Below are 57,671 nucleotides of genomic sequence, written 5' to 3'. Positions count from 1 at the left end.
GAGGTGTCCATACGGCGGCAAGATACCCTCTTCCACCGAGACCGATGAATGAGGTTCCTACAAATAGTTTGCTATTGGGAAAAGGGTTTTTACCTGCGCTCCGCCGCCAGAACTATGGAATGGGGGAGGCGCCTCGTTGGAGAAGCCCGACGGGGAATGGCAGATGAAAGGACGCCAGGGTTAAGGATCGATGAAGGAGCCAGGCGGCGCACGGGGGATGGCTTGACCCGTGGTAGCATACGCGAGCGACGTCGGTGGCACGGTACTCCGAGAGGGAGAAAATTGGCGAAATTTCGCTACTTTGCCCGAATGAATCGCCAGCAACTTCTCGATAGCCTACACCTGGATATCCCGGTGGTGGTGTCTCCCATGTTCATCGTGTCCCAGCAGCAACTGGTATTGGAATGCTGTAAGAACGGCGTCCTGGGCACCTTTCCCGCGCTCAATAACCGGACCACGGAGGGCTTCGAGGACTGGGTAAAGGAGATCAAGGCCGAATTGGCCGCCGAGTCGGATCGCAGAGGCAAGCCGCTGCCCCCCTTCGGTGTCAATCTGATCGTCCACAAGACCAACCCGCGGGTGCAGGCCGATCTGGAAGTGATCGTCCGCCAGGAGGTGCCGCTGGTCATCACCAGCCTGGGGGCGGTGAAGGAGGTGGTGGATGCCGTACACGGTTATGGGGGGCTCGTCTTCCACGACGTCACCAATACGTACCACGCCCAGAAGGCGATCGATGCCGGGGTGGACGGGCTGATCCTCGTATGCGCCGGCGCGGGCGGGCACGCGGGCTCACTTAATCCCATTCCCTTCGTGGCCGAGATCCGGGAGATGTTCGACGGCATCGTACTGGTGGCCGGGGCACTGAGCACGGGGCGCGACGTCGCCACGGCCATGCAGATGGGCGCGGATCTGGCCTACATGGGTACCCGCTTCATCAATACGAAAGAAGCGGTCGCCGACGAAGCCTATAAGGACATGATCATCCAGTCCGGCACCCGCGACATCGTCTACACCGCTTCCGTGTCCGGCATCCCGGCCAACTGGATGGTGGCGAGCCTCGAGGCGGCCGGCATCACCAAGGAGATGTGGGATCAGAAAGCCAAGGCCGACTTCGATGCCGAGCACGAGGCCAAAGCCTGGAAGAATCTCTGGAGCGCGGGGCACGGCGTTGCCAGCATCAAGGACAACATCCCCGCCGCCGAACTCATCGACCGGCTGAAGCGGGAGATGAGAGAGGCCATCGCCGAGCAGGCCACGCTGCTGAATAAGTTTCCCCGCGCAGCCCTCAACAAGTAAGCAGGTATGTACGCAGATAACCTATTCAAGGATAAGGTCGCCCTCGTCACCGGCGGCCGCTCCGGGATCGGATACGGCATAGCCGAGGCGCTCTTGAAACTGGGCGCTAAAGTGGCCATTTGCTCCCGCAAGGAAGAACCCCTGGCGAAGGCTGCCGAACGGCTCCGTGCCCTTGGCCCCTGCCTGTACGAGGCGTGCGATATTCGCGACGGAGCGCAGGTAGAAAGCCTTGCCGAGCGGATCAAAGCTGAATACGGCACCCTCGATCTTTTAGTCAACAACGCGGGCGGCCAGTTCCCGAGTCTCGCCAGCGCCATCACCGATAAGGGTTGGAACGCCGTCATCAACACCAACCTGAACGGCACCTTCTACGTGAGCCGGATCATGGCGGAGCACTTCTTCATTCCGCAGCAGTCGGGCAACATCGTCAACATCATCGTCAACATGGCGCGCGGCTTTCCGGGCATGGCGCACACCGGCGCCGCCCGCGCCGGGGTAGAGAACCTCACGAAGAGCCTGGCCCAGGAGTGGGCGACGTACAACGTACGCGTCAACTGCGTGGCCCCCGGCACCATCATCAGCTCGGGCCTGGATACTTACGCCGAACCGGTAAAGGCCTTGCTCGACGAGATGAAGGACGATAACCTGATGGGCCGCCACGGTACGGTGGAAGAAGTCGCTAATGCCGTGCTGTTTCTGGCCAGTCCGCTCTCCAGCTACACCAGCGGGACCACGCTCTACGTCGATGGCATGGATCACCTGCACTCCGACCGGATGCGGCTCGTCAAAGGCGTGCGCTCATGAAGTACGTCGTCACCGCCCGCATCGCCCGCATCTCCTTCGATCGCCCCGAACGCGCCAACGCCCTCGACCTGGCTGGCTGGCACGGACTGCGCGACGCCTTTCAGCGGGCCGACGCCGAAGAGGAGGTACGTGCCGTCATTCTCGCCGGGGAGGGCAAACACTTCTGCGCCGGCATCGACCTGAGCGTACTGAAGGACATGCAGGCCCGCTTCCGGGGAGAGCGGGAAGCCATTCAGCAACAGGTCCACGATTTCATCACCGACCTCCAGGACTGCATCAACGCCATCGAACGCTGTCGCAAGCCCGTAATCGCCGCCATCCACGGCAGCTGCATCGGCGGCGGAGTGGACATCGCCGTAGCCTGTGATATTCGCTACTGCACCAAAAGCACCACCTTCAGCGTCAAGGAGGTGGACCTCGGTATCGTAGCGGACCTCGGTACCCTCCAGCGCCTGCCCCGCATCATTAATGCCGGTACCGCCGCCGAGCTGGCCTTCACCGCTCGCAACTTCGACGGCAAGGAGGCTCACCGCACCGGACTGGTCAGCGACGTGGTGAGTAACACCGCCCAACTGGAGTACCGCGCCACCCAAGTCGCCGAGGCTATCACCCGGAAGCCGCCCACCTTTATTGCCGGTATTAAACGGACGTTGCTGCACCAGCGAGAACACTCCGTGGCCGAGGGACTACGCTTCGTCGCGGATCTCAGCAGCCGCCTGATGGCCGGTTTAGCATAGCCCGCGTAGCAGGTGGACGACTGCCACGGGGCAATTCCTGATGAACCGACCTAGACATCAGGTGTCTCCCGCAGCGAAAGCGGAGGGATCATCCGATGAAAGGCCGCACCCAGCAACCAGCAACCAGTACCCAGCACCCAGTACCCAGTACCCAGCACCCAGCACCCAGCACCCAAAAAAACAACCAACAAATCCACCCAACCCCCTTCCGTTTCCCACAATTCTTCAAATAAACTTGTTGAAAACTTGCGAATGTGTTTGAAAATGTTTTAATTTGTCCTTAAATAAACTGATACACAAATATGATTACCGAAGACCGCCGCGAGTTGAACGACCGGTTCCGCGAAGTTTTCCAGATTTTGGAGGATCGCGGAGAGATCATCAAAAACGACCGCAACGGCCGCGGACTGGGTGATTTCGCCAAGCGGATCCTGAATAACCGCTCCTATGGCCACATCATCCGGGCCTACCTCAACCCCGACGACAAGCGCTGCATCAACTACGAACAGGCGCGGCGGGTGTGCACCGAGTACGGTGTGAATACCGATTACCTGCTGGAAGGTTCCGGTACGCCCTTCGGCATGGACCTCCCCAAGGTCACCGAAGTCGATGGCGGCGAAACCAAACAAAACATTCTCTACACTTCCGTAGAGGCCTTCGCCGGCGCCAGTGTCGACGGCGACAGCTTCCTTCGTGAGGAGGCTTCCTTCTTCTCCCTGCCCGATCTCTTCGGGGATGGCTACGTTGCCTTCCCGATCAACGGCAACTCCATGGAGCCCGTCATCAACGACGGTGACGTGGTGATCTGCCGCCAGATCGCCGGTGTCCACGAGATCAAGGAAAATAAGATCTACGCCGTACGCTCGAAGGGAAGTCTCTGGGTGAAGTACGTACAGCCGATCAAGGACGGGAAGAGCCGCATTCATTCCCTCAAGCTCATTAGCGCCAACTACCTGGAGCACGACCCCTGGGTGGAGGACGTAGATAAGAATACCCGGCTCTACGAAGTACAAAAGCGCATCAGCGACCTGTAAACAGTCTACCGGTAAACTATCACACTTCTGAGCGGTGGTCCGGCCAGTCGGCGCCGGGCCACCGCTTTGCATTTACCCCCGATCTATCCTGCTGTTTTTGTTTGTACCGGTCCGGCAAATACGCCGGGCCGGTATTTACGCTTATGGACCGATGACCCGGTCCGTGGGTCGGTTTATCGAGCCTGGTCGACAGCGGTGAGGACAACGCGCTTCAAGTCCTCGTCGCGACTGCTACTCCCCACCATAATCTGGAAGGTCCCCGGTTCGACGCTGTATTTCATCTCGCCATCCAGGTAGTTGAGCTGGTCGAAACCCAGTTCGAAGGTGACGGTCTTCGTCTCCCCCGGAGCAAGGGATATCTTCTCAAAGCCGCGCAGCTCCTTCACCGGCCGGGTTACGGTGCTGAAGTCGTCGCGGACATATAGTTGAACCACCTCCTGTCCGGCTACATCGCCGGTATTGGTGACGTCCACGCTTACGGTGGTGTTGCCGTTGGTCATGATGTTTTCCTGACCCAGGCGTGGCTCCGAAATATCAAAAGTCGTATAGCTGAGCCCATAACCGAAAGGGTAGAGGGCACCCACGTCTTCCATCAGGTAACCCCGGCGGGCGGTCGGCTTGTAATTGTAGTAGGCCGGAATGTGGCCGGCCGAACGGGGGATACTGATCGGTAACTTTCCACTTGGCGTCACTTTGCCGTAGAGGACGTCGGTGACGCTGTGTCCCGTTTCCTGACCAAGGTAAAAACACTGAAAAACGGCGTCGGCTTTTTCGACGAGATTACGGATGTTGAGCGGGCGGCCACCAAAAACCAACCCGACCATCGGGATGTCCAGTTCCGCCAGCGCATCGATTAATTCGTTCTGCGTGCCCATCATCTCCAGGGAGGGCCGGTCGCCCATATGGCTTTCCGCCCAGGCCTCGCGGCTGGTAAGCTCGTTTCCGCCCACGGCCAGTACGATCACGTCCGCCGCGGCCACCTCCTTGACTGCTTTGGCGATCCGTTTTCGATCGTCGGCCTCGCTGACGGCAACCACCGTGTCTTTGTACCAGCTGCCCGGCTCGGTGAGGCGGGTGCCTTCGGAATAGATCACCGCACCGTCCGTGCCCGCCGCGTAATCTTCCAGCCCCTGTCGCAGGGTAACGAAGTGGGCAGGGTGGTCGCTGTACCCACCGAGCAGGACTCGATCGGCGTTTGGACCCACAACGGCAATGGTGAGTCCGTCGGCGAGCGGCAGGACGCCATCGTTCTTAAGCAGGATCATGCTTTCCGTGCCGGCCCGGCGCACCAGGGCGTCGTCTTCCGGCGTGTTTGACAGGGCCTTATCTGGATCGATATAGGGATTCTCGAAAAGCCCCCGGTCAAATTTTTGCTGCAGTATGCGGCCGACGGCGCGGTCCAGAATCGATTCATCCAGCTCCCCCGAGTTCACGGCTTCCACTAGGTAGGGAAAAGCTTCCCGGTCCGGCAACTCGATGTCGACCCCGCTGCTGATGGCGCGGATGGCCGCCTGCTTGAGATTTTTAGCGACGGCGTGACGCTTATTCAATTCCTCCACGCCAAAGTAATCGGATACCACGGCACCTTCGTACCCCCATTCACCACGAAGTACATCATTGAGCATCCAGGCATTGGCGTGACTCGGGATACCGTTGACTTCGTTGTAGCTGGCCATAATGTTGCGGACGTTCCCATTCTCGACGATGTGCCGGAAGGGGTAGAGGAAGACCTCGCGTAGGGTTCGTTCGCTGATATGGGCCGGTCCGGTGTTGGTGCCTCCCTCGGGCTCGCCGTGGCCGGCCAGGTGCTTTAAGGTGGCAAATACTTCCCCTTCGTCCCACTGATCGTCATCGCCCTGGAAGCCGAGCACCGCTTCTAATCCGATTTCGCCGGCCAGGTAGGGATCTTCTCCCAGGGTTTCCTCGACGCGCCCCCACCGAGGGTCACGGGCTACGTCCACTACCGGCGTGAGCACGACGTGGGCGCCCCGGCTAGCCGCCTGCCGACCCGCCGTAGCGTAGAGTTGGCGCGCGAGCTTCCGGTTAAAGGTAGCGGCGACCGAAATGGGTTGCCCCCAACTGGTCGCGTCCTGGGCGGCCAGGCCGTGCAGGCTTTCCTCGTGCATCAGTGCCGGTATACCCAGGCGGGTTTCCTCTACCAACCACTTTTGAATGGCATTCACGTACGCCACCTCTTCGGCAGCCGTTCGGCCCGGCTCGCCACTGGCGGTCAGTTCGCTGGGACGGGTGATGTGACCGATACCGTGAGGAATGACCTCCGCCGCCAGCGATGGATCGAAGTCACTATTCTCCGTTTCCATCTGGTGCTTGTCCTTCCAGATAGCCATCACCTGGGCTACCTTTTCTTCCGTCGTCATGCGGCCGACCAGGTCGGCGATGCGATCGCCTACTGGTTGACTGGCATCCTTATAAATAGCCAGTTCGGTATTGGATCGCGGAGTATTCGCATCGGCGGTCGTCGGTGCGGATGAGAGCGGCTGGACCTCGGACTCACAATTCGTGAACTGCAGCAACAGTATCAAGAGAACAAGGCGGTAAACGGGCATGCAGCGTGGTTTGAAGCAGGTTAAAATAAGGTATTTACCGTAGCCGCCAGAATGGATGGCCTACTTCAGTCCGTCCAGTAGCTGGAACAGGTCACCGTTATCGATCAGGGCACCCTCTTCCATGCGCAGGAAAATATCCTGGTCGCGGCCGATAGGTAGGTAAGCCCGTTCGGCGGAGTATAGTTTCGGCCGGGCACCATCGGCTTTCAGTCGATCGAAAATTTCCTGCGGGGGCAGTTCGGCATCGGTCAGGTCAACGGATGTTTCTCCACTCAGTAACAGGCCCCGCATCTCGATCTTGTCCGGCCCGGTACGGTAGGTACGCAGATCGTGGGGCTTGCGTTGGATGAGGTATTCCACCCGCTCAATCACGCCCGAAAAAACGATCTGGCTGAATTGTAAAATGAGGGCGTCGGCATGCTGGGGTTCGTCGACTTTAATGCGCACCCAGCTGTCGGCATCGATTCCGTTGACGCTGAGGAATTTGATGAATTGCGGAGTTACCTCCTCGAGTTCGTCCCGTCGCAGGCGGCGAAATTTGCTTTCCTTCATAGCAATGCACCAACAAATGCCGGGAGGCGTAGTTTGCCGGTTCGGGACAAATAGCCGAGTACAAAGCTAGTAGTTCTGTAATCAGAACACCCGACTTTGGAAGCGGTGCCGTCCGGCTGTCGCTGCTTACGCTCACCTTTTTCGCTATCGTGCTGGGGATCGACAACGTTACATTTCAATCGGTGGCTGGAATTCGAATGGGATTAGGCCGGTGGCGGCGTCAGCATGCTTCGCGAACCAGTGATTTTCCCCTCCCACATCGGCACGGTATTTAAGGGCTACCTCTTACTTCGCGATCGCGTCTCTCTGCTCGATAATTCGTCAACATGCGTATACGCCAGAGGGCTCCCAGAAAAACGTCAAACTTAACACCTACGCGCAGGAGGCGGCCGACGACCCCGGGTACGTACGCATGCAGTAAATGGGCCGGTAGCGGTTTTTTGCGGCGGGGCGCAGGTAAATTGCCGTCAACCGTTTGGCGTCAGCTTAGTTACCCTCCAAAACATTCCGATGGCTGACGACAACTACGAAGAAAAGTACACCAAGCCCGATCTGCGCCGCCAGATCAAGCAGGACCTGATGGAATCCGATAAGGGAGGCGAACCGGGCCAGTGGAGTGCCCGCAAAAGCCAGATGCTGGTGCAGGAGTACGAAAAGCAGGGTGGGGGCTACAAGGACGACGAAAAGGATGATGCCGCCAAAAGCCTTCAACAGTGGACGAAGAACGAATGGGAGACCAGCGACGGAGATGCCGCTGCCGATGGAGCGGAAGGCATGGCACGGTACCTACCCCATGATGCCTGGGCGCTGCTCACCGAAGCGGGGCGAAAGCAAGCCAATAAAACCAAGAAGAAAACGGACGACGACGGTGACCAATACGCCGATTGGCCCGATATCGTTCAACGTACGATGGCCGAGATTGGGGTTATCGACGGTGACGGACTGACGAAGGAGGAGCTGATGGACCGTGCGCAGGAACTCGACGTAGCAGGTCGCAGTTCGATGAATAAGGACGAGCTTAAAAAAGCCATCATCGATACCTACTCGGAAAAGAAAGACAATGATCTCTCTGGCAAAACCAAAGACGAGCTTTACGACATGGCGCAGGACCGCGATGTAGACGGCCGGAGCAATATGAATAAGGACGAACTGATCAAGGCATTAAAGGAGGACGGAAAATAGTATCCGCCCTCCTTCAAGCTGTTAATTAGGCCTTATCGTAGAAGGTGATCGCTTCACCACCCTTTCCGGCGCGACCGGTACGGCCTACGCGGTGGATATAGGTGTCGTAGTCCGTGGGAGCTTCGAAGTTGATCACGTGGGTGATGTCGTCGATGTCCAGGCCACGGGCGGCTACGTCCGTAGCGCACAACGCCTTGATCTTGCCGGCCTTAAATGCATTCAGTGCTTTCTGGCGGTAATTCTGGCTTTTGTTGCCGTGGATCTCGTCGGCGGATATACCGGCCTGGTTCAGTTTCTTGGTTACCTTCTTGACGCGGTGCTTGGTTTCCGCGAAAACCAGGACGCGCTTCATTTCCGGTTCCTTGAGCAGCTCAATCAGTTCGTCGAACTTGTTGTCGGGCTCGACGTAGCGGACGCTCTGGTTGATGTGCTCGGCCGAAGCCTCGCCGCTACTCACCTTCACGGTCACGTAGTCTTTCAGAAAGTGATCGATCAGTTTCTGCTGCGACTTGTCCAGGGTAGCGGAGAATAACATGGTCTGATCGCGCTCGCCGATTTTGTCGGTCAGGTACATCACGTCCTTCTGGAAGCCCATATCGAGCATCCGGTCGAACTCGTCAAGTACCAGTACGGAAGCTTCCTGGAGGTCGATCTTGCCCTGCTGATACAGGTCTTTCAGACGTCCGGGAGTGGCAACGACCAGGTGGTAGCTGCGCTTCTTCAGGTTGACGATGTCGGTATTGATGTTCCGGCCGCCGATGAGGGTAATGGCATTGTACTTCATCCCGAGCGTGAGGGCACGGAACTCTTCCTCGATCTGCAGCGCCAGTTCGCGGGTGGGAGCCAGCACCAAAGTCTGGAAGGGCTCTTCCGCTACGATCAGGGCATCGATCAGGGGGATGAGAAAAGCTCCCGTTTTACCGGTACCGGTGGTAGCAATGCCCATGACGTCTTTCAGGGCGGCTACGTGTTCGAATGACTTTTCCTGGATCTCGGTGGGGTACACCCAGCCCGCAGCTTTGATGGCGCTCTTCAGTTTCGGGTGAAGCGGCCACTCGGCGTATTTCTTCTCGGCGTGGTATTCGACGGTCTTCAGCGGAACACCCTCGTGGACCATCATATCGGCCGGAAGGGGAATGTAATTGTGATTGGAGCGGCCTCCGGAACTTCCCCGGCGGTTACCACCGGAGTTTTTGCGCTGCGGGCGATTGGAGGAACTACGCTTATTACGGCCTTTAGCCGGGCGATTGGGACGTTTGCTGTCCATAGATAGATAGATGTTGATGGGTGGCCCGACTGTCGGGCACCTTGTCATCGGGCAATTACCGGATGACTGGTTGAGATGCTTCGCTCCGAAATGATAAGCCGGTTGGTGTACAAGCGGCGGACGAGGCGTGGATCGGACAAAGCGAAGAGGTCCCAGCTCGCGGCGCAAAGGTACGCATAAATTTATTAAGCCTCATTTTTTACTTCATATAGGCTACCTCGGTAGAGAACGATCTATCCGAACCTCCCGTAAATTCCGATCGTGCCGGGAGAATCGGACGCTGCCGTCAATCAAAATCGCCGTTCGTGCGTTTACCAAGTCCACACGGGCCCTAAAACTTGGTTGACCCTACAATTTATTTAAATTGGGAAGTGACTTCGGCCTGTCTAGGGCGGGCCTCATCCCTTCGACTTGTCAGGGCTCCGATATCCGTTTTGCGGATGGAGGACAAGGGGATTACCGAACCAGGCCAGCTATCCCAACCATGTTCTTAGCAGGAGTCAAACCACCTGGGGGCACGTGTGGAATTAAAAAACGCCCGATCGAGCAGCTGCTCGACCGGGCGTATTCTTTTGGCGGAAGGGTAGAAGAGACTTATTCCTCTTCGGTCAACCGACCTCCGTGTAGCTTGCCCTGAAGTTCTTCCAGTTCTCCCCATTGCTGATTGGCGGCGAGGCGCGCCTGCTGTGGCCAGGTGGAAGGATCGTGGGAACCATAATTGCCTCCGGCGTCCGCTAGTTGCTCCTTCAGGAAGTCAACGTCAGCATCCGCCAGTCCTTCCCAGCTCTTGATGCCGGCGGCGCTGAGGATACCAGCGATGCCGGGTCCGATGCCTTCGATAACGGTTAGGTCGTTGATTTTGTACTTCTTGCCACTGGGCAGAACTACTTCTTCGGGGCGATCGCTACCGGTTACCTCGGCGGTGTTCAGCGCGTCACCCTGATCCGCATTGGCGGCGGCGAGTTCGGCTTCGTCCGTGATACCGGGAGCTACCGAGGGCATCTCGGGCGCATCGTCCATGTGGACGGGGTCGGTATTCGCTTCGACGGAAGCACGCGATTGGGCGGGCTGGCCGGCGTTGGACGGAGCGGCCTTTGTGCCGTTACCGTTGGACGAGTTCGAAGCAGCGGAGCTACCGTTTCCGTTCCCGTTGCCATTCGAGCTGCTTCCCTCGGTGGGGTCGATGCTGACGAACATACGGTTCAGACGGCTCTTGTTGAAAGAGACGGTGCCGTCCACTTTGGCGTGGATGGTGAAGTCCTTACCCATGTAAACGTTGTCGCCGGGGTGGTACTTGGTACCGCGCTGACGAATGATGATGTTACCGGCTTTGGCCGACTGACCGCCGAAGAGCTTCACGCCCAGGCGTTTTGATTTACTGTCGCGGCCGTTATCGGTACTACCTACACCTTTTTTGTGTGCCATGGTATATTAAGTTTTGGCTCCCCGAGGGGAAATTAGGAATGGGGCCGTGACTAGCCCGCGATGGAGTCGATTTTGAGCTTGGTGAATTGCTGACGGTGACCCTTCTTCAAGCGGTAGCCCTTGCGGCGCTTCTTCTTGAATACGATCACTTTGTCGCCCTTGACGAGCGGATCAACAACGGTGGCCCCGATAGAGGCGCCACTGAGCATCGGCGTGCCCACGGTTACGTCATCGCCGTTGGCGAGGAGGTGAACCGCGTCGAAGCTAACGGAATCGCCAGCTTTGGCTTCTAGCCGGTGGACGAAGATCTCCTGACCTTCCTCAACTTTGAATTGCTGACCGGCTATGGTTACGATTGCAAACATCGGTATGGATGTTGGTGATAAAAATTGATTTCGGGGCGCAAAGGTAAGGAAAAGGTTTAGGATATACTAGTCCCTACTCAAACTTCATTCCTGCAGTCCCCTGGCGAATCCGTCGTACGCCGGCTTTTTGCGCAACTGCTCGTCGTAGAGCGTCGGCCAGTCTTTCAAATTAAAGAAGCCGTTGATCCAGGTGTCGCGATCAGTGAAGCTCCAGAAGGTGATGCCGTAGCGCTGGGCCGGCGGAACGTTCTCCCGGTACAATTCCGCCAGCCGCTCATATTTTTCGGCCTGCGCTTCCAGTAATTCCGGTGTGATCTCGTCTACGATCTGTTCGCCTCCACCCTGGGTGTCGTCGTGCCGGTTGAAAATTATATCGACTTCGGAGAGGTGGATCAATAAACCCGTTTCAGCGGCCTGGGCTAATGACCGGCCGATCAGTTCTTCATCGGTGTCCATCCGGATGTGCATTTGAAAACCAATGCCGTCGATCGGAACGCCATCCGCCTGCATTTCCCGGACGAGGTGGAGCAGACCGTTTAGTTTGGCGGTGTCGCGCTCGGTATTGAAGTCATTGATGAACAGCTTGGCTTCCGGATCTGCGCGGCGGGCGGCGCGGAAGGCCATGGGTATATAGTCCTTGCCTATCTTCTCCAACCAGGGCGTTTCCCGCAACTCGCCCCCCCGCGTAGCCATCGCCTCGTTCACTACATCCCAGCCATCTACCCGGCCGCGGTAGCGGGTCACTACGGTATCGATGTAGGATTGAATGAATTCTTCGGCTCCCTGAGGTTCCAGATCTTCCAGGTGCTGGGGGAATCCATAGTGCCAGATCAGCGTGTGTCCGAACACCCGCTTACCATGTTTCTCCGCAAAGTCCACAAAGGCATCCGGAAGCGTAAAGTCCAGCGCTCCGGGACCACGGGCGATGGAATACATTTTCATGTCATTCGTGGCGGTGAGGCTGTTAAACTCCTCATTGACAATCGCCAATAAAGCGGTATCGTCACGGACGCGCCCCTCGTTGATCGCCCCCCCGATGGGAAAATTGGCCAAGTCGGCAAGTCCTAGAGATAGGTTGTCCGTTCGGTCGTTTCCCTCAGGTAGGGAAGGGGCGCAACCAAGGACAAGTAGGGATACGGTCAGATAAGCGAGGAAATCTTGCATGCCACAAGGTAATCCGACCCGGTCGAATCGGCACAGCCGTACTTGCGCTCGGAACATGCTGCATTCGGTCTGTTGTCATTTACGTCGGTCGATAATCAGCGGGGAACGGTCGAACGGGCTTGTCCGTGCGCCTCCGTCGGTCGATCTTGGTGGCCTGACCATTTATACTATAATATGCTAGATGACATCTTGGAAGGAGCCCGCAAGGCGATGAGCGGACTCGCAAGTACGGTAGGGGAGGGCACCCGCGAAAAGACCAGTAAACTGATCGAGGATTGGCTCGAAATTTTTCCCATTCTCGAAGGCTACGGCTTGAAGATCACCAGTTTCTCCATGACGCTGGCCATCAATCCATCCCTGAACGTAGAACTCGTAGGTGCTCATTCCAACTGGACCGAAGAAGCCATTCGTCAACGGATGAAAAACCATAAGGGAGAAACGGCCCTACTTACCGTCTTCACCGCAATACGTACGGCTTATAGACTACAGCGTCAAACAAAAGCCGAGCTGCAGGACCCACTCATCCTAAAGGTCATCGTCCGGCTCACCCCGGAAGTCCGTGTCGTGCTGGGGCAACCGGTACTCGAGGATTAGCGCGCTAATGTCCCGGTAAAGATTTTGGTAGGTTTCCCGATCAATCAGCTCCAGGTGACGGTCCATGGTGGCATAATCCCCACGGGCCGCGGCACCGGTCTGCCGGTCGGCGGGTCGGCTACCATCCTGGCGCCCGGCGGTGTTACGGATGATGGGAAGCAGCAAGTCGAAAGGAACGTCGCAGCTGGCACACAGTTGGAAGGCAACCTCGTAAAGCGCCGTGACGAAGTTGTTGGAAAAGACAGCGGCGAGATGCAGTTGCGCCCGCTGCCGGTCGTTTAACCAGGTCACTGTCTGACTTAGGTCCCCGGCTATTTCGGTCAGTCGTCGTCTCGCCAGCTGGGTATCGGCCTGTAACACCAGCGGCAGATCGTTCCAGTCGGCAACGATTTCACCTTTGCGCAGCGACCGAATCGGCCACAGAACACCCCGGTGCCTGAACTGCGCATCGATGCGGTCAAGCGGAGTAGCTCCGCTCGTGTGAATTACAGGTAAGTCCGCCGGGAGTACCGCGGCGAGCTGTTGACTTACCGCCCTTATAGCTTCATCGGGTACCGCTAGAAATAGCGCATCCCAGTTTTGGGTAGCTACAGCCTCAAGCGGCAAGAGGTCGACGGGCCAGGATTCTACCGGCTGCTGCTCGCGGTAAATGACGACGGCCTGGCGACCAAGTACGCCGGCCAGGTGCCAGGCCAGATTTCCACTTCCGATGATGGCGTACTTCACCGCTTTAATTTAGCGCCGGGTCAATTGAGCTTTCGCAGGAAAAGTTCCAGCTGCCGTGCGTCCTTCAGACCGGGCTCACTTTCGAAGCGGCTATTGATATCCACGCCCCGTAGTTGGGGATGATTCAGTTGATTGAGTGCCTCCGTGTCCCCAGGGCCGATCCCGCCGCTCAATAGAAAGGGTACCGGGCCGGTATACTCGCCCAGCTTTTCCCAATTCCATTTCCTTCCCGTTCCACCGGGTTGCGCCTGACCGCCCGTATCGAAAACGAATAAGCCACAGCTGCCGACGTAGGGATTGGTTCGATTGAAATCAAAATCAGGTGTAATGGAAAAGGCCTTGGCGATACCGGGCTTGCGCAAGGTGTTTACGCTCCAGAGCAATTTTAACTCGCGGCAGTAGCCGGGGCTTTCGTCACCGTGCAGTTGTACCCAGTCCAGCTGGTAGTCGTAAACGGTATTAAGGATGTAATCAACCTCCGCATTGACAAATACGCCCACCAGTTCCTGCTCGCGCAATTTGTCCTCGTTATCGCGGATCCACTCGCCGAGGGCAGGCTGACCGGCAAAGCGAGGGGAATCGGGGTGAAAAATGAGCCCTAAGTAGTTTGGATGAAGGGCACTGACTTCCTCAATATTCTCGGGATTTCGCAGACCACAGACTTTTACCTTCATGCGATGGCATCCTTATAGATTTCCTCGATCTCGTGGGCCTTTTTGATAAAGGCTGCAAGACTTTCTCCCGGATCCGACTGCCGCATGAAGTGGGTACCTACCAGGAAGCCACGGTATTTGGCCTTGCGAAGTTTGATGATGGATTGCGGGTCGTCGATTCCACTCTCGCTGATGCGCAGCATGCCCGGGGGCAGCATCTCCGCCAATTGCAGGCTACGGGAGATGTCGACGGAAAAATCCCCCAGGTTCCGGTTGTTGACGCCAATGATGTCGACACTGGGGCTGATCTTGGCGACTTCCTCTTCGTCGTGTACTTCGCAGATTACCTGCAGCCCCAATTCGTTGGCCTCTTCCGCCAACTCGTCAATCTGGACCGGATTCAGGACACTCGCGATCAACAGTACCGCATCCGCCCCCATGGCGCGTGTTTCGTGCAGTTGGTAGGAATCGATAATGAAGTCCTTGCGGAGTACCGGCACGTTCACTACGGCCCGCAGTTTGTCGATGTCGTCCGGTTGCGCGCCGAAAAATTGCGTGTCGGTCAGGCAGGAGATAGCAGCCGCTCCGGCCTGGACGTAGGCACGACCGATTGTCGCTGCATCCGCCGCCAGATTGATGTCGTTCTGGCTGGGAGACTTGCGCTTGAATTCCGCGATGATGCCGAAGTCCGGGCTGTTTTCGAGTGCGCGACAGAAGTCGTGCCGCTTGCCATGGTAGCGGGCGCTGTCCTTCAGGGCCGACACGGGCACTTTTTCCCGTCTCCGTTCGACTTCCAGTTTTTTGTACTCAATAATTCGGTCCAGTATGTTGGCCATGTGTAAGTGCTTGTTCCTTCACAAGATAAGGCGTCACCCCGGCTATGGGTTGGCTCTACCCCAATAGTTTGCGCAGGACATTCAGCGCCTTTCCACTCCGGACGCTTTCGCGGGCCTCCGCAACGCAGTCGGGTAGCGCCCGATCGGGGTGGATGACATGGATGGCGAGACCGGCATTGGCACACACCACGTCCTCCTGAGCGTCGGTGGCCTTGCCTTCAAGCACGTTGAGAAAAATGCCCTTTCCCTCCTCGGGCGTTTCGCCACCGTAGAGCGATTGCGGGGACAGATGGGTCAGGCCAAAGTCTTCCGGGTAGAGAATAGCTTGCATCCTGCGGCCCCTCGCACTTACCCCATCCGTGAGGCTGACTTCATCGTAGCCATCCATGGCGTGTACGATCAGGTATTCCCGCTCTTCCATCTGCAGGATATAATCGTAGATGCGGCTGACCTCCCGGTCGTAAGTTCCAAATAATTGATACTTCGGCCGGGCCGGGTTAATAAGCGGACCGAGCAAGTTGAAGAAGGTCCGCACCCGTAGCGCCTTGCGTACCGGTACCACATTCTTCATGGCGGGGTGGAACAGGGGAGCATGTAAAAAGCAGATCCCCGCCCGGTCGAGATCTCCGAGAAGCTTATCGCGTTCGTTACTAAAGGAATAGCCCAATGCTTGGAGTACATCGCTACTGCCCACATTGCTGCTGACGCCGTAGCTCCCGTGTTTGGTCACCGGGTATCCCGCACCGGCGACAACCACGCACGACAGGGTGCTGATGTTGAAGGTATTCTTACCGTCGCCACCCGTTCCCACGATATCAATCGTTTCCCGGCCGTCAAGGGAAAAGGGGACCGCCAGTTCGAGCATCGCATCCCGAAAACCCTGAATCTCCGAAAGGTGGGGCGGGCGCATATTGATGGCGGACACCACGGCGGCGATCTCCGGTTCGGCGGCCTCGCCGTTGGCGATACGCTTCAGCGTAAGGTAAGCGGTCTGGCGATCGAGGGGTTTTCTTCCGTACAGTTGGGTGAGTAAATTCTTCATACTAGAAGCGGAAACCGATACTGGTTTGGATTACGCGGTTGTAATCCTTGTCGTCGGTATTGTATTCTCTTTCGGATACTCCCTCCGTCCGGGTCAGGCGCAGGTCGTTTTCTCCCCGGGTGGCATCGGTCAGGCCATATTGGTACCGCAGTCCGAGGTAGAGACCATTGTTTAAAAACACGGACGCACCACCGATCAGGCCGAAGTCGAGGCGGCGGTAGAGCGGCCGGTTATCGTCACTGTTATAGTAGGCGTCGATCACGCCGGGATATCCCTGCCGGTCTTCGTTAGGTTCGACGATGGCATCAAATCCGGTGACGTCGCTGAAGTAGTTATAATCGTAATTGAAAGAAACGTCCGCGATACTGCGGCCATCGGGCAACACGACGTTGGTATAGGATGCTGAGCCGGAGGCTCGGCTGTTGACGAGGAAGCCGGCACTTACGCCTCCTTCCAATTCGACCGGCCCCAGACGGTAATAGGCTACTACCGGTATGTCGATGTAGCTGTTGAGGACGTCGCGCTCACTATCCAGGTCGCCGAAAACCCGCAGGCCTTCCACGTCGGTGCCGTCGTTGTAGAGATAAAAGGAAGAAGGCCCTTCGTACCGGACCTCACCCCCCTTCTGGCTGTACATTAGGTCAGCCTTCACGCCTACCAGGTCCGTGAATGCTAGGGCAAAGGTGGCACCAACGTGAAATCCGGTGGTCCGCTTGAACTCTTCCAAAGTCATATCCCCATCCATCTCCTGATCCGCATCAAAAGAGATGAAGTTCAGGCCGGCGCGAAAACCACCGCTGAAGGTTTGGGCACGCAGGCTCAGCAAGGGCACGGACAGCAAGAAAATAAAGAGGATACGTAGCGGGTACATAGCTAATATTTGGCTGCAAAGATGGTATAAAATTTGGTGGGCAGCAGGTGCCCGCCCCGGAAAGGACAGTCACTGTTAAAGAAAAGTTGGTCGTTATCCGACATGGAATTTGTTAATTTTGTTGTCGGGGCAATGGACCTGTATTACCTTTGGCGCAAACGTGTAATTAAGGGGGCACCTTAATCAAGTCGGTCGTGAAAATTATTGACGCACGCTAGCTGCGTCAAGCCTTTGTACAGTAATCAACTAAATAGAACCAAATGCAGAGATTTTTAATCATGCTCGCATTGGTGATCGGTACAGTTGGGTTCGTAACGGCCCAGCAATCGATTACCGGTACGATCACCGACGATGGCGGTGAGCCACTCATTGGCGCGTCCATCCTAGTCGCCGGAACGACTACCGGCACCGTCACAGATTTCGACGGAGCCTTCAGCCTCAACGTTCCGGAAGGAGCCGAGGAATTGATCGTCAGCTACACCGGTTTCGCCACCCAAACCGTACCGCTGACCACGGACGATAACTACGATATCGTCTTGGCAGAAGGCGTGCAGCTGAATGACGTCGTCGTAACGGCCCTCGGTATTTCGCGCGAGGAAAAGTCGCTGGGCTACGCCGTATCCCAGATTGACGGCGCGGAACTGAACCAGGCCCAGGAAACCAACCTGGTCAGCTCGCTCAGCGGACGACTTCCCGGTGCTCAGATCAATAATAACAACTCCGGACTTGGCGGTTCGTCCAGTATCATCCTGCGGGGCGCTACCTCGCTCTATGGAACCAACCAGCCGCTCTTCGTGGTTGACGGAACGCCGATCGATAACAGTTCCTTCGGCGGTGGCAACGCAGCCGAAGCACGCGGTGGACAGGACTTCGGTAACATGGCTCAGGATATCAACCCTAACGACATTGCCTCGGTCTCGGTACTGAAGGGCGGAGCGGCAGCGGCACTCTATGGTTCGCGGGCCTCTAACGGTGTGATTCTGATCACGACCAAGAGCGGCCGTGGCCGTAAGGGACTGGGCGTTACCATCAGCAGTGGCGTACAATTCTCGCGGGTGGCCCTACTTCCTGACTACCAGAATCAATACGGGGGGGGCACGAGCCTCGAGTTTGATGAATTTGAGTGGGATCCAGCGATCCACCCGGCTGACTGGGAGCAATTCAATGGACAATACATTCCCGAATACGGTTACGACGGAAGCTGGGGACCCGAACTTGACGGTACCCCGGTTCGCCACTGGGACAGTTGGTACCCCGGTGAATCCTTCGGTGAACTTCGCCCCTGGTCGCCTAGCCCCGACAACGTCCGAGATTTTTACGAAACTGGCGTTCAGTACAACAACAACGTCTCAATTGCGGGTGGCAACGAATCGGGTAACTTCCGCATCTCCTACACCAACAACAGCAACAACGGCGTGTACCCCGGTTCATCCCTGAATCGTAATACGGTAAACGTAAGCGCCAGCCAGGAGCTGGGCAGCAAACTTACCGCCTCCATTAATGCCAACTACGTCAACACCGCCGGCGAAGGTCGCCCCGGCATCGGTTACGGCATCGGTAGCACGGTCAACGTACAGACCAGCTTCAACGAATGGTTCCAGCGACAGCTGGACATGGACCGGCTGAAGGACTATCAGCAGGCCGACGGTTCCCCGCGTACGTGGAACATCATTTCGCCCACCAATCTACAGGCGAATTACTGGGAAAGCCCCTACTGGGTAATCAACAAGAACCTAAATAGCGATGACCGCGACCGCGTCTTCGGTAACGTAGGCCTGAAGTACGATATCCTGCCTGGCCTTTCCCTTTCCGGTTTTGCCCGTACGGACTACTACACCTTCCGAACCAGCCAGCGCGTCGCTTCGGGTACCCGCACGGCCTTTGATTATTACGACGAAAGCTCGATTACGACCCGCGAGAACAACTTTGAAGCCCTGTTGGATTACTCCAAGACCTTCGGAGAATTCAGCATTGACGGTCAGGCGGGGGCCAACCTGCGTCAGGAGCGCTACGACCGCACCGCCGGAAGTACCCTCAACGGACTGACCGTTCCCGATCTGTATACGCTATCCGCTTCCGTCGACCGGCCTACCATCAACAACTACCGTTCGCAGAAGGAGGTACAATCGGTATACGGCCGCCTCGGATTTGGCTGGCGCTCCATGGTGTACTTAGATGTGACCGCCCGGAACGACTGGTCGTCGGCCCTGGAAGACGGCAACAACAGCTATTTCTATCCATCGGTTTCGGGTAGCTTCGTCTTCAGCGAGCTCATCCCGAACAGTAACATTATCAGCTTCGGTAAAATCCGTGGCGGCATAGCGACGGTTGGTAATGATACGGGACCGTACCGGACGCGCAATACGCTCAATAGCGTCGGACCCTTTGGTCCCTATCCTGGATTCTCTATCCCGACTACCCTGAACAACGCCGATCTGGTATCGGAAAGCATTACCACATGGGAAACGGGTTTGGAAATGCGGTTCTTTAACGACCGTGCCGGATTCGACCTGACCTACTACGACATTCAGTCCGAAGATCTGATCCTTCCGGTTGGGGTTAGCTCCACCTCCGGATTCAGTTCCGCCTACGTGAACGCCGGATTATTGACCAACAAGGGGGTTGAATTGCGCCTGTACGGTACGCCCATTCAGACCGAGAACTTCAGCTGGGACATTGGCTTCAACTTCGCCCGCAACCGCAACGAAGTGGTCGAGCTATACGAGGATCTTGAGCAACTGACGCTGGGCAGCACCTGGGGCGTGAGCTTCCTCGCCCAGCGCGGAGAAGCTTACGGTCAGCTGAACGGTTACGGCTACACCCGTGATGATGACGGAAACGTTGTCGTGGACGAGAAGGGTATCCCGCTGAAGACGCCGAACCAGAACTTCGGCAGTGCCTACCCGGATTTCACCGGTGGCGTTTCGAATACGTTCAACATCTACGGATTTAACGTGTCGACCCTCGTTGACTTCCGCAGCGGCGGTAGCATCTTCTCGGTAACTAATCAGTTTGGCAACTACTCCGGCATGTTCGAAAATACAGTCGGAACTAACGCCAAAGGCAACTCCATTCGGGAGTTGGCCGTCAACGGAGGTGGAATTCTGGTGGAAGGAGTGACCGCTAGCGGTAGCCCCAACACCACTTACGTGGATACGAAGACCTACTACGAAGCCACCTACGACCTTAGCGAGCAGTACATCTACGACGCCAGCTTCGTAAAGCTCCGGGAGATCAGCATCGGTCGCCCCCTGCCTATGAGTTGGTTCGAGAACAACTTCGTTCGCAGCGCGACAATCAGCCTTACCGGTCGTAACCTGGCTATCCTGCACAAGAACGCACCCAATATCGATCCCGATGCCGCGCTTTCGAACGGCAACGTACAGGGTATTGAGAACGGGCAGAACCCCTCCGTCCGTAGCTTCGGCGTCAACCTGAACGTAACCTTCTAGTTGGCACGCCAAATTCCCCAATCACCACAAATTAAATTATCATGATACGCATTATTATTGCGGTATGCATAGGTCTCGGGCTGGCGTCCTGTACGGAGGATTTCCAAGAGATCAATACCAACCCGAACGACCCCTTGGAAGTACCTACTTCCTATCTTCTCTCCGAGTCCCAACGGCAATTGGTCAACCAACTTCTGGGCCAGAGTGCGCTCGGGGAGATCGGTCAACATTACGCGCAGTACCTGTCGCAAAACCAGTACACCAGCGTTACGCGTTACGCCACGGCCAACACCTCTTTCTACGGACTCTACCGGAGCGGACTGCAGGATCTGCAGTACGTGATCGACCAGAATACGAACGAGGAGACCCGTGACGCCGTAACGCCTTCCGGTCCCAACGCCAACCAGATCGCCGTTGCAACCATCATGCAGCAGTGGGCCTACCTTAACATCACCGATATCTGGGGTGACGCACCCTACAGCGAAGCGCTGCAGGGGCTCGACAACCTGACCCCTGTATACGACGAGCAGGAGTTTATCTACCGTACCGCCGTGCAGACGCTGCAGGACGCCGGTGACATGATCGTCGAAGGTGGCGTGGAAGGAGACCTGATTTACGACGGTGACATGGAAATGTGGTATAAGTTCGCCAACAGCCTGATCCTGCGGGCCGGGCTGCGCGTCTCGAACGTGGCTCCGGACCTGGGCGAGCAGTGGACCGAACTAGCGCTCAGCCGCGGGGTACTGGAGTCCAACGCCGATAACGCGAAGTTGCAGTACGACGGCAGCGGCGGACTGGCCAACAACCCCTGGTACATCAACGCGCAGAACCGGACCGACTACGTAGTTAGCAAACCCCTGATCGATTACCTGCAGGAAGTAAACGATCCCCGCCTGATGGTCTACGCCGACCCGACCGAAAACAGCGCTGAAACCGCTGATCCGGTTTACGTGGGCAAGCCCTACGGTGTGACAGAAGCGGTCGCCGCAGAAACGGCCACGGCCGACATCTCCTTCCCCGGATCTACCTACTTTTTTGCTATCGACGCTCCGCTCGTCATGCTGACCTACAGCGAAGTGCTGTTTAACCAGGCCGAAGCCGCCGCCCGCGGGTGGATCGAAGGCGACGCCGAGGAACTGTACGATGCGGCCGTCACCGCCAGCATGAACCAGTACGGCATCACCGACGACGAGGTCATCGCAGATTACCTCGGCCAGGAAGACGTTGCTTACGACAGCGACAGCTATCTGCAGTCCATCGGCCAGCAGAAATGGCTGGCCCTTTACTGGCAAGGCATCGAAGGCTGGAGCGAGTACCGTCGCCTCGGTTACCCCGACCTGGCCCCCGCTCCGGCGGCATTGAATCCCGGCGGACAGATCCCCCGGCGTCGTGCGTACACCACGGATGAGTTCGCCCTCAACCAGGAGAATTACAATGACGCAGTTGACCGCCAATTCGGTGGTACGGATGGCCTGGATGGCCGCGTCTGGTGGGACGTGGACTAGCAACTGCTAATTCCGCTAATGGGAGGGAGGCCGGACATTCGTCGGGCCTCCCTTTTTTGTGTTCAGCCGGGAACGGTGGACCGTTCAACCCAAAATGCCCCTAGGCGTTAATTACCAAAAGATCGCCATGAGCCAAGCCACCGCCACCAAGCGCCCCGTCCTCCTGTATACCGAGCAAACCCCCAACCCCGAAACCCTGAAGTTCGTAACCAACCGGATGCTGTATAACGGTACCGCCGAGTTTCGCGAGGAGGAGTTCGCCCGGGAGTGGTCGCCACTGGCCGCCGAGTTGTATGACTTTCCCTACGTCAAAAAAGTGTACATCGCCAATAATTACGTGACGATCACTAAGGAATTCAACTACAGCTGGGACGACATCATGCTGAAGCTGAAGGAATACGTCAAGGCTTACCTCGAGGAGAATAAGCCCATCATCAAAGACGGCTTTGCCGAGGAGGTGGCCCGGATCGAGGAAGAGCGCGGCGTTAGCTACGAATACACCGAAGATGAAGCGGAAACCGTGTCGCAGATCAAGGAGCTCATCGATACCTACGTCAAGCCGGCCGTAGAAATGGACGGCGGAAATATCGAGTTCAAGAAATACGAGAACGGCGTCGTGACCGTCATTATGCAGGGTGCCTGCTCCGGCTGCCCCAGCTCCACCGTCACACTCAAGTCGGGCATCGAGCAGATGCTCAAGCGGATGATGCCCCAAGTGAAGGAGGTGGTCCAGGAAATGGGCTAGGGGTAGGACAAAGTCTAATGGAAGAAGTACGAAGTACAAAGGTGTGCAGCCCGCCGGTAACGTGATCCACGGACCGGCGGGCTCCCTTTTTTAAGCGGGCCGGACCGGCCGGATTATGCAAGTGAGCGATTTAGATTTTGACCGGAAGTACCTGTGGCACCCGTATACCAGTCTGCGCGACCCGTTGCCGGTCTATCCCGTAGCATCGGCCAACGGTTGTAGGTTGCGCCTGGAGGATGGACGAGAGCTGGTCGACGGTATGTCCAGCTGGTGGTGCGCCATTCACGGCTACAACGTGCCTGAGCTTAACGATGCTATCCACGAACAGGCCCGCAAAATGAGTCACGTTATGTTCGGGGGAATCACCCACGAACCGGCGATCGAACTAGGGAAGCGGCTGGTGAAGATCCTCCCGAAGGGCCTGGATCGTATTTTCCTGGCCGACAGCGGTTCCGTCAGCGTAGAGGTAGCCATGAAGATGGCCGTCCAGTACCAGCACGCTATGGGCTTTCCGGAGCGGCAGAAATTTCTGACGCTGCGGGGGGGCTACCACGGCGATACGACGGCGCCCATGTCTGTCTGCGATCCGGTAACCGGAATGCACCAAGTATTCCAGGGCTTTTTGCCGGAGCACGCTTTTTTCCGTCGCCCCCCGGGAGGATACGCTACGCCGGCCGATCCGACCTACGAGGCGGAATTGGCGGACTTCTTCGAACAGTATGCCTGCCAATCCGCCGCCTTCATCGTCGAGCCAGTGGTGCAGGGAGCGGGGGGCATGCACTTCTATAACCCTGCTTACCTCCGGGTATTCCGCAGGCTTTGTGACCGCCATGGCCTCCTGCTCATCTTCGATGAGATCGCCACCGGCTTCGGCCGGACGGGCGAATTGTTTGTGGGCGGCGGGGGCGCAGGTAAAAACCTATCCAGTAAACAGGAAGCTAACCCCATACCCGATATCATGACCATCGGCAAAGCCCTGACCGGTGGCTATATGACACTGGCCGCGACCGTGTGTACGCACCAGGTGGCCGATACCATCGGCCGCGGAGAGGCGGGGGTGATGATGCACGGGCCTACCTTCATGGGGAATCCGCTTGCCTGCGCGGTGGCCTGCGCGAGTATCGACCTGCTGTTGGCAAGTCCGTGGGTGGGACGGGTAGAATCCATCCGTTCGCGATTAGCTGCTTACCTGCGCCCCGCCGCCCAAAGTACTCGGGTGAAAGCGGTCCGCGTATTGGGTGCGATCGGGGTGGTGGAGATGCACGAGCCGGTGGACGTAGCCGCTGCCCAGGCCTGCTTCGTGGAAGCCGGTGCCTGGATCCGCCCCTTCGGCAAACTGATCTACCTGATGCCGCCCTACACCATTACCGAAGACGACTTAGAACTGCTTTGCCGCGCGGTCGTTAAATATGTCTAATTTCGCCCCGCAAACCGATATCGCCCATGGCCACCGTAAAATTTACTTTCGAGGATAAACGCATCTCCCCCAAGACCGTGGAGAACGTAGAAACCGATATGAGCATCCTGGAGGTAACCGAGGAGAACGACATTCACCTCAACCACAACTGTGGGGAGGTGTGTGCGTGCTCCACCTGCCACGTGTACGTCCTGAAGGGGGAAGATTCCCTGGAGGAGATCAGCGATAAGGAGGAGGATTTTATCGACCGGGCCATCAATCCACGCATCGAAAGTCGGCTGGGTTGTCAGGCGGTCATTCTGGACGAGGACGCCGTGATCGAGGTCGAAATACCCGATCAGCGCAAGATCATCGGCCACGAACATTGAGATGTACGATTTACGATTTTTGATTTACGATGTACGATTTATTAGGATCGATATCGTAGCTACCAATCGTAAATCGTACCTCGTAAATCGTATATCATTATGAGTTTTAAAGATTTCGACGATTTCCCCTTCGGCTGGGCCGACCACGAGGATATTGCCATTGCCCTCTACGACCGCTTCGGGGATGACTTCGGGCAGGACAAAATTTACCGTATCCGCTTCACCGATCTGCTCGAGTGGATCCTCGAAATACCCCAGTTCACCGGCAGCCGGGAAGGCTCGACGGAAGAGCACCTGGAGCAGATTCAGGCTAAGTGGGTTTATGAGTGGCGGGAGAATCAGTAGGGGGGGGTAGAGGCTCGCTTTGCTCGTGGTAGATGGTCGCTTTGCTCGCGGTAGACGGTCGCTGCGCTTTCTGGTAGAGACTCGCTTTGCTCGTGGTAGATGGTCGCTGCGCTCCTTGGTAGAGGCTCGCTGCGCTCGCGGTAGACGGTCGCTGCGCTCCCTGGTAGAGACTCACTGCGCTCGTGGTAGACGCTCGCTGCACTCGCTGTTGCGTTTATTTGGGGAGGAAAAAATACAGTGCTGTAGTCTTTTAGTGACTCCAATTGTCGAGCTAGCATTGTGACACCAGAACCCAGAACCCAGAACCCAGAAACCAGAAACCAGAAACCAGAAACCAGAAACCAATTGAACGAACTAGAGCGCTTCCAAGACATCACCACCTTCATCTTTGACGTGGATGGGGTGCTGACGAATTCGCAATTGCTCGTGATGGAGGATGGGAGCTTGCTACGGCAGATGAACGTGCGGGACGGGTATGCGATCAAGCGGGCGCTGGAGCAGGATTATAAGGTATGTGTGATAACGGGGGGAAAGAGCGAGGGCGTGGTCGCGCGACTGCAGGGATTGGGGATCGTTGATATCTACTACGGGGTGCAGGATAAGGTGGAGGTGTACCGGGATTTTATGGACTTATACGAGTTAGATGACGCGAACGTGCTCTATATGGGGGACGACGTGCCGGATTATGAGGTGATGCGGCTGGTGGGCTTTCCGGCTTGTCCGCAGGATGCGTGTCCGGAGATTCTGTCGATTGCGAAGTACGTGAGCCACCGGGGCGGGGGAGCGGGTGCCGTGCGGGACGTGATCGAACGAACCCTGCGTCTGCACGGGAAATGGATCGTTGAAGCGGACGAGGAAGAGGTGCCGAGTAGCGATTTTTAGCAGTCCTTGTCCCGGGAGACCGAATGGGCGGGTTAGCCAGCGAGTTTGATTGGCAGGTGGCAGGGTAGATGGTTGCCGATGGGCTCCGTGACCAACAATTTGTTGCTTATCTTGGCGGCCCGCTCAAAACCATCCGTATGTCCGATCCACAGACTTCCAGCTATCTCGATACCCTGAACGATGTGCAGCGGCAGGCGGTGACGACGATTGACGGCCCCGTTTTGGTGGTGGCTGGCCCCGGTTCGGGTAAAACGCGGGTGCTGACTTACCGGATCGCGTACATCATCGAGCAGGGAACCGCCCCCTGGGAAATTCTCGCCCTCACCTTCACCAATAAGGCGGCGCGGGAAATGAAGGAACGGATCGAGACCGTGGTCGGAAAGCGCGCCAGCTACATTTGGGCCGGTACGTTTCACAGCCTGTTTGCCCGGATCCTGCGGGTGGAGGCGCAGCATATTGGCTACCCGAGCAACTTCACTATCTACGACACGGATGATACGAAGAGCCTGATCGGGTCCATCATCCGGGAGATGCACCTCGACAAACAGGTCTACCAGGCGAATGCTATCAAGAACCGTATCAGTTCGGCCAAGAGTAGCCTGATCACGCCCAAGCTGTACGAGAAGAACGAAGAGCTGCTTGCCCAGGATAAGATGGCCAACATGCCCCTGGTGTACAAGATATACGCCGCCTACGTAGCCCGCTGTAAGCAGGCCGGTGCCATGGACTTTGATGATCTGCTCTTTCGCCTCTACGAGCTGCTGCAGAATCACCCGGAGGTGGTACAGAAGTACCGCGAAAAATTCAAGTACGTTCTGGTCGACGAGTTTCAGGATACGAATACCCTCCAGTATGCCATCATCAAGCGGCTGGTGCAGTACCCCCAGAGCCCGCGGAACATCTGCGTAGTGGGTGACGACGCGCAATCCATCTATGCCTTCCGGGGGGCAACGATCCAGAACATCCTGGACTACGAAGCCGACTTCGGGCAGCACAACATCCGGGTGTTCAAGCTGGAGCAGAATTATCGGTCTACCGAAAACATCGTGAACACGGCCAACGCCGTCATCAGCTACAACAAGCGACAGATCCAGAAGAAGATCTGGAGCGACAAAGGGATCGGTGACAAGATCCGAGTTATCAAAGCCGTGGACGACAACGAGGAGGGCCGTCGTGTGGCGGATACCATCCTGGAACAAAAGAATCGCTATCACCTACAGAATAGCGATATCGCCATCCTATACCGGACGAATTCCCAGTCGCGGATCTTCGAGGAATACCTACGGCGGTTCAATATCATGTACCGTGTGTACGGGGGACTGAGTTTCTACCAGCGCAAAGAGGTAAAGGACCTGATCGCCTATCTGCGCATGGTGGTCAACCCCAATGATGAGGAGGCCTTCCGTCGCTCGATCAACCACCCGAAGCGGGGGATCGGCGGAACGAGTGTCTCCAAGATTACCGATCTCGCCCGGCAACAGAACATCACGCTATTCGAAGCGCTGAAGCACGTAGCCTTGCCGAAGCGGACCCGCCACGCCGCCGATGGCTACATCCACATCATCGAGCAGGCGCAGGCCAAGGCCGATACCGCCAACGCTTACGAACTCGCCGATGCCATCGCGAAGGGCTCGGGCCTGACGGACATGCTCCGGAACGACAAATCCATCGAGGGGATGGGCCGGTTGGAAAACCACGAAGCTTTGCTGGATGGTATCAAGTCATTCGTAGAGGAGGATACCCTGATCGATACCGATACCTTACCGGATAAGTCATTGGCGACCTACCTGCAGAATATCGCGCTGCTCACGGACTTCGATAGTAACGAGGAAAACCAGAATGGGGACGTCGTTACCTTGATGTCGGTCCACGCGGCAAAGGGACTGGAGTACAAATCGATCTTTGTCGTAGGCTTGGAGGAAAAGCTTTTCCCCAGCTGGATGAGTATGGACAGCATGGAAGGGCTGGACGAGGAGCGGCGGCTGTTCTACGTAGCCATCACGCGTGCCGAGCTATATCTGACCCTGAGCTACGCGAACACCCGCTACCGCTACGGTAAGATGGTCATGAATGAGCCGAGCCGCTTCCTTGCGGAGGTGCCCGCCGACGCCGTGGAAAATACGTCCACCAATCGCCGCAGTGCGGACCATGAATACGATGAGGTATCCCGGCAGCGGGAACACCGGGCCCGGGTGACGGGTATCGCGCCGCGTACACGTAGGGGTACGGCTCGCTTTGCCAGTCCAAAGGTCGACCCCGCTACTTTTCAGCCCAGTCCGGCCGAAGACGTCGAGGCAGGACGGACGGTCCTTCACCTTAAATTCGGTGAAGGGAAGGTTATCAATATCGACGGGGGGCAAGACAACCGGATAGCCACCATTCACTTCAGCGAACTACCGCAGCCGGAGAAGCGGATCATGCTCAAATTTGCGAAGCTGCAGGTGCTCGACTAAATCGAGCCACCTGGCCTATTGCATATTCGTCAGATTCCAGATGTAGACCGACAGGAAGGTGATGACCGCCAGGGCCAATCCACCAATGAAGGTGTTATAGCTGATGGTGAGCAGCAGATACTTACGGTGCAATACCTGACCGAGGTCGTAAAGATCCCGTGCCAGATCGTCGTAGAGGCTGTCCTGATTCATCTTCATCTCGGAGAGATACTTGATGAAATCCGATTTCTCGATCTTGAGAAAGTTACCGAAGTAGAGTAAGCTGGCTTCCTTGCTTTCCAGTAGGCTGGTTTTTTTGATGCGGTATTCCGTCACCTTGGGACGGGCAGAGAAGACCGCGAAAACCACCGCCGTCAGGGAGCTCATCAGCAAGATGATAATGGGCGCCAGAAATTCGGGACTGGTAAAGAATAGGTCCTCGAAAAAGCTGAGACCGGCACCGGAAACCGCGATGAGGATGGACAGAATGATCGTGTTGATCGAGATCATCATGTTAGCCTTATCATCGGCGATGCGACTCAGGTTAATATGGTTACGGAAGGCCGTCCGGTACATGGTGTCGATGCCCCGCCCGAAATTTTTACCGGTCTTAGCTTTGACCTCCTTTTGCTGGATCTTGTAGTTGCTGCTTTGTTGTTTGGCAACGTTCTTGCGGCGACGCTTGTCGAACTCCTGCTTGCCGGCGTCGGTGAGGTAATCGAAATTGAGCAGGAAAGCCTGCATGTCGTTACCGAACACGACCGGATCCCCTTCCTTGCCGTCTATCGCCTCCCGTTCCAGCTGTAAAAGGTCGGAGCGGCGGTCGTATCGCTTTCTACCGAGCCAGTTCCAGACGGCGTCGTGCAGCAATCGTACGTTTTGCTCGCTATCGTTATCGGCTTCCGGTACGGCGATGATCCACTGCTCGGCGCCGTTCAGCTCAAGACCTTCCTCACGGGAGAACTTACGGAGCTCCTCAGCCGACCGCTCGGTGAAATTCTCCGGGCCATCGATATAGCCGACCGGATAGAAAAGGCCGGCGATCTGTAGCAGGAGTTTGGTATGGTCGTCGACCTTGGCAATGGTTGCCAACAACTCGGCCTTGTCCGCTATCTCCTGCGAGTAAGCGAAGTTATGGAAGAGGTACATAGGGTCCAGGTGGTGGTTGAACAGCTGGCGCACGTACTCCGCCGCCCGGTCCAGAACGGTTTCTTTTTTCGGGCCCTTCGGCTTTTCCTCCACTGCGGCTTTTTCCTCTTTACTCATTGGTATCCGACTGCTTCATTCTAGTAAGTGTGGCAATAATGCCATTGCCCGCGCTGCTTTCTTCACTGCTAATGTATAAGTCTCCCGCGGGCGAGAAGGTAAGTCCTTCCGGCTGCCTGAAGGTGCCGGTTTCGAGCAATTCGACGTGTTTGATCTCGCTGTCCCGGTCGATAACTACCAGGACGTTCCCGACGGACGATAGCACGAAGATGTCCTGGGTAATAGGGTCTACGGCCACGCCGCTCGGTCTGAAAACGTATTCCCGGTTACCTCCGTATACGATCTGTCCGATTTCCAATTCGTCTACGTAATAGGATGGTTGGTCCAGCATATCCATGGTCTGGAGATCGAAGGAGTAAATACCTCGACGGGTGGTGTTGTCGTCCGCCGGATTAAGCTGCTGTTCCTTTGGAGCGATGAGCAGGGTATTGCTGAGCGAATCAAAGCAGATCCCCTCCGTATCGTTGCGGTAGCTGAACCGCGTTTCGATTTTCTGGGAAACTGCCTCCGTGATATCCTCGCTATATGGGAAATAATGTAGGTCCCCGTCCGCTTCCAGCACGTATATGACATCACCCACCCGGGCAACGCCTTCATAGTCCAGATCCTGACCGTACGCTATAGTTTGGATCGTCTCACCGGTAGCTGCATTCACCAGAAATAGGATGCCTTCCTCGTCCTGGATGGCAAATATCTCATCGGGTTTATAGCCCATGGACATGCCGCTGATTTCATCCAATTTGTGATCGAGGCGGGATACCACGTCCAGGCGATCAAAATTGAACGGAAAGAAGTAGTCGTCGTCAACCGTAAAGCTTTCCGTTTCCGGCCGTTGGCTGACGGTAAAGGCGACATACGCCCCCCCTATAGCCAGTACGACGACCAAGATAATGACGCTGATGAGGTTGGGTCTTTCCCAGATTCCGTTCATGTACGTGTTTCGTTTAGAAAGGGAAGCCCGCCGCAAAGTTCAAACGGCCCCGTTCCTCATCCATAAAGTACGTCAGACTCAGGATAGTTGCTCCCAGCGGAGCCACCCACACGCCACCACCGTAGCCAAAGTGCCACGTGCCGCTATCTTCCCCGTTGAGCCAGACACGGCCGTGATCCAGACCGAGAATGAAGCCGCCGATCGTGGGCACTTCACCCTTGCCAAATCCAAAGCCCATAAAACGAAGGTCAATGTTCTGGTACACCATTTTATGTCCCAGGTAACGATCCACGCGCGCGGCGCGGAAATTAGCTCGCCCACCCATGGAGGCCAACTGAAAGAACTCCGGATCGCCACCGTTGTATTCTGCCCCGAAGCGCGTAGCAAAATTGATTGCCTTGGTGATCATGCGGTAGAAGCTCAAGTTGCCGCCCACCTTCGTGGTTTGCCGATCGGTATTGTCCAGATTGACACTATGGCGCGCGTACACATCGTAGACCAGCCCGTTCTGCGCCATTAAGGGAATCGCCAAGTTGTTGGAGCTTAGCGAAGCGGAAATGCCCGCAAAGGGCTGCGGATCGAATAAGCGATCCCCGGCTTCGGTCTGAGCCAGTTCATTGATTAGCGCGTAATCGGGGGCATCATCCAGGTGATATTGGTGGTAGAACGGACCGACGGTGAAATTCAACCGGTTGCGGGTACCTCGCCAGCGAATAAGCGGATTGACGAAGATTTCCTGCCGGCGTGCCCTATTATATTCGAGTACCTGATCCTCGTCAATCCCGTATTCATCGAGGTTGTCGTCGTCGGGTTGTCCGGGACCATCGTTGCCTAAACCGAAGTAGTTCGCTACGTATCCGGGGCTAAAGTAGTGGGCATCGATCAGGAGGTCCGAACGCCGGGTGAAAAAGTCGTTGAATTCTCCGGTGTAGGTAGTCTTCCAGAACTCGTTCGTACTGTAGCTGGCCATGAGGTTATGGCGTTGGGAGTACGGATCGGGTTTCCAGCCCATGATCGTTCGGGTTATCCCGGCGCCGATGAAAAATCCATCATCTACGTTGAATCCGATGCTGGGGGCCGGAATCGTGTAGTCAGGGTAGTATTCCTCGAAATCGTAGGTGTTGTATTCCGGAAACTTATTGCTGCGGCGGTCCTTCAGGCGGGCCGTGTTGCCGGAGAGTTCCATGCCCTCCTTTTCGTCGTACACTCTCGCGTTGAGCCGGCCCTCCGCGGTTACTTCGTCACCGTCGGTACCCCCGATGATCCGGATGTCGATGTCGCTGTCAGGGCCGCGAAGAACGAACTTGTCGTCACCGTCCAGGCCGTAAAGCTGTACGCTTTTGGTTTCACCGGGGTAGAATACCCGGCTGTAAAAAAGCTCATCGGCCTCTCCGTCGCTATCCGCATCGAAAACCTGGACGCTGAGATTACCGTCCTCAAGTCCTTCCAGGAGAAAGTAATCATCCTGATCGGTACCCAGTACATTGACACGCTCGGCCAGCACCTCGTAGTATGCTTCGGCGAATTCATCCAGCTGCGTCAGCCGCGATTTGAGTTTATCGTCAATGTGCTCGACGTCTAAACTGTAGGGCAAAACTTCGGGGGGCATGCGCTGGAGAGCGGCATCGATATCGGCGTCGGTTATGGTGGACTGAATGAACTTCGCCTCCGCCAACATTTCCTCCCGGGTTACTTGATTGAGGAACACCCGATCGTTCCACTTGCCGTTGAGTGCACGCCATTTTGCGTGATCCAGATCACCGGTGAACGGGCGCAGTTTACGCGCTTCCGGAACGAAGATGCGGGCTACCGCCAGCAGGTTACCGTCGAAGTCACTGAAAACCTGGTCGCGGTCGCGTCCTACGGGCACGAAGCGCGTCCGCCCATCTTCGTCTTCGAAAGTGGCCCAGCGCCACTGGTCGCGGTGACGGTCCCAGTCGCCGATGAAGAAATCGAAGAGGCGGGCCCGGGCGAAATTATTCTGGTCGGCGTAGTTCTTCCAGTCTTCCCAAAGCGCTTCCCGGGTACTGCTGTTGCTTTCGATTCGTTTGCTGCCTCCGAAGAAATCGGTGCCGCTCCAGTCCTCGTCAGGGCGTTGCTCCAGCCAGTACATTTCACCGCCGAAATTGAGGTTGTAGTCGCCGAGCCCCGGTTGCTTCGGAACGTAGAAGAGATAGGGGTCGGCGGCGAATAGACCCAGCTTTTTCTGCAGGGGGGGCAGCGCGAGTGGAGCGTAAGGGTGGATGGCCGTGAACTGATCTTTCGCCACGTCGGCGGCAAAGCTGTTTTCCAGCAGGCCCGGTAGGAGTTGGGCGGGGTTTTTACGCACCGACCGTAATTGGTACAGCCGACCGTCGCCGCCTTCGGTGTGGAGACTCATCGTGGTCATGCCGCCGCCACGACGGTAGGGGTTCAAGCCGCCGTTGATGGTATCGATGTCCAAAACCGGCACCTGTACCTGGGTGAAGTACAGCGGGCGATAGTGACGTCCGAAGGTACTTTCGTAGGTGCTGCTCTTGGCACTGGGATTGCCGGCATAAATGGAGGTACGTACCGAATCCTCGGTAACTACCTCAGTTGGAACGGGCTCAACCCCAACATCCTGGGACTCGAAACGGTCTTCGATGATGCGGCGGTAAAAGGTACGTTCGGTGTTTCCATCCTCGTCGACGGTATAGAAGCCGAGGTAGATGGCTCCGTCGTCGAAGAAATCCAGCTTGCCGTAGCCGACGGCCCCCTGAACGAAATTCGCGTCGTTGCCTCCTACCCCCGGTCCCCGGACGCTGCCGGAACCAGCTACAATATTAATGTATTCGTCTTCGTGATTCAGCATCATCTGGTGCTCGTGGGCTGACACGAAGATCACGTGGGTTTCGTCGTCAATACCGGCTTCAACCTTGCGGATATAATCCTGGTACCGCAAACTGTGTACATCCTGCGCTCCGCCGCCAACGCCTTGTATCAGGCGAAAAATGCTTCCCACAATGGGTAAGGGTACGTAAGCGCCCGGAACCAAATCGGTCAGTGGAAACAAATGCTGGCGAAAGCTGAATTGCCCACCCCGGTTTCCGTTCGACTGCAGCGGGTGATGCATCATGACGATCTTGACCTGATCGCGGTAGCCCTTGATCTCATCAGCCAGGGCAAAGGTCATTGCGTCGCGGTTGGTGTAGTCGCAGCCTTCGCTGACTTCCTCATCGCGCGACCAGTCGGCCAGGTACCAGGCGGTATTCACGCCGATAAGTCCGACCCGGTCAATGAGTTCCTTGTCGTCCGGTCCGGAACAAGCGTTGTTCGGCATGAAGCGGACCTCCTTCTCACTATGATCCTCGAAGTATTCCTCGAGCCGGTCCAGACGGCTGAATTGGCCACCGCGGGCGATTTCATTTTCTCCGGGGGTATAGAAGATTCTACCCGGGACCCGCTGTAGGCGGTTGATCACTTCATCGAGGTATTCCTGGTCCTTATCGTCGGGCTTCTTTTCCAGCCCGTCCTTTCCCACGATATCGCCAAGCAGCAGCAGGGCGCTTTTTTCTTCACCGGAGGGCATGTCGCGTACGATGGCATCAAGCGTGGTGAGTCCTTGGTCATAATCGTAGCCCAGATCGCCAACCAGATAGCTGGAAAACTCCAGCGCACCCGTAGGAGGGGCGTCGCTGGTTAGTCCTTCCAGCGGGGCTTCGTGTATTTTGTAATCGGCACAGTGAGTAAGAAAAGATATTGCCGCCATTAGGACGGTGCAACGGAGTAAATTTGTAAGCATCGTGTATATAATGTTCCGACTATAACCTCCTGAAAGGATCTAAGTTCGTCGTAGCAAACTCACCGTAGTGAGGTATGTCGGCCCGCTGAATGCGACGTTGGAGGGCCCTGCAGCTACCGATGGCATACAAGGTAAGTGCTAAACTACTCCCCGACTGAGGGGTTAAGCCTTATTTAATATGCCCCGGCAAACCATGAAAATAGATATACTCGCCATCGGTGTCCACCCCGACGATGTGGAATTAAGTTGTGCCGGAACGCTGCTACGGCACGCCGATATGGGATACACTTTCGGTTTACTCGACCTCACGCGCGGCGAACTCGGCACCCGCGGTAATGCCGAGATCCGCACCCGGGAGGCCTACGCCGCCGCGACCAAGCTCGGCGCGAAATTCAGGGAGAATCTCGATCTGCCGGACGGTTTCATACAGCACGACGAAGCAACGATCCGAAAGCTCATCACCGCGATCCGCGATTGCCAGCCGGAGATCGTACTGGCCAACGCACTGAGTGACCGCCATCCGGACCACGGAAGGAGCGCCGGAATTATCGCCGATGCGTGCTATTATAGCGGCCTGTCGAAAATCGAGACCCACAACCTCGAAGGCGCACCCCAGCAGAAGTGGCGACCCAAGTCGGTCTATCACTACATACAGGACCGCAATCGCCAGCCCGATATGGTCGTCGATATCTCCTCCTACTTTAACCGCAAAATGGAGGCAATCAATTGCTACGAATCGCAATTCAACGATCATAATCCGAACGATTACTTCCACGAGGCCAGCACGCCGATCAGTGGCAAGGACTTTATGGACTACCTGTTCGCGAAGGCTCGTAGTCTGGGGCGGGAGTCAGGGTACGAACTCGCCGAGGGCTTCAATGTCGCTCGTGTGCCCGGCGTCCCCGACCTGATGCAGTTGGACTGATACCTCTAATCGATGGCGGTTGCTTATTTGGCAGACAGGTAGGCCACAAGGCGCTCGTACATCGCGCGCCATCCCGCCCAGCCGTAGGCGGGGGAGAAGCTGCTGTTGTGCCAGAGCAGTATGAATGGACCCCCATAGGGTTCCAGTGCCGTGGCTAGTTTTTGCACGGTCGCTTCGGCCTGCGGTGGAGTCAGGTCCAGATACTTGCAAAGGGTGACATCCATAGCCGCGAAGGGGTGGACAGTCAGGCGAGTTTCCTTCTCGACGTCCAGGTCGTACCAGGGAAAAGGCAGGTTGGTGCCGGCCCGCCAGCCCACCGCATCCCCGTAGCCCATGGTGTGATCGGAACGTATGCCGTTATTCAGCAGCTTTCGGTAGGTCTCCGGCATGCGAAGCTTAAGAAAATGCTGCCGGGAGTCACTGACCGGTCTTCCGATAATGGATTCGAGTCGTTGCTTTTCTACTTCGACCAGTGCCGGCTGATCGTTCGAAGCATAGCTGGGGTGAATACCCGTGGTCGAAGTTCGGGAAAGGCGTACCATCCATTCCTTTTGTGCCGGCGGAATGGGGAAGGGGTTCGTATCGTGGTTTATTAATCGGCTGGAAAGGAGCCAGAAGTAGGTGGGTTTGAGTCCGAATTCGCGGTGGAGATTTTCGAGAAAGGGGAGTGTCTGGTAAGGATCCTCAGCTGCTTTAACCGTGAAGCGAGCTAGCCCGCGGGCCAGATGGCCCGAAAGTAGATCCCGAACGCCGCTGGCGAAGCCGCGCCACCCCCGGTAGTGGTACGCCCACAGTAGATCGATGTCGTAGGTCGGCCGGAATTCAAAAGGATGGGTTGTGGGTGCCGGTAGGTCGGGAAACCATTCCACCAGCCGACGCCCGATGGCGGCCGTCCATTCACGTACCACGGGCCGATCCAGGTAGCCCAAACGGTAGGCGTGACTTTCCGACGCGGAAAATCGATCGTATGCGTCTGGCGTAAAATCCTGGTATTCCTCGTACCGCGATAGGCAAAAAAAGATGGCAGCTAGCAAATCCGGCCCCTCGGGCGTTTGGCAAATCGTGACGCCACCGTCCGGGCTATGTTTGAAGTCGTCGCCTTCCCGGCTAAAGTCGTAGGGTTTCCCGGACAATAGGGGGTGAGCCGGAAAATTATGCCGGCCACTTTCCCCGTAAGTGATAAGATAGCGTGTTTCCGTATGACCGAACACGCTGCGGTCGTTGAAGAAGCGAAAGCGGTAGCCAAGGCAATCGCCGACCACCCTAAGCACGTAACGCAAGCGCGGGTGGCGGATGGCCGTCTGAATCGTTATTTCGGGCGGTGAAGACAAGCTCTGCGACATTTCGGTTGGCTAAAGGTAGCCGGAATCAACAAAGCGACCGGCGTTGCTGTATTTCGCTATATATTCCCATCTATGTACCGACTTCTACTTCTGGGCTGTTGCTTTTTCGGGCTGACGCTGAGCGCGCAGCAACAATTGCCTGGAGACCGGAATATTTACGACGCTAAATCGATCGGCGTGGTTTACGACCACGAGTTGACCTTCAACGCCGCGATCGCCACCCCGCGTAATTTCTTCGTGGGCGTGCGCAGCGGTCGGTTGGTCACCTACGACAAGACACGCTTCTGGACGCTGACCTTCGGAGACATCCGGCACAGCCGCGAGCGTCGCGAAAACCCGGACCGGGTGAACATCGTCAGTAACCGGGTTAGCCGTGCTTATGTCTTTGGTAAGCAAAATCAGCTGTATGCCCTCCGGATAGGTTTTGGCGTCAAGAAATTTCTTTCCGAGAAGGCGAGGGAGCGGGGCGTAGCGATCGGTTATTCCTACGAATTCGGCCCCTCTCTGGGTATCGTCAAGCCCTACTATCTGGAGATCGAACAGGCGGATGCCGCTCCCGTGGACGTTCGCTATACGGGCGATAACCTCGACGTGTTCGTCGGTAACCAAGTCAACGTTTTCGGTGCCAGCGCCTGGACGGTGGGCCTTGATGAAATCGGTTTGCGTCCGGGCGTACATGCTAAATTTGCCACGCACTTTGGATTCGGAGCTTACGACGAGACGGCCAAAAGCCTCGAGGCGGGGGTCATGGCCGATTTCTTCCTCGGCAATACCGACATCATGGTCGAAAGTGAATTGACGCCCGGGGTAAACAATAGTCCGCTATTCCTCAGCTTGTTCATCAACTTACAGATCGGTAAACGGTGGTAGACAGCCGTTGGTAGCGGCCCCCCTTCTCCCCGCCGTAGCGTAGTATTGCGGTCCAACGAGAGATTATACCATGACGCTTGACGTAGGTGAAGACTACCAGATTCGAATTGCCCCCATATCCGAAGCGCACTTCACGTGGCTCAGATCCCGTAACTATGCCGGGTGGGTAGTCGTCATGGACGAACATACCGAGCGCCACTGCTTCCCCCTGATCGAGCCATTTCTGGGCAATGATCGAATCGTCCGAATTAGCGTTCCGGCCGGAGAGCGCTACAAGCACCTGGATACCTGTCGCTACATCTGGGAGCAGATGTTCAAGGCCGGCGTCGGCCGTCGTTGGTGCTGCCTCAACCTGGGTGGCGGCGTGATTGGCGATATGGGTGGCTTTGCGGCCTCCACCTTCAAGCGGGGAGTGGACTTCGTGCAAATCCCGACCACTTTACTTAGTCAGGTGGATGCCAGCGTAGGGGGCAAATTGGGGATCGACTTTTACGAGGTAAAGAACAGCATCGGGCTATTTGCCAACCCCGAGGCGGTGTGGATCGACCCCCGCTTCCTGGATACGCTGCCCGAGCGCGAAATTCGCTCCGGTTACGCTGAGATCATCAAGCACGCACTGATTGCCGACACGGCGGAATGGGAGAGGATAGCTGGTTTGGAAACGATTGATGCCGATGAGTGGTCGAGCCTGATCGGCCACAGTGTAGATATCAAGCGTTGCATCGTTCTTGACGACCCTTATGAGAAAGGCGCACGCAAAGCGCTCAATTTCGGGCACACGGTAGGGCACGCCGTGGAATCCTATCAGCTCAATGGCGAAAATCGCCTGCTACACGGGGAGGCCATCGCGATCGGCATGGTATGCGAGGCCTGGTTGAGCTGCCAGGAGGGGCTGCTTAGCGAGGAGGAGCTGCAAGCGGTCACCAGCTATCTAATCCGGGTATACGGCCATCTGCCGGTGCCGGAGGAAGGATTTGCTGCCATGGTGGATCTGATGCGGCAGGACAAGAAAAATGATGACGAGCGCATCAACTTCACGCTATTGGAAGCTCCGGGACGCCACGTGATAAACAAAACAGCGACTCCGGAAATGATCCTGGAGTCGCTGCGCTATTATAACCGTGTTGGTATTCACCCGTAGCGATTAGTAACTAATTGCTACAAGCGGGTAAGCTTTCCGTTAGGAGCCTACCTGGATTCGCCGGGGCGCGCGCGTCTCTTCGACGGGCTTCAGCGTCGGCACCTTAACTTCCAGGATACCATTGCGGTAGTTGGCGGTAATATTGTCCTCGTCGGCCGTCTCCGGTATGGTGAAACTGCGGCTGAAGGTGTGGTAATTGTGTTCCCGACGGCTGTATGAATCATGGGTGCGACGGCGGCTCTCGTGCTGCTCGCCCTTAATGGTCAGTATATCCTTGTGCACGCTGATGTGAAAATCTTCGCGCTCGTAGCCGGGAGCTGCCAACTCAATAAGGTAGCCTCCCATGTCTTCGTCGGTCAATTCGGTGATGTTGGCTCCGGGAACGCTGACCTCATAATCTCCGTTGATCGTTTGGTTGCCGTACATCCGTTTCCGTTCCAGGTCGAACAGGTGATCCGAGTTACGGTACTGAGAGTTTTCGGGGGAAATGCCGGTAAATGCGGTGAAAGTGCGCATGATGTTTTTGGTTAATAGTTTACTAAATAGCCGGTAGCCCGGTTGTCTTTGCAACGATAGCGCCGCCGATCGTGTTCGCTCCAGGACCGGTCCGGCATACCCCGGCCCGCGCGCTATTCGTTACTTTTGTGACCCCAAACCGCCGTGATGAAATTTCGCCTGCTTACCCTTTTCTCTTTTGTTTTATTAGCTGCCGGCCTTTCGGCCCAGGAATCTGACGCATACCGCATCGAGGTCAACATAGACGGCTACGAAGAGGATATCCTCACGCTCGGCTACTACATGATGGACAAACAGTACATCGTCGACACGGCCTACCGCGAGCAGGACGGAGCCTATGTTTTCTCTTCGGATACCGGGTCCCTCAATCCCGGGATTTACCTCGTCGTGCTTTCCCCCGACAATAACTACTTCGAAGTACTCGTCAACAGCGACGAAGACCAGAATTTCACGCTTAATACGAGCACCGCCGATCTGGCGGATGTCCGCGTCGAAGGCGACCGGCAGAATGAACTGTTTTACGAATACCTCACCTTCATTCGCCAGAAGCAAGAGGCTAGCGCGCCATTCCGCCAAACGCTATCCGATTCCACCGCCAACCCCGCGCTTGCCGCCGAGGCCAAGGATAAATTGATGACGATCGACCAGGAGGTCAAACAATACCAGCAGGACCTCATCGAGCGGGAACCCGAGGCATTCGTCAGTACGATTATCCAGTTCAACCAATCACCCGAGCCGCCGGATTTCGCTGAGGTGACTGACGGGGAAGAGAAACAACGCTTGCAGTGGCGCTGGCTGCAGGCGCACTACTTTGACGGTTTAGACCTGAACGATCCGCGCGTAGTCCGTACGCCCTTTCTGTTCAGCCGGGTCAATTACTTCGTGAATTCACTGCAGGTTCGCCATCCGGATACGCTGGCCGCCGCCATCGATCAGGTGATGGATCGTCTGGACCCACAATCCGAAGCCTACCGGATGCTGGTCGTGCATTACACGAACGAGGCAGCAACCAGCAAACTGGTAGGTATGGATGCACTCTACGTGCACATGGTCGACAACTACTACCGCAACGGGAAGGCCTACTGGGCGGATGACGAACAGGTCGCTAAAATGGTGGACAACGCCGATCGTCTCCAACCATTACTCATTGGCAAACAGGCGCCCGACCTGAAAATGACCCGCCGCGACGGTACGCCGATCAATCTCTATGATGTCGACGCGGAATACACCGTCCTTTACTTCTGGCGCTACGATTGCCCGGCGTGCAAAAAGTCCACGCCCCACATGAAAGAGTTCTACGAGAAGTACGCGGATGCCGGCGTAAAAATCTTTTCGGTGTGTACCAAGGGGGCCGACGAGATCGGCAACTGCTGGGACTACGTGGACGAGCAGGGCACCGGTGACTGGATCCAGGTAGCCGATCCGTACCAGCGGTTCTATAAATCCTACGACATCCAGTCTACCCCCTCGATCTTCTTGCTGGATAAGGACAAAAACATCGTCAGCAAGCGAATCGGAGCCGATCAACTGGCTGAAGTCATGGAAGGGGTAATGCAACAGGCCAACGCCACCGGCAAATAGTAAATGGAACCTAGTGTATTCACCCCCGGACTGAAGGATCTGTATATCACTATGGCGGCCTGTGCCGCCGGCATAGCGGTCATGATCTTCCTGGGTATTCGAGCCGGTAAGCGGCCTTCCCGCGATCCGCGACAACGCGTCCTTCTTCCCATGCTGGCGTACTTCGCGGGTCTACTGTTCCTGATGGCGCTGCTGGGGGCATTCTGGACGGCGATGAAATATCCGGTGGTATCGATCAGTGGTCGGACGCTGACGATCGATGAGGTCGAATACCCCGTTCCATCACCCGCAACCATTCGATTGGAACGGGTAGGCAGGGGCATCAATGCCGACGAAACCGTACTCCTGCTGCAAACGCGCGATCGCCGGAATTGGGTGTTCCCGGAAAATCGCTATGATGTATCCCTGATGTACCGGCAGCTCCGCACGGCAGCCGGGCGATAGACTGACCTAGCGCAGCTTCGGCAATACCTGCTCACCGTAGAACTTCAGGAAGTAATCCTGATTGAGGCCGACATTATGGAGAATGATCTTGTCGAAACCGAGATCGATATCCTTTTGCAATAGTTCGACGTGCTCGTCGACGTCCTGCGAAATCCGGATGGATTCGGCGACTTCGTGTTTACCGATGAATTGGCTGGCCGACTCGAATTGCTCCGGCGTACGCAATTCTCCGTGCACGGCGGAGGTGCCCACGTTGGTCTGCCACTGTTCGAAGGCCAGGTCGATGGCTTCCTCGCGCGTCGGAGCGCAGGAGAGGTCTATCTTTAAGTAGATGGGTTTGCCTTCACCACCATTGTTGCGGAACGCGTCGATGACGTCATCTAATTTATTGTGGGGTTTCCAGACGGTGTAGAGCCCGTCGGCCCACTCGGCAACCTCGGCGGCCGTCTTGGCCGTGATGGCAGCGGCAATCGCGACCGGCGGTTCTTCGGGCAGCGTATACAGACGGACCTCCTCGGCGGTCAGGAATTCGCCGCGGTGGGTAAAGCGCTCGCCCGCCCACAGCCGCTTCATAATACTGACCGCCTCGGCCAGTTTCCGGTTCCGGGCGGCCTTCTCGGGCCAGTGATTGCCGGTGATGTGTTCGTTGAGGAATTCGCCACTACCAAAGCAGGGCCAGAAGCGACCGGGATACATCTGGCAAAGGGTGGCTACGGCCTGGGCGATGATGACCGGATTATACCGTTCGTAAGGGCAGTTGACTACGCCGCATGGGATGGAGGTGGCTTCCAGGGCGGCTCCGAGCCACGACCAGGTGAATCCGCTTTGCCCCTGAGCATTGCTCCAGGGGAAGAGATGATCGGATGAAGCCAGCTCGTCAAAGCCGGCGGCTTCCGCCTGTTTGGCCAGATCGATAAGCTGGCGGGGGGTAAACTGTTCCTGTGATATTTGGTAGCCAAACGATGCCATGCAAAGGGTTTTTTCTTGGAAGCGGCCCCCGGCGAGAATGTTCGAGAACATCTTCCCGCCCGTTTGCGTCCATACCAGCGGTTCGACAACACGCCAACTATGCTCAACGAATTCTGGTACAAGAATGCCATCATCTACAGTCTCGACCTCGAAACCTTCATGGATGGTAACGGGGATGGGGTAGGGGACTTCGCCGGGCTTACCCGCCGGCTGGAGTACCTCCACTCGCTTGGCGTCGACGTCATCTGGCTGGCACCCTTTCAACCGACACCGAATAAGGATAATGGCTACGATATCCAGGATTACTATGGCGTAGACGATCGCCACGGCAGCCTCGGCGATTTCGCGGAGTTCATGAATCTGGCGAATAACCTCGGGATCAAGGTGATCATCGATCTGGTCATCAATCACACCAGCGACCAACACGCCTGGTTTCAGGATGCCCGGAAAGGAGAGGACGCCCGCTACCACGATTGGTACGTATGGTCGAAGGAGAAACCGGAAGACTGGGATGAGGGCGTCATCTTTCCCGGTGTGCAGGAGGCGACCTGGACCAAGGATAAAAAGGCGAAAGCCTACTATTTTCACCGCTTCTACGACTTTCAGCCGGACCTCAATATCGGCAACCCCAAAGTGCGCGAGGAGATCAACCGCATCATGGGATTCTATCTATCCATGGGAGTAGCCGGATTCCGGGTGGATGCCGTTCCCTTCGTGCTGGAAACCCAGGAACCGGGAACCAACGGAAATCGGAAGATCCGCTTCGAATACCTCGAGGATATGCGTCGCTTCCTGCAGTGGCGCAATGGCAGCGCCATCCTACTTGGCGAAGCCAACATCGAACCCAAAGAGGCAAAGAAGTACTTCGGCGACAAGGGTGGCGGACTACACCTCATGTTCAACTTCTTCGTCAATCAGCACCTCTTCTACGCGCTGGCAACGGGGGAGAGCCAGCCGCTGGCCGATGCACTTGAGGAGACTGCCGGTATATATCCCACGGCCCAGTGGGCCCACTTCCTGCGGAATCACGACGAGTTGGATCTCGGAAGACTGACTGACGAGCAGCGGCAGAAAGTATTCGATGCCTTTGGCCCCACCAAGAAAATGCAGCTGTACGAGCGAGGGATCCGGCGCCGATTGGCCCCTATGCTGGGCAACCGGGCCCGGATCGAGCTGGCGTACAGCCTGATGTTCGCCCTGCCGGGAACCCCGGTGATGCGCTACGGTGACGAGATCGGTATGGGAGATGATCTCAGCCTCAAAGAAAGGGAAGCGGTCCGGACACCCATGCAGTGGAGCGATGAAGAAAACGCCGGCTTTTCTTCCGCGGAGGCGAAGGACCTGGTGCATCCCGTCATCAACGAAGGTCCGTACGACTACCAGATGCTTAACGTCGAGCGCCAACTTCGCGAGGAGGGAAGCCTGCTGACCTGGACCAAACGAATGGTACGCCTGCGCAAGGAATGCCCGGAGATCGGTTACGGAGAGTGGGAGATATTGAAAACGAAGGTTCCCTCGGTGCTCGCCATGACGTATCGGTACCGCAGCACGCTGGTCCTCATTCTGCACAATTTCGCTGGCGGGCCGGTGGTCATCCGTCCGAAAGCCTTCAACGATGACCCGACGCCGCTGGTTGACCTGATCGAGCCGCTGGAGATCGAGCTGGACGAGAAAGGCGGATACGAGATCCGGATCGGGTCGTATGGCTACCGCTGGTTTCGGCTTCGCGGCGTGAAACCCGTGATGAGCACCCCCGCCAAGGCGGGAAAATAACGAATGAAGCAGGGGCGGCGGAGCGCAGGTAAAATGCTGTAAACAATGCGCTGTGCCCTACGCTATACCAATGAATTTGATAGACTGACTATGCCCACAACACCTTTCCTACAACTATTTGACGATAACGATTTTACCGAGGCCCTAACCGAAGTACTCCTGCCCGGTTACTTGCCCAAGCAGCGTTGGTTTACCAGTAAGGGGAAGTCCATCACGTCCTGTCACGTGGATGCGGTGTATCCGGTACAGGATGATGCGGGCATCGTCACCGTTAGCGTCGCCTTCAGTGACGGAAGTCGCGAGCGTTATCAGATGCCGCTGGCCATTAATTCGACCCCGGAGCGTCGGACGCTGTACCAGGAGCAATACCCTAAACTGATCCTGGGAGAGATTACCGGCACGGGAATGCTGGCTGACGCCGTGCCCCGGACCGACTTTCGGGCGCGTCTCTATCAGATGATTTTTAACAACGAGGATGGCGATCATGGCCTAAACGCCGAGGCGGGGCGGGCCCTTCGTTCTGCGGGCGCATCGCAAAAGAGCGTTGTCCCGGCCATTGACACCAGCAATACCGCCATCATTTACGACGACCGCTTTTTCTTTAAGCTCTTCCGTAAACTCGACGTGGGCCTGAATCCCGACCTGGAACTCGTACGCTTTCTCTCCGAACGGACCGAATTCGACAACTGCCCCCCCTACGGCGGCAGCCTCGGTGTAGGGAGCATGGAAAATGACGAGGAATATCTTAACCTCGGACTCATGACCGGAAAGGTCGATAACCGGGGCGATGCCTGGGAGCTTTTTCAGCAACTGACACAGGAATATTTTGCCGACGATAACCGCACCATCGGGTCGGTGACCATCGAGCGGGCCCGACTCCTCGGAGAGCGCACCGCCGAAATGCATCGCGCCCTAGCTTCGGCAGGCCCCGACCGCCCGGACCTGGTAGCAGAAGCGATGACACCGGCATACCGGGGAGAAATAACAGATGCCGCCCTCCGGCTGCTTGAGCGGCAGTTCGCGCAGTTGGCAGAAAAGATGAACCAGCTTCCCGCCTCGGACCAGGTTCTTGCCCGTCGCGTACTGGGAGCCCACCAACAACTGAACGAGCGGCTGAGCCGCCTCCGGGATCGCGATATGCAAGCCCAGCTGACGCGTATCCACGGCGATTATCACCTCGGACAAGTGCTCTATACGGATACGGATTTCTACATCATCGATTTCGAGGGGGAGCCCCTGCTAAGTATCCCCGAACGGCGGCGGAAGCGCCCACCCCTTAAGGACGTGGGGGGCATGGTCCGCTCCTTCCACTACGCGGCCCAGGGGCAGCTGCTACTCAACGAGGATCGTTACCGCGGGCGGGACCTCCGCGACCAGGCGGAAGCCTGGTACCGGGAGGTTTCCGAAAACTACCTAGATGCCTACTTCCAGGCTTCCGGTGACGCACCCTATTTGCCCGCTTCGGAGGAAGACCGAATGGCATTGCTCAATCTATTCATCCTGGAAAAGGCCGTTTACGAGGTGGCGTACGAGCTCAATAGCCGTCCTGCCTGGTTGGCCATTCCGCTGAACGGGGTACTTTCGCTCGTCTAAACCGAGCGTATGAAGATCACACTACTGGGATACGGTAAAATGGGCCGGATCATCGAAAAGCTGGCGACCGAAGACGGACACCAAGTCGTACTGCGCGTAGACGAACACAACCGCGAGAAGATCTCGGCTGATGACCTACGCGATGCTGACGTAGCCATCGATTTTTCCCGCCCGGATGCCGCCATCGCCAATATCGATCTTGCTTTAGAAGCGGGAGTGCCCATCGTCGTCGGGACAACCGGTTGGCATAACAAACTGGAAGAGGTGCGCAAGCGAGTCGTAGAAACCAACGGTACGCTTTTCTACGCTACCAACTTTAGCATCGGCGTCAACCTATTTTTTGCTACCGCCAATTACCTGGCCGCCCGGATGAAGGATGAGGATTATACCCCTTCCATCGAGGAAACCCACCATGCCGAGAAACTTGACGCCCCTTCCGGGACCGCCATTACGCTGGAGGAAGGTGTACGCGGGGCAATGGACCGCGAAGCCGTCCACATCACGTCCTACCGGGAGGATAAGGTGCCGGGGACGCACGTACTCCGATTCTCCTCGGCTATCGATACCATCGAACTAACCCATACGGCACATTCGCGGGAGGGCTTCGCAAGGGGGGCGATCACCGCGGCCGAGTGGGTTCGCAATCGGTCAGGCGTCTTTACCATGACCGATATGCTTTCCCCGGCTTAAACAGCTGAACTCCGATGACTGTGGCTCCTTATAGCGGATGCCACGCTATCTTTACGGCCACCACTAAACCAACGCTATGCAACGCTATTCCTTCGCTATTTTTTTCTCCCTGGTCATGTCGGCGATGGTAGTGGCGCAGACGCCTTCGACAAAACTTTACGTATTCGATATGGGCATGCGGGATTCCATGCTTATGCTTACGAATCCGCGTTTTTTGAGCCATTTCAACCCGGATGGCTACAATAATCAACCCTACTGGGACGGAGAACAGGTGCTGTATGCATCCGTGCAGATGCCGGGCGACGAACAGCCTGACATCTACCGCTTCGATCTTGGTAACCGCACGCGTCAGCAACTGACGGACACGGATGCCGGCGAGTACAGTCCCAAGATCCAGATCGCCGGAGCGGATCGATTTACCGCCGTGCGGCAGGAGTACGTAGGTAGCGACACGGTGCTCCGACTATGGGACTTCCCGGCGGATTTATCGGAGAACGGTCGACCCGTCTTTACCAGTATGAGCAACATCGGCTACTACGAGTGGCTGAATCCCAGCCAGCTGGCATTGTACCTGGTGGAGAATCCCGGACGGATCGTGCTATCCGCCGCCGGTGACGGAGCTACTCCTCGCACGCTGGCAACCAGCACGGGGCGCACCTTCACCCGCATGAGCAACGGTAACCTGGTCTACGTGGATAAGTCGGTCACGCCCTGGCGCTTGATGCAAAAGAATCTCTACCGGCTAGAGGAGGATGCCCAGCCCATCGCGGAGCTTCCCGACGGTACGGAAGACTTCGTACTGCTTCGCGACGGCAGCTATCTCACCGGTCGTGGCAGTAAACTATACCGGCTCTTTCCCAACCGCGATGGCGGCTGGCAGCTGGTAGCCGATTTGAATTATTACGGACTGCAGGACATCACCCGTATGGCCCTCAGCAGAGACGGACGACTTGCCCTGGTCGCCGAATAACCATTGCCTAACCAAGCCTTTAAAACCACCACCATGATTATCGGATGTCCGAAAGAAATTAAGAATAACGAAAACCGGGTAGCCCTCACACCCGGTGGTACCCTTGACCTGGTACGCCGGGGCCACGAAGTGCTGATCCAGCAAGGCGCCGGAGCCAACAGCGGCTACACTGATGAGGAATACATCGAATCGGGTGCTACCATCGTCCCCGATATCGAGGGCGTTTACGCGCGTGCCGAAACCATCGTGAAGGTTAAGGAACCCATCGAATACGAGTACAAACTGGTACGTGAAGGACAGTTGCTCTTCACCTACTTCCACTTTGCCAGCTCGCGCCCGCTGACCGAAGCCATGGTCAACAGCAAAGCCATCTGCCTGGCCTACGAAACCGTAACCGGACCGAAAAACTCGCTGCCGCTGCTCGTGCCGATGAGTGAGGTTGCCGGACGCATGGCCGTCCAGGAAGGCGCTAAGTATCTGGAGAAGCCGGCCGGCGGACGGGGCATTCTACTCGGTGGTGTAGCGGGTGTTCCCCCCGCACGCGTGCTTATTCTCGGAGCCGGCATTGTAGGAACGGAGGCGGCCAAGATGGCAGCCGGTTTGCGGGCTAACGTTACCATCATGGACATCAATCTAGACCGGCTTCGCCATCTCGCGGATACACTGCCCGCGAATGTGACCATGGTATTTTCGAATGAATACAATATCCGGCGGGAATTGCCCCGGACGGACTTAATTATTGGCGCGGTCCTTATCCCGGGAGCGAAGGCTCCCCATTTGATCACCCGCCAGATGCTCGGCGAGATGCGTGACGGTACCGTCGTCATCGACGTTGCGGTTGACCAGGGCGGGTGCATCGAGACCTGCCATCCCACTACCCACGAGGACCCCACTTACGTGGTCGATGGCGTCATTCACTACTGTGTGGCCAATATGCCGGGTGCCGTACCTTTCACCAGTACCCTTGCGCTGACCAACGCCACCTTCCCGTACCTGTTGCAGATCGCCGATAAAGGTTGGGAACGCGCCACCGCCGAGAACGAAGGCCTACGCGCTGGACTCAATATTGTACGCGGAGAGATCGTGCTACCGGAAGTTGCCGAAGCATTCGGAATGCCGGTAGCATCGTAGTTATCTTTACGCCATGCTACGTATCCCCGTCACTCTAATCCTTCTCTTCTTTCTATCGGCGCAAACCCTCCGGGCGCAGGAAGAGATCGATCGAAGCCTCCCTGAGTTTTCTTTTGACCGGCTGGACCTGGCCGGGGAGATGCACTTTCTGGCCTCCGATTTTCTTGCCGGTCGCCGTACGGGGGCCGTGGGTAATGAAATTGCCGCCGAGTACATCGCGGCGCAATTGCGTGGCTTCGGTTACAAGCCTATCAATTCCGCGGATAGCAGCTTTTTTCAGACGGTTCCGCTGCGTCGGGTACAGCCACCTGAGTCCGCGCACGTCACGATCGGGGGAAGTGAATTCGATCTCAGTGGCGACCTACTTATGGTGCGGGGACCGGAGGCTTCCGCCGACGCCTCCGTTGTTTTTGCCAACTACGGTTGGGTGGATCCCGAAACCGATCACGACGACTACGCCAATTTGGACGTGGAGGGGAAGATCGTCGTTACGCGGGCCGGTCTGCCCGGTGATCCGGGACAGCAAGCCGTATTCCGTGGTATACAGGAAAAAGCGGAAATGGCTGCCGCCGCCGGAGCGGTCGCGCTCTTCGAGATATACAGCCTTCCTTTCCCCTGGAATGCCTTCCGTAATTACCTGGGTGGTGAACGCTTAAGTATCAGCGCGGGAGAGAGCGCTACGATTCCTTATGGCTTCATCAAATTCAGTGACGACGCGGTGAAGCGTCTGCAAACCGCGGAAGGAGACACGGAAGGTTCGGTTGCCAGTACGGGCATGCGCATTGACCGTATGGATAGTCGGAACGTCGGTGGTGTTCTGCGGGGCAGCGATCCTGCCCTGCAGGACGAATATCTGCTGATGACCGCTCACTTTGACCACGTGGGCGTAGGCAAGCAGGGAGGCGGTTACTTCTCCGATGCCGACAGCATCTTCAATGGGGCCCGCGATAATGCCATCGGAACCATCAGCCTGCTGGCCGCCGCGCGCGCTTTTGCCGAGAAACCGCCACGGCGCTCCGTCATCGTACTCGCCGTGACCGGGGAGGAGATGGGACTACTGGGCAGCAAGTACTATGCGGATAACCCGCTGATTCCCCTCGAGCAGACGGTTTTTAACTTTAACACCGACGGTGGAGGCTATAACGACACAACGGCGATCTCCCTGATCGGATCTAACCGAACCGGGATAGACGAACAGGTGGAGAAAGCGGCGGCGGCCTTCGGTAAGCGGGTTATTATGGATCCTGCTCCCGAACAGGGACTGTTTGACCGGTCGGACAATGTCAGCTTCGCGGCAATGGGCGTGCCGGCCCTATCCTTCACGCCGGGTTTCGATGACTTCGACGACGAGATACTGAAGTACTACCACCAGGTTACCGATAATCCGGAGACCATCAACATGCAGTACCTGAAGGAGTATTGCCAAATTTTTACGCTCGCGGCGCGGCTTATCGCCAACCGCGACGTTGTTCCGTTTTGGAACGAGGGGGATAAGTACGAAGCTGCTGGACAATCTCTCTACGGAACCGGTAAATAGTAAGCTATGAGCAAGCCCCTCTACACCTTTGAGGACATCCAGAATCTGGAGTTCCCGCCCGTCATCGTGTACGCCGTACCGGTCATGGTCGCCCTGACCATTATCGAGTGGTTTTTGCGCCGGAGGGAATATGTCCACGAACTGGAAGAGGCGGCGGAAGCGCTTGGCTACGATACTTCGGCCCGGCCCACTTTGCGGCGTAGCGGCTATAACCCTATCCGCTTTACCAGTTACCGCAACGCTTACGCCGAAGAACTCAAGGATTACATTGCCGGCAAAGAGGGTACCAGCCACGCCGACAAGCACAAGTACGACATCAAGGATGGCCTTGCAGCCGCTGGAGTGGGTATCGGAAACCTGATTAGTACGGCCCTCGTGAAGGCTGCCACCTTCGGTGTCATCCTGTTCTTTTATAATCTGACTCCGCTGTATATCCCGACCACCTGGTGGAGCTTCATCGCCTGTTTCTTCGTGGTTGACTTTTGTCGCTACTGGGCGCACCGCGTGAGCCACGAGCAGCGCTTCTGGTGGGCTACGCACGTGACGCACCACAGTTCGGAACAATACAACTTCACCGTTTCATTCCGGCTGAGCTGGACGCAACACATCAAGGTTATCTTCTTCATCCCGGCCGCTCTGCTGGGTTTCGATCCCTTCGTCTTTTTCATCTGTATGCAGATCGGCGTGCTCTACCAATTCTGGATCCATACCGAACTTATCGATCGAATGTGGGCGCCTATTGAATGGTTCTTCGTCACCCCGAGTCACCACCGGGTGCACCACGCCACGGAAGAGAAATACCTCGATAAGAACTACGGATCGAGCCTAATCATCTGGGACCGCATGTTCGGCACTTTCTACCCGGAAGAGGAAACTCCGAACTACGGTATTCTCAAGCCGGTCAATAGCTATAATCCGGTCACGCTCGTATTCCATGAACACATCGATATGCTGCGGGATATGAAAAAGTATCGTCATCCCAAGGCCTGGTGGCGGATCATGTTTCACGGTCCCGGCCTAACGCTGGATAAGGAGCGTTATTACGGCTTTTACAAGTATGAGAACGGGGAACCTCCCCACCAGCCCGAATCGCCCACGGTCGAGCAGCACGTTCGCGAGGAAACGCCGGGCAACGTGGTGGTATAGCGTCCGTTTAGCCGTTTAGCACTATTTTACGTGCGTACGCACAACTTCTGCCATGCCCCTATTCAACGACCTTAAACGCATATTCTTCGGCGCTAAATCCGTTGCCAAGCACCAGGCTTCGCGGGCGGGCGATGCGGCAAGGGAAGCCGGTGACGAACTGGCCGATCAGGGAGAAGAGTTATTCGACCTCACCAAGCGAGCCGCTCTGGATCTGGCGGCGAAAGCTCCCGGATACATCGAGAAGGGGAAAGATGCTTTATCCGAACTCGGTGATGCCGTCTATAAACAAGATCCCCCGACCCGGCAAAAAACGACCGATGACATGGACCGGGATGATCCTTTTAACTTTGACAAGTTGGATTTATCCAGCGAAGAGGAGGCGCCAAAATCCGGTCGGATAGACTTTGAAGACGACCTGGTCGAGGATTTTCCACCCTCGCCACCTAAGGAACCCTCCGCCTTCAGCCAGGTGGCCGACTCCGCGCTCGATGCCGCGGCCCGTAGCGGACTCAAGGCCAAGCAAGCAGCGAAGGAGGCGGGGGACGAATTGCTGGACCGCGCCGCGCGTACCGGGGCTAATCTGAAAAGTAAAGCGGACACCTTCATCGATCACGCCAACCGGGAAGCGGAGAAGATGAAGCTCGAAGACAGCATCGAGGAGGCTAAGCGGGCGGCGGCACAGGCTGAGGCTCGCGCCCGGGCTTACGACAATAAAGAAGGCGAGAAAGATACCAATAGCTCCACCCTGGATGGCACCGATTCATTCTTCGACCGTGCCGATCGGTTCGCTCGCGGCGATTACCATAATGAAGGTGGGAAGGATATGCGGGTCCAGGATGATCCCGACTATCGCCCCCGGAAAAAGAGCAATCTCATTCCGGGATTTGAGGACGGCGACAATGACGGGGATAGCCTCATTGATGATGCTATCCTGGAGGAAGAGTAGTATCGAGTAAGGCGCGGATGGCCATAGCTTTCTCAACGGCTCCGGCGTGGTCACCGTGAAGACATATTGTATCGACTTCGATGGGATAAACGCTTCCCTGTACACTCCGTACCACCCCCTCATTACGCATCATGCTGACCTGTTCCACGGCTTCGTCTATGGAAGCTATCGAGGATTCGGGACTATTTCTCGATACGAGTTGGAGGTTGCTGTCATACCGGCGATCGGCAAACCCTTCCGCGTAGAACAGAATACCCTTCGCGTTAGCGGCCTTACGGAGTTCCCCGGCCGGCGGACCGAATAAAACCGGTATGTCGAAATCGGTCATTACCCCGACCAGCGTTTTCGCCGCGGTTGCGTCGCGATTGGTGAAATGGTATAAAGCACCGTGCGCCTTCAGGTGGCGCAGCTTTCCCCCGGCCGCGAACACCATCCCCTGAAGAGCGGCCACCTGATAAAGAATGGATGCACGGAGTCGATCGACGCCGAGGTCTAGGTATTTCCGTCCAAAATTTTGCCGATCAGGAAAGCTGGGATGAGCACCGATGGTGACGCCGTTTTCGAGCGCAAGATCAATAGTGTGCTGAATCGTGAGCGCGTCACCACCATGGAACCCGCAGGCGATATTACAGGCATCCAGATAGGGCATGAGCCCCCGGTCGTCACCTATAATTCGATCGTACCAGGATTCTCCGAGGTCGGCATTAAGTTCCATGTTTCATACTTGTGATTGACGTGTGGTCTGCTAAAAGTATTGTACCTGCGCTCGCCGCCCGCTTTTAATTGGGATATTGTGTTACCTTCCCCACAGAACATCGTATCATGCAAAGAAGAAACTTTATTAAATCAACCGCCTTTTTTAGCGCGGCCCTCGCCGCCAATCAGGCGAGCGCGTTTGCGCTATGGAAGAATTCCGCAAGAAAACGAATCGCCCTGGTGGGCACCGGCATCCGGGGCAGCTCGCTCTGGGGCCGTAATCTGGTGAAAAACTACGGGGATCAGGTAGAATTCGTCGGTCTATGCGATATCAATCCCGGCCGTGTCGAGTTCGTTAAAGGGGCTATGGGCGTGGACTGCCCGGCCTATACCGACTTCGACAAGATGATGACCGAGGCCAAGCCGGAGTGGGTGATCGTGACGACGATGGATTCCACCCACGATAAGTTCATTGTCGGCGCGATGGAGCACGGAGCCCACGTAATCACGGAGAAGCCGATGACCACCGACGCCGCAAAATGCCAGAACATCCTTGATACCCAGAAACAGACCGGGAAGCAAGTCTTGGTGACATTCAATTACCGCCACTCCCCACACAATACCGCCATTAAGCAGCTGCTGCACGACGAGGAAGTGGGAAAGGTGACCAGCGTGGATTTTCACTGGTACCTGAACGTTTACCACGGCGCCAGCTACTTTCGGCGCTGGCACGCGTACGTCGAGAACAGCGGTTCCCTCTGGGTACATAAAGCGACGCACCACTTCGACCTGCTGAACTGGTGGGTCAATGCCAAACCGGTGGCCGTCACCGCGATGGGTGCCCTGGAACACTACGGGAAAAACGGTCCCTTTCGCGGGGAGTCGTGTCGTACCTGCCCCCACAAAGACGAATGTCCGTACTTCTGGGATATCACGAAGGACGAATACCTGATGAACCTGTACGTCGACAACGAGGAATACGACGGATACATCCGCGACAGCTGCGTGTTCCGGGAAGACATCAATATATGGGACAAGATGAGCGCCCAGATCCTCTACGATAACGACGTGGTGGTTAATTACAGCCTGACGACTTACAGTCCGTACGAAGGATACCGCATAGCCTTCAACGGCCACGACGGTCGCATTGATTCCTGGGAAGACATTCCGTACCAGCGCGGCGAATACAACGAGGAGGAGCAGGCCGCCCTGCACAGCGCCGAAATGGAATTTAAGATAGAGGAGGTGCCCACGGAATTTCACGAAGTAATTCTGCATAAAAACTTCGAGCCCGACTTCAAGAGCATAAAAGTGCCGAAGTACCGCTACGGTCACGGCGGCGGGGACCGGCGGATGCTGGATTACCTGTTCGTCAACCCGGATGCGGAGGATCCGCTTGGTCATATGGCCGGGACCACGGACGGCGCCTATTCCGTACTCATCGGCATCGCCGCCCGCAAGAGCATCGCGGAGGGTAGGACAGTACGACTCGATGAACTGGTGAAGGTGTAAAGCGGGAACAATTGGCGGGGCCCGGGGATTAGACAGGTGAACCAACATCCGCAGATATCCCATGGCCACAGCCACTAATGTACAAATCGAGCCTTCCTGGAAGGAAGCCCTGGCCCCCGAATTTTCCAAGCCCTACTTCGGCACCCTAATCCGCTTCATCAAGGAGGAGAAGGCAGAGGACAAGACGATCTATCCCCCCGGTTCGCTAATTTTTAATGCGTACAATACCACACCGATTGACCAGGTAAAGGTGGTCATCCTGGGGCAGGATCCTTACCACAATCCGGGGCAGGCGATGGGGCTGAGCTTCAGCGTGCCCCGTGGAGTGACCGTGCCCCCCAGTCTGCGCAACATCTATAAGGAAATCAACGATAGCTTAGGGTTGCCGATACCGAGCCACGGGGACCTCACGAAGTGGGCCGAGCAGGGAGTTTTTCTACTCAATGCTATGCTGACAGTGGAGAAAAATAAGCCGGGCAGCCACAAGCGATCGGGTTGGCAGTACTTCACGGATGCGAGTATCAAAGCCATCAGCGATCAGACCGAGCATACCGTCTTCATGCTGTGGGGAGCTTTTGCCCGTAAAAAGGCCGAACTTATAGACGCAGCGAAGCACCTCGTACTGGAAAGCCCGCACCCCAGTCCCTTTTCCGCGGACAAGGGTTTCTTCGGAAATAACCACTTCAAACAGGCGAATGAATACCTGACGAACCACGGCAAAGCGGCTATCGACTGGAGCCTCGACTAAGGCGGACGATCTCCACGGCTTACATTTGCAAAAAAGGCTCGTTGCATTACGCACTCGTAATTTTAATAGCGCTCGTTCTGGGCTGTGGTGCCGGTGAGCCGTTACTCGTCCAGGAGGTGAAAACGGTCAGCGGTCATCTGCGGTATCAGGCCGCTAACGGTACCGTTACGGCTGATTTGGTGATGCCGGATTCCACCCGTCAGGTGCCGGGAATGATGGGGAATACGATGGAACCGCTGGATGGACTACCCGGCCGACGTTTTCGCTATACCGCCGTTCGCGACCTGCCGGAACTGGTGCGCTTCACCGTCAATGTGCAGGAGGAACCTACAATTTTCAGTTTCGTGACGCACGGTATTTACATCGATTCGCTGCCGGATAGCCTGTACCGCGATCGGTCCGTGAATTTTCCGGTGGCGGACCGCGGACTGACCGAACGGGAGAGCCTGGTTATCTTTTTCGAACCCGGCGACCGCAGCACCCCCCGAAGAATTTTGGTTTCGGGGCCAACCAGCAGCGGGGTGGTTTCCTTACCTCCGCAAGCTGTTGACGATATCGCTCCCGGTAACTACGAGGTGTACTTCGTCAAGCAACGGTTATTCAAGGATCAGATCGGTACGACCAAAGCGAGTATCCAAACCGAGTATTTTACCCAATCTAAAGACGTTGTCGTCCAGTAACTCCATAAATTTTAAAGTATGAATGTTTTACTCTTGGGCGCCGGAGCGCGGGAACACGCGCTTGCGTGGAGACTGTCACAAAGCCCACTCTGTGCGGAACTTTTTATCGCCCCGGGTAATGCCGGTACCCGTGAATACGGTACGAATCTGGCTATTGACCCGAATGATTTTGAAGGGGTTAAAGCGGCCGTGCTCGAACGGAACGTCCGCATGGTCATTTGCGGACCGGAAGAACCGCTGGTGCGTGGCCTGCGGGACTTTTTTAGCGACGACGACGAATTACGATCTATCTATTTCATCGGGCCGAGCCGCGAAGCGGCGCGCCTGGAGGGCAGTAAATCGTATGCCAAAGCTTTCATGGAGGAATACGGTATTCCCACTGCGGCTTACCGCCGGTTTACGGTGGATCAGGTGGACGAAGCCGTTGAATACGTGGGAGGGTTGCCCACGCCTATCGTACTAAAGGCCGACGGGTTAGCCGCCGGCAAAGGCGTACTCATACTGGATGATGCGCAGGAAGCACAACAGGAAGCCCGCGCCATTCTGGAAGGGAAGTTCGGTGAGGCCGGATCGAAGCTTGTAGTGGAGGAATTCCTGGACGGTATTGAGTTTTCCGTTTTCGTACTTACGGATGGCAAGAGTTACCGCATTCTGCCCACTGCCAAGGATTACAAACGGATCGGGGAAGGGGATACCGGACCTAACACCGGCGGCATGGGCAGCATCAGCCACCCGCCCTTCGTGGATGCCGACCTCATGCGCAAAGTTGAGCAGCAGGTTATACAGCCGACGCTCGAGGGCATTGCCGCCCGAAAGCTGGATTACCGGGGCTTCATCTTCTGCGGCCTCATTATCGTAGACGGTGAGCCCAAGCTTATCGAGTACAATTGCCGGATGGGTGACCCGGAAACGCAGTCCGTCATGTTGCGCCTGAACAACGACCTGATGCAGCTGATGCTAGAAACGGCGGAGGGTGAACTTGGCGCCGCGGTCGTGAAGATCGACGACCGGCAGGCGGCAACCGTTGTGCTCGTAAGTGGTGGCTACCCCGGCGACTATAAGAAAGGAAAGGTGATCAGTGGTCTGGAGAAGGTAAACGGTAGTCAGGTATTTCACGCCGGCACCAAAGTTGCCGACGACGGAAGCATCGTGACCAATGGCGGGCGGGTCCTTTCCGTCGCCAGCTACGGAGCCACCTTTCAGGAAGCACTGGAAGCATCCTACGAAAATGCCAAAGCGATCACCTTTGACGGAATGAATTATCGTTCCGATATTGGATTCGACCTGTAAGCCTATGCCCGTTATTCTATTCGACTCCCAGGACCGGGAGCACCTATTACCCCTTACCTACGCCCGGCCGGTCGGAGACCTTCGGCTGGGGCTGTTGACACTGGCCGAGAAGTGGGGCCGTCACCTTGTGACCACTTGTTCTTGTTTTCCTGCGCCTTATTTACGGAATTTGTTCCCGACAGCGTTGGGTGAAGAAAATTGGCTAATCGATGGCAGTTTGCTTCCGGGTGTAGAGGTGGTGTCCTGGATAGAATCAATACCCCTGAACTCGGCCTGGGCTAAGGAGGGAAGATTAGTCGTTGCCAAACTGGATCGTGCGCGAACGGAAGCTTTCGTGGCCGATGATGGCCTGAACGGACTGGAAATGAAGGAGGTGCCTCACCTGCCCTTTAGCTTCGTGTCGCGTCCCGCCGACCTATTCCGCAAAAACGCGGAGGCCATCGTGTCGGATTTTGAGCTGGTGACTGGCGGCCGTGATTCGGAACCGTTGCCTTCGTCTAACAGGCTAGTTGGTTCTTTGGAGAACCTGTTTATCAGCAATGACGTAAAGCTGGAAGCCTGTATACTCAATGTTGAAGATGGGCCGATCTATATTGGTCGGGGAGCGACGGTGCTCGAGGGGTCCATGCTGCGAGGCCCGCTGGTTATCGCGGAAGATGCGGTCATTAAAATGGGTGCCAAGCTATACGGTGCTACGACCATAGGTCCCAACTGTAAGGTCGGCGGGGAGATCAGCAATGTTGTTTTTCAGGCAAACAGTAATAAGGGACACGATGGATACTTGGGTAACGCCGTGGTGGGAGAATGGTGTAACATTGGAGCAGATACCAATGGCAGTAATCTCAAAAATGACTACGGCAACGTAAAGGTATGGTCATACGCCGATCAGGCTATGATCGATAGCGGTATTCAATTCTACGGAATTATAATGGGCGACCACAGTAAGACG

The 57,671-nt window shown here is 56.5% G+C and carries 51 protein-coding genes (2 of these 51 cut by a window edge); 32 read left to right on the top strand and 19 right to left on the bottom strand.

Annotation, left to right across the window (positions count from 1 at the left end; all coding sequences use genetic code 11):
- On the bottom strand, positions 1-11 hold the 5' portion of the coding sequence (locus DRW39_RS17095) for a DEAD/DEAH box helicase (RefSeq protein WP_116108280.1). It extends 3,409 nt beyond the left edge of the window; the window shows 11 of its 3,420 coding nt (coding positions 1-11); the start codon lies at positions 9-11; the stop codon falls past the left edge of the window.
- Between the two features lie 298 nt (positions 12-309).
- On the opposite strand from DRW39_RS17095, the gene DRW39_RS17090 reads away from it, so the two are divergent.
- From DRW39_RS17090 to DRW39_RS17075, 4 genes are all read left to right on the top strand, one after another.
- Complete coding sequence (locus DRW39_RS17090) at positions 310-1,296, top strand: NAD(P)H-dependent flavin oxidoreductase (protein ID WP_116108279.1); 987 nt, start codon at positions 310-312, stop codon at positions 1,294-1,296.
- Between the two features lie 6 nt (positions 1,297-1,302).
- Entirely contained in the window at positions 1,303-2,100 is a 798-nt protein-coding gene (locus DRW39_RS17085; RefSeq protein ID WP_116108278.1) for an SDR family oxidoreductase, read from the top strand.
- Positions 2,097-2,837 carry an enoyl-CoA hydratase-related protein gene (locus tag DRW39_RS17080; protein WP_116108277.1) on the top strand — a complete coding sequence of 247 codons (741 nt, stop codon included), beginning with the start codon at positions 2,097-2,099 and terminating at the stop codon, positions 2,835-2,837. The genes DRW39_RS17085 and DRW39_RS17080 overlap by 4 nt, the downstream gene beginning before the upstream one ends.
- Before the next feature lie 302 nt (positions 2,838-3,139).
- The gene (locus DRW39_RS17075; protein WP_116108276.1) at positions 3,140-3,871 is read left to right on the top strand and encodes a helix-turn-helix transcriptional regulator; all 732 of its coding nucleotides are present in this window, start codon (positions 3,140-3,142) and stop codon (positions 3,869-3,871) included.
- Between the two features lie 173 nt (positions 3,872-4,044).
- Here DRW39_RS17075 and DRW39_RS17070 read toward each other — a convergent pair whose 3' ends face one another.
- Both DRW39_RS17070 and DRW39_RS17065 read right to left on the bottom strand, forming a co-directional pair.
- The gene (locus DRW39_RS17070) at positions 4,045-6,438 is read right to left on the bottom strand and encodes a glycoside hydrolase family 3 N-terminal domain-containing protein (protein ID WP_116108275.1); all 2,394 of its coding nucleotides are present in this window, start codon (positions 6,436-6,438) and stop codon (positions 4,045-4,047) included.
- Positions 6,439-6,498: 60 nt separating this feature from the next.
- Positions 6,499-6,990 carry a DUF6495 family protein gene (locus tag DRW39_RS17065; protein WP_116108274.1) on the bottom strand — a complete coding sequence of 164 codons (492 nt, stop codon included), beginning with the start codon at positions 6,988-6,990 and terminating at the stop codon, positions 6,499-6,501.
- Between the two features lie 510 nt (positions 6,991-7,500).
- Between DRW39_RS17065 and DRW39_RS17060 the strand changes: the two genes are divergently transcribed.
- Positions 7,501-8,172, top strand: coding sequence for a Rho termination factor N-terminal domain-containing protein (locus DRW39_RS17060; RefSeq protein ID WP_116108374.1), 672 nt, complete (start codon positions 7,501-7,503; stop codon positions 8,170-8,172).
- Between the two features lie 25 nt (positions 8,173-8,197).
- Here DRW39_RS17060 and DRW39_RS17055 read toward each other — a convergent pair whose 3' ends face one another.
- From DRW39_RS17055 to DRW39_RS17040, 4 genes are all read right to left on the bottom strand, one after another.
- Positions 8,198-9,439 carry a DEAD/DEAH box helicase gene (locus DRW39_RS17055; RefSeq protein WP_116108273.1) on the bottom strand — a complete coding sequence of 414 codons (1,242 nt, stop codon included), beginning with the start codon at positions 9,437-9,439 and terminating at the stop codon, positions 8,198-8,200.
- A 594-nt stretch (positions 9,440-10,033) separates the two neighbouring features.
- Positions 10,034-10,864, bottom strand: a complete 831-nt coding sequence (gene rpmA, locus DRW39_RS22920; RefSeq protein WP_410503600.1) for a 50S ribosomal protein L27 — start codon at positions 10,862-10,864, stop codon at positions 10,034-10,036.
- 50 nt (positions 10,865-10,914) lie between these two features.
- Positions 10,915-11,229, bottom strand: a complete 315-nt coding sequence (gene rplU, locus DRW39_RS17045; RefSeq protein WP_116108272.1) for a 50S ribosomal protein L21 — start codon at positions 11,227-11,229, stop codon at positions 10,915-10,917.
- 84 nt (positions 11,230-11,313) lie between these two features.
- On the bottom strand, positions 11,314-12,393 hold the full coding sequence (locus DRW39_RS17040) for an endo-1,4-beta-xylanase (RefSeq protein ID WP_116108271.1): 1,080 nt from the start codon (positions 12,391-12,393) through the stop codon (positions 11,314-11,316).
- A gap of 174 nt (positions 12,394-12,567) precedes the next feature.
- On the opposite strand from DRW39_RS17040, the gene DRW39_RS17035 reads away from it, so the two are divergent.
- Positions 12,568-12,987 carry a hypothetical protein gene (locus tag DRW39_RS17035; RefSeq protein WP_116108270.1) on the top strand — a complete coding sequence of 140 codons (420 nt, stop codon included), beginning with the start codon at positions 12,568-12,570 and terminating at the stop codon, positions 12,985-12,987.
- Here the strand turns inward: DRW39_RS17035 and DRW39_RS17030 are convergent.
- From DRW39_RS17030 to DRW39_RS17010, 5 genes are read right to left on the bottom strand one after another with little or no spacing between them, the layout of a single operon-like run.
- Positions 12,919-13,713, bottom strand: a complete 795-nt coding sequence (locus DRW39_RS17030) for a DUF2520 domain-containing protein (RefSeq protein ID WP_157976185.1) — start codon at positions 13,711-13,713, stop codon at positions 12,919-12,921. The genes DRW39_RS17035 and DRW39_RS17030 overlap by 69 nt on opposite strands.
- Positions 13,714-13,733: 20 nt before the next feature.
- Entirely contained in the window at positions 13,734-14,387 is a 654-nt protein-coding gene (locus DRW39_RS17025; RefSeq protein ID WP_116108268.1) for a phosphoribosylanthranilate isomerase, read from the bottom strand.
- Entirely contained in the window at positions 14,384-15,202 is an 819-nt protein-coding gene (gene trpC / locus DRW39_RS17020) for an indole-3-glycerol phosphate synthase TrpC (RefSeq protein ID WP_116108267.1), read from the bottom strand. Before trpC ends, DRW39_RS17025 begins: the two co-directional genes overlap by 4 nt.
- Before the next feature lie 55 nt (positions 15,203-15,257).
- Complete coding sequence (gene trpD, locus DRW39_RS17015; protein WP_116108266.1) at positions 15,258-16,244, bottom strand: anthranilate phosphoribosyltransferase; 987 nt, start codon at positions 16,242-16,244, stop codon at positions 15,258-15,260.
- Between the two features lies 1 nt (position 16,245).
- Positions 16,246-17,115, bottom strand: a complete 870-nt coding sequence (locus DRW39_RS17010; protein ID WP_116108265.1) for a porin family protein — start codon at positions 17,113-17,115, stop codon at positions 16,246-16,248.
- Between the two features lie 260 nt (positions 17,116-17,375).
- Here DRW39_RS17010 and DRW39_RS17005 point away from each other — a divergent pair, with 260 nt between their 5' ends.
- The 8 genes from DRW39_RS17005 (at position 17,376) to DRW39_RS16970 (ending at position 28,282) form a co-directional block, all read left to right on the top strand.
- The gene (locus DRW39_RS17005; protein WP_198664924.1) at positions 17,376-20,567 is read left to right on the top strand and encodes a SusC/RagA family TonB-linked outer membrane protein; all 3,192 of its coding nucleotides are present in this window, start codon (positions 17,376-17,378) and stop codon (positions 20,565-20,567) included.
- 41 nt (positions 20,568-20,608) lie between these two features.
- The gene (locus DRW39_RS17000; RefSeq protein ID WP_116108263.1) at positions 20,609-22,072 is read left to right on the top strand and encodes a SusD/RagB family nutrient-binding outer membrane lipoprotein; all 1,464 of its coding nucleotides are present in this window, start codon (positions 20,609-20,611) and stop codon (positions 22,070-22,072) included.
- A gap of 127 nt (positions 22,073-22,199) precedes the next feature.
- On the top strand, positions 22,200-22,817 hold the full coding sequence (locus tag DRW39_RS16995; protein ID WP_116108373.1) for a NifU family protein: 618 nt from the start codon (positions 22,200-22,202) through the stop codon (positions 22,815-22,817).
- Between the two features lie 115 nt (positions 22,818-22,932).
- A complete protein-coding gene (gene bioA, locus DRW39_RS16990; protein ID WP_116108262.1) occupies positions 22,933-24,234 on the top strand; it encodes an adenosylmethionine--8-amino-7-oxononanoate transaminase in 1,302 nt (433 codons plus the stop codon).
- Positions 24,235-24,260: 26 nt separating this feature from the next.
- Positions 24,261-24,602 carry a 2Fe-2S iron-sulfur cluster-binding protein gene (locus DRW39_RS16985; protein ID WP_116108261.1) on the top strand — a complete coding sequence of 114 codons (342 nt, stop codon included), beginning with the start codon at positions 24,261-24,263 and terminating at the stop codon, positions 24,600-24,602.
- 99 nt (positions 24,603-24,701) lie between these two features.
- Positions 24,702-24,947 (top strand): Fe-S cluster assembly protein IscX, encoded by a 246-nt coding sequence (iscX, locus tag DRW39_RS16980; protein WP_116108260.1) that lies wholly within the window; start codon positions 24,702-24,704, stop codon positions 24,945-24,947.
- 345 nt (positions 24,948-25,292) lie between these two features.
- On the top strand, positions 25,293-25,829 hold the full coding sequence (locus DRW39_RS16975) for a KdsC family phosphatase (protein WP_116108259.1): 537 nt from the start codon (positions 25,293-25,295) through the stop codon (positions 25,827-25,829).
- Positions 25,830-25,966: 137 nt separating this feature from the next.
- A complete protein-coding gene (locus DRW39_RS16970) occupies positions 25,967-28,282 on the top strand; it encodes an ATP-dependent helicase (RefSeq protein WP_116108258.1) in 2,316 nt (771 codons plus the stop codon).
- Positions 28,283-28,297: 15 nt separating this feature from the next.
- On the opposite strand, the gene DRW39_RS16965 is transcribed toward DRW39_RS16970, so the two are convergent.
- Genes DRW39_RS16965 through DRW39_RS16955 form a run of 3 tightly spaced genes read right to left on the bottom strand, consistent with a single transcriptional unit; the run spans position 28,298 to position 34,188 of the window.
- A complete protein-coding gene (locus DRW39_RS16965; protein WP_116108257.1) occupies positions 28,298-29,527 on the bottom strand; it encodes a Pycsar system effector family protein in 1,230 nt (409 codons plus the stop codon).
- Positions 29,520-30,458, bottom strand: a complete 939-nt coding sequence (locus DRW39_RS16960) for an SdiA-regulated domain-containing protein (RefSeq protein WP_116108256.1) — start codon at positions 30,456-30,458, stop codon at positions 29,520-29,522. The genes DRW39_RS16965 and DRW39_RS16960 overlap by 8 nt, the downstream gene beginning before the upstream one ends.
- Positions 30,459-30,471: 13 nt before the next feature.
- Positions 30,472-34,188 carry a metallophosphoesterase gene (locus DRW39_RS16955; protein WP_157976184.1) on the bottom strand — a complete coding sequence of 1,239 codons (3,717 nt, stop codon included), beginning with the start codon at positions 34,186-34,188 and terminating at the stop codon, positions 30,472-30,474.
- 226 nt (positions 34,189-34,414) lie between these two features.
- Between DRW39_RS16955 and bshB1 the strand changes: the two genes are divergently transcribed.
- Positions 34,415-35,146 carry a bacillithiol biosynthesis deacetylase BshB1 gene (bshB1, locus tag DRW39_RS16950; RefSeq protein ID WP_116108372.1) on the top strand — a complete coding sequence of 244 codons (732 nt, stop codon included), beginning with the start codon at positions 34,415-34,417 and terminating at the stop codon, positions 35,144-35,146.
- A 23-nt stretch (positions 35,147-35,169) separates the two neighbouring features.
- Here the strand turns inward: bshB1 and DRW39_RS16945 are convergent, their stop codons facing one another.
- A complete protein-coding gene (locus DRW39_RS16945) occupies positions 35,170-36,477 on the bottom strand; it encodes a polysaccharide deacetylase family protein (protein WP_157976183.1) in 1,308 nt (435 codons plus the stop codon).
- An 84-nt stretch (positions 36,478-36,561) separates the two neighbouring features.
- On the opposite strand from DRW39_RS16945, the gene DRW39_RS16940 reads away from it, so the two are divergent.
- Positions 36,562-37,359: a hypothetical protein gene (locus DRW39_RS16940; RefSeq protein WP_116108253.1), complete on the top strand. Its 798-nt coding sequence runs from the start codon at positions 36,562-36,564 to the stop codon at positions 37,357-37,359.
- Between the two features lie 70 nt (positions 37,360-37,429).
- Positions 37,430-38,500 (top strand): 3-dehydroquinate synthase, encoded by a 1,071-nt coding sequence (gene aroB, locus DRW39_RS16935; protein WP_116108252.1) that lies wholly within the window; start codon positions 37,430-37,432, stop codon positions 38,498-38,500.
- 39 nt (positions 38,501-38,539) lie between these two features.
- Here the strand turns inward: aroB and DRW39_RS16930 are convergent, their stop codons facing one another.
- On the bottom strand, positions 38,540-39,016 hold the full coding sequence (locus DRW39_RS16930) for an Hsp20/alpha crystallin family protein (RefSeq protein WP_116108251.1): 477 nt from the start codon (positions 39,014-39,016) through the stop codon (positions 38,540-38,542).
- Positions 39,017-39,163: 147 nt separating this feature from the next.
- Between DRW39_RS16930 and DRW39_RS16925 the strand changes: the two genes are divergently transcribed.
- Together DRW39_RS16925 and DRW39_RS16920 are read left to right on the top strand one after the other, a co-directional pair.
- Entirely contained in the window at positions 39,164-40,597 is a 1,434-nt protein-coding gene (locus tag DRW39_RS16925) for a TlpA disulfide reductase family protein (RefSeq protein WP_116108250.1), read from the top strand.
- Between the two features lie 3 nt (positions 40,598-40,600).
- Positions 40,601-41,041 carry a hypothetical protein gene (locus DRW39_RS16920; protein WP_116108249.1) on the top strand — a complete coding sequence of 147 codons (441 nt, stop codon included), beginning with the start codon at positions 40,601-40,603 and terminating at the stop codon, positions 41,039-41,041.
- 6 nt (positions 41,042-41,047) lie between these two features.
- On the opposite strand, the gene DRW39_RS16915 is transcribed toward DRW39_RS16920, so the two are convergent.
- On the bottom strand, positions 41,048-42,010 hold the full coding sequence (locus DRW39_RS16915; RefSeq protein WP_116108248.1) for a TIGR03885 family FMN-dependent LLM class oxidoreductase: 963 nt from the start codon (positions 42,008-42,010) through the stop codon (positions 41,048-41,050).
- Positions 42,011-42,109: 99 nt separating this feature from the next.
- On the opposite strand from DRW39_RS16915, the gene DRW39_RS16910 reads away from it, so the two are divergent.
- From DRW39_RS16910 to DRW39_RS16875, 8 genes are all read left to right on the top strand, one after another.
- Complete coding sequence (locus DRW39_RS16910) at positions 42,110-43,783, top strand: alpha-amylase family protein (RefSeq protein WP_116108247.1); 1,674 nt, start codon at positions 42,110-42,112, stop codon at positions 43,781-43,783.
- 90 nt (positions 43,784-43,873) lie between these two features.
- Positions 43,874-45,376 (top strand): maltokinase N-terminal cap-like domain-containing protein, encoded by a 1,503-nt coding sequence (locus tag DRW39_RS16905; protein ID WP_157976182.1) that lies wholly within the window; start codon positions 43,874-43,876, stop codon positions 45,374-45,376.
- Between the two features lie 9 nt (positions 45,377-45,385).
- Complete coding sequence (locus tag DRW39_RS16900) at positions 45,386-46,066, top strand: 4-hydroxy-tetrahydrodipicolinate reductase (RefSeq protein WP_116108245.1); 681 nt, start codon at positions 45,386-45,388, stop codon at positions 46,064-46,066.
- 76 nt (positions 46,067-46,142) lie between these two features.
- Positions 46,143-47,036, top strand: a complete 894-nt coding sequence (locus tag DRW39_RS16895; protein ID WP_116108244.1) for a hypothetical protein — start codon at positions 46,143-46,145, stop codon at positions 47,034-47,036.
- A 33-nt stretch (positions 47,037-47,069) separates the two neighbouring features.
- Positions 47,070-48,167, top strand: a complete 1,098-nt coding sequence (gene ald, locus DRW39_RS16890; protein WP_116108243.1) for an alanine dehydrogenase — start codon at positions 47,070-47,072, stop codon at positions 48,165-48,167.
- A 13-nt stretch (positions 48,168-48,180) separates the two neighbouring features.
- Positions 48,181-49,704: a M28 family peptidase gene (locus DRW39_RS16885; protein ID WP_116108242.1), complete on the top strand. Its 1,524-nt coding sequence runs from the start codon at positions 48,181-48,183 to the stop codon at positions 49,702-49,704.
- 6 nt (positions 49,705-49,710) lie between these two features.
- Complete coding sequence (locus DRW39_RS16880; RefSeq protein ID WP_232830178.1) at positions 49,711-50,850, top strand: sterol desaturase family protein; 1,140 nt, start codon at positions 49,711-49,713, stop codon at positions 50,848-50,850.
- Positions 50,851-50,902: 52 nt separating this feature from the next.
- Positions 50,903-51,796 (top strand): hypothetical protein, encoded by an 894-nt coding sequence (locus tag DRW39_RS16875; protein ID WP_116108241.1) that lies wholly within the window; start codon positions 50,903-50,905, stop codon positions 51,794-51,796.
- On the opposite strand, the gene DRW39_RS16870 is transcribed toward DRW39_RS16875, so the two are convergent.
- The gene (locus DRW39_RS16870) at positions 51,777-52,511 is read right to left on the bottom strand and encodes a 5-oxoprolinase subunit PxpA (protein WP_116108240.1); all 735 of its coding nucleotides are present in this window, start codon (positions 52,509-52,511) and stop codon (positions 51,777-51,779) included. The two genes, DRW39_RS16875 and DRW39_RS16870, sit on opposite strands and share 20 nt — an antisense overlap.
- A gap of 107 nt (positions 52,512-52,618) precedes the next feature.
- Here DRW39_RS16870 and DRW39_RS16865 point away from each other — a divergent pair, with 107 nt between their 5' ends.
- The 5 genes from DRW39_RS16865 to DRW39_RS16845 form a co-directional block, all read left to right on the top strand.
- A complete protein-coding gene (locus DRW39_RS16865) occupies positions 52,619-54,004 on the top strand; it encodes a Gfo/Idh/MocA family oxidoreductase (protein ID WP_116108239.1) in 1,386 nt (461 codons plus the stop codon).
- Between the two features lie 61 nt (positions 54,005-54,065).
- On the top strand, positions 54,066-54,752 hold the full coding sequence (ung, locus tag DRW39_RS16860; protein ID WP_116108238.1) for a uracil-DNA glycosylase: 687 nt from the start codon (positions 54,066-54,068) through the stop codon (positions 54,750-54,752).
- A gap of 41 nt (positions 54,753-54,793) precedes the next feature.
- Positions 54,794-55,432 carry a hypothetical protein gene (locus DRW39_RS16855; RefSeq protein WP_116108237.1) on the top strand — a complete coding sequence of 213 codons (639 nt, stop codon included), beginning with the start codon at positions 54,794-54,796 and terminating at the stop codon, positions 55,430-55,432.
- 18 nt (positions 55,433-55,450) lie between these two features.
- A complete protein-coding gene (gene purD / locus DRW39_RS16850; protein ID WP_116108236.1) occupies positions 55,451-56,722 on the top strand; it encodes a phosphoribosylamine--glycine ligase in 1,272 nt (423 codons plus the stop codon).
- 4 nt (positions 56,723-56,726) lie between these two features.
- On the top strand, positions 56,727-57,671 hold the 5' portion of the coding sequence (locus tag DRW39_RS16845) for a putative sugar nucleotidyl transferase (protein ID WP_116108235.1). The gene runs 249 nt beyond the window's last position; 945 of the gene's 1,194 nt are visible here — the first part of the coding sequence; the start codon lies at positions 56,727-56,729; the stop codon falls past the right edge of the window.

This window comes from Lewinella sp. IMCC34191 (assembly GCF_003390935.1).
GTDB lineage: Bacteria > Bacteroidota > Bacteroidia > Chitinophagales > Saprospiraceae > Neolewinella.
Note: the sequence above shows the minus strand (reverse complement) of the source record. Positions and strands in the feature narration are given on the sequence as shown.

Excerpts from the sequence above, each read along its gene's own strand:
- DRW39_RS17090 (WP_116108279.1), top strand. The coding sequence starts at position 310 with ATGAATCGCCAGCAACTTCTCGATAGCCTACACCTGGATATCCCGGTG.
- DRW39_RS17085 (WP_116108278.1), top strand. The coding sequence starts at position 1,303 with ATGTACGCAGATAACCTATTCAAGGATAAGGTCGCCCTCGTCACCGGC.
- DRW39_RS17080 (WP_116108277.1), top strand. The coding sequence starts at position 2,097 with ATGAAGTACGTCGTCACCGCCCGCATCGCCCGCATCTCCTTCGATCGC.
- DRW39_RS17075 (WP_116108276.1), top strand. The coding sequence starts at position 3,140 with ATGATTACCGAAGACCGCCGCGAGTTGAACGACCGGTTCCGCGAAGTT.
- DRW39_RS17070 (WP_116108275.1), bottom strand. The coding sequence starts at position 6,438 with ATGCCCGTTTACCGCCTTGTTCTCTTGATACTGTTGCTGCAGTTCACG.
- DRW39_RS17065 (WP_116108274.1), bottom strand. The coding sequence starts at position 6,990 with ATGAAGGAAAGCAAATTTCGCCGCCTGCGACGGGACGAACTCGAGGAG.
- DRW39_RS17060 (WP_116108374.1), top strand. The coding sequence starts at position 7,501 with ATGGCTGACGACAACTACGAAGAAAAGTACACCAAGCCCGATCTGCGC.
- DRW39_RS17055 (WP_116108273.1), bottom strand. The coding sequence starts at position 9,439 with ATGGACAGCAAACGTCCCAATCGCCCGGCTAAAGGCCGTAATAAGCGT.
- rpmA (WP_410503600.1), bottom strand. The coding sequence starts at position 10,864 with ATGGCACACAAAAAAGGTGTAGGTAGTACCGATAACGGCCGCGACAGT.
- rplU (WP_116108272.1), bottom strand. The coding sequence starts at position 11,229 with ATGTTTGCAATCGTAACCATAGCCGGTCAGCAATTCAAAGTTGAGGAA.
- DRW39_RS17040 (WP_116108271.1), bottom strand. The coding sequence starts at position 12,393 with ATGCAAGATTTCCTCGCTTATCTGACCGTATCCCTACTTGTCCTTGGT.
- DRW39_RS17035 (WP_116108270.1), top strand. The coding sequence starts at position 12,568 with ATGCTAGATGACATCTTGGAAGGAGCCCGCAAGGCGATGAGCGGACTC.
- DRW39_RS17025 (WP_116108268.1), bottom strand. The coding sequence starts at position 14,387 with ATGAAGGTAAAAGTCTGTGGTCTGCGAAATCCCGAGAATATTGAGGAA.
- trpC (WP_116108267.1), bottom strand. The coding sequence starts at position 15,202 with ATGGCCAACATACTGGACCGAATTATTGAGTACAAAAAACTGGAAGTC.
- trpD (WP_116108266.1), bottom strand. The coding sequence starts at position 16,244 with ATGAAGAATTTACTCACCCAACTGTACGGAAGAAAACCCCTCGATCGC.
- DRW39_RS17010 (WP_116108265.1), bottom strand. The coding sequence starts at position 17,115 with ATGTACCCGCTACGTATCCTCTTTATTTTCTTGCTGTCCGTGCCCTTG.
- DRW39_RS17005 (WP_198664924.1), top strand. The coding sequence starts at position 17,376 with ATGCAGAGATTTTTAATCATGCTCGCATTGGTGATCGGTACAGTTGGG.
- DRW39_RS17000 (WP_116108263.1), top strand. The coding sequence starts at position 20,609 with ATGATACGCATTATTATTGCGGTATGCATAGGTCTCGGGCTGGCGTCC.
- DRW39_RS16995 (WP_116108373.1), top strand. The coding sequence starts at position 22,200 with ATGAGCCAAGCCACCGCCACCAAGCGCCCCGTCCTCCTGTATACCGAG.
- bioA (WP_116108262.1), top strand. The coding sequence starts at position 22,933 with ATGCAAGTGAGCGATTTAGATTTTGACCGGAAGTACCTGTGGCACCCG.
- DRW39_RS16985 (WP_116108261.1), top strand. The coding sequence starts at position 24,261 with ATGGCCACCGTAAAATTTACTTTCGAGGATAAACGCATCTCCCCCAAG.
- iscX (WP_116108260.1), top strand. The coding sequence starts at position 24,702 with ATGAGTTTTAAAGATTTCGACGATTTCCCCTTCGGCTGGGCCGACCAC.
- DRW39_RS16970 (WP_116108258.1), top strand. The coding sequence starts at position 25,967 with ATGTCCGATCCACAGACTTCCAGCTATCTCGATACCCTGAACGATGTG.
- DRW39_RS16965 (WP_116108257.1), bottom strand. The coding sequence starts at position 29,527 with ATGAGTAAAGAGGAAAAAGCCGCAGTGGAGGAAAAGCCGAAGGGCCCG.
- DRW39_RS16960 (WP_116108256.1), bottom strand. The coding sequence starts at position 30,458 with ATGAACGGAATCTGGGAAAGACCCAACCTCATCAGCGTCATTATCTTG.
- DRW39_RS16955 (WP_157976184.1), bottom strand. The coding sequence starts at position 34,188 with ATGGCGGCAATATCTTTTCTTACTCACTGTGCCGATTACAAAATACAC.
- bshB1 (WP_116108372.1), top strand. The coding sequence starts at position 34,415 with ATGAAAATAGATATACTCGCCATCGGTGTCCACCCCGACGATGTGGAA.
- DRW39_RS16940 (WP_116108253.1), top strand. The coding sequence starts at position 36,562 with ATGTACCGACTTCTACTTCTGGGCTGTTGCTTTTTCGGGCTGACGCTG.
- aroB (WP_116108252.1), top strand. The coding sequence starts at position 37,430 with ATGACGCTTGACGTAGGTGAAGACTACCAGATTCGAATTGCCCCCATA.
- DRW39_RS16930 (WP_116108251.1), bottom strand. The coding sequence starts at position 39,016 with ATGCGCACTTTCACCGCATTTACCGGCATTTCCCCCGAAAACTCTCAG.
- DRW39_RS16925 (WP_116108250.1), top strand. The coding sequence starts at position 39,164 with ATGAAATTTCGCCTGCTTACCCTTTTCTCTTTTGTTTTATTAGCTGCC.
- DRW39_RS16920 (WP_116108249.1), top strand. The coding sequence starts at position 40,601 with ATGGAACCTAGTGTATTCACCCCCGGACTGAAGGATCTGTATATCACT.
- DRW39_RS16915 (WP_116108248.1), bottom strand. The coding sequence starts at position 42,010 with ATGGCATCGTTTGGCTACCAAATATCACAGGAACAGTTTACCCCCCGC.
- DRW39_RS16910 (WP_116108247.1), top strand. The coding sequence starts at position 42,110 with ATGCTCAACGAATTCTGGTACAAGAATGCCATCATCTACAGTCTCGAC.
- DRW39_RS16905 (WP_157976182.1), top strand. The coding sequence starts at position 43,874 with ATGCCCACAACACCTTTCCTACAACTATTTGACGATAACGATTTTACC.
- DRW39_RS16900 (WP_116108245.1), top strand. The coding sequence starts at position 45,386 with ATGAAGATCACACTACTGGGATACGGTAAAATGGGCCGGATCATCGAA.
- DRW39_RS16895 (WP_116108244.1), top strand. The coding sequence starts at position 46,143 with ATGCAACGCTATTCCTTCGCTATTTTTTTCTCCCTGGTCATGTCGGCG.
- ald (WP_116108243.1), top strand. The coding sequence starts at position 47,070 with ATGATTATCGGATGTCCGAAAGAAATTAAGAATAACGAAAACCGGGTA.
- DRW39_RS16885 (WP_116108242.1), top strand. The coding sequence starts at position 48,181 with ATGCTACGTATCCCCGTCACTCTAATCCTTCTCTTCTTTCTATCGGCG.
- DRW39_RS16880 (WP_232830178.1), top strand. The coding sequence starts at position 49,711 with ATGAGCAAGCCCCTCTACACCTTTGAGGACATCCAGAATCTGGAGTTC.
- DRW39_RS16875 (WP_116108241.1), top strand. The coding sequence starts at position 50,903 with ATGCCCCTATTCAACGACCTTAAACGCATATTCTTCGGCGCTAAATCC.
- DRW39_RS16870 (WP_116108240.1), bottom strand. The coding sequence starts at position 52,511 with ATGGAACTTAATGCCGACCTCGGAGAATCCTGGTACGATCGAATTATA.
- DRW39_RS16865 (WP_116108239.1), top strand. The coding sequence starts at position 52,619 with ATGCAAAGAAGAAACTTTATTAAATCAACCGCCTTTTTTAGCGCGGCC.
- ung (WP_116108238.1), top strand. The coding sequence starts at position 54,066 with ATGGCCACAGCCACTAATGTACAAATCGAGCCTTCCTGGAAGGAAGCC.
- purD (WP_116108236.1), top strand. The coding sequence starts at position 55,451 with ATGAATGTTTTACTCTTGGGCGCCGGAGCGCGGGAACACGCGCTTGCG.